This window comes from Pseudoalteromonas sp. NZS100_1, from assembly GCF_015864285.1.
In the GTDB taxonomy this organism is placed as follows: Bacteria; Pseudomonadota; Gammaproteobacteria; order Enterobacterales; family Alteromonadaceae; genus Pseudoalteromonas; species Pseudoalteromonas arctica.
Genome location: NZ_JADYXN010000010.1, coordinates 1 through 57,671 on the forward strand (window position 1 = coordinate 1; position 57,671 = coordinate 57,671).

52 protein-coding genes (1 of these 52 running past the window's edge) are annotated in these 57,671 nt (G+C 38.9%); 25 read left to right on the forward strand and 27 right to left on the reverse strand.

Annotated features, from left to right (window positions below):
- Positions 1-128: 128 nt before the first annotated feature.
- Complete coding sequence (locus I6F66_RS08690; RefSeq protein WP_197141994.1) at positions 129-1,265, reverse strand: PilT/PilU family type 4a pilus ATPase; 1,137 nt, start codon at positions 1,263-1,265, stop codon at positions 129-131.
- A gap of 9 nt (positions 1,266-1,274) precedes the next feature.
- The gene (locus I6F66_RS08695; protein WP_007585408.1) at positions 1,275-2,315 is read right to left on the reverse strand and encodes a type IV pilus twitching motility protein PilT; all 1,041 of its coding nucleotides are present in this window, start codon (positions 2,313-2,315) and stop codon (positions 1,275-1,277) included.
- Between the two features lie 2 nt (positions 2,316-2,317).
- Here I6F66_RS08695 and I6F66_RS08700 point away from each other — a divergent pair, with 2 nt between their 5' ends.
- The 8 genes from I6F66_RS08700 to I6F66_RS08735 all read left to right on the forward strand — a co-directional run bounded on the left by I6F66_RS08700 (position 2,318) and on the right by I6F66_RS08735 (position 9,339).
- Positions 2,318-3,031, forward strand: coding sequence for a YggS family pyridoxal phosphate-dependent enzyme (locus I6F66_RS08700; protein ID WP_197141996.1), 714 nt, complete (start codon positions 2,318-2,320; stop codon positions 3,029-3,031).
- 17 nt (positions 3,032-3,048) lie between these two features.
- The gene (gene proC / locus I6F66_RS08705) at positions 3,049-3,870 is read left to right on the forward strand and encodes a pyrroline-5-carboxylate reductase (protein ID WP_197141999.1); all 822 of its coding nucleotides are present in this window, start codon (positions 3,049-3,051) and stop codon (positions 3,868-3,870) included.
- Between the two features lie 27 nt (positions 3,871-3,897).
- Positions 3,898-4,431 carry a YggT family protein gene (locus I6F66_RS08710; protein WP_007585413.1) on the forward strand — a complete coding sequence of 178 codons (534 nt, stop codon included), beginning with the start codon at positions 3,898-3,900 and terminating at the stop codon, positions 4,429-4,431.
- Between the two features lie 64 nt (positions 4,432-4,495).
- On the forward strand, positions 4,496-4,939 hold the full coding sequence (locus I6F66_RS08715) for a DUF4426 domain-containing protein (RefSeq protein ID WP_197142001.1): 444 nt from the start codon (positions 4,496-4,498) through the stop codon (positions 4,937-4,939).
- 4 nt (positions 4,940-4,943) lie between these two features.
- The gene (locus I6F66_RS08720) at positions 4,944-5,543 is read left to right on the forward strand and encodes an XTP/dITP diphosphatase (RefSeq protein WP_007585416.1); all 600 of its coding nucleotides are present in this window, start codon (positions 4,944-4,946) and stop codon (positions 5,541-5,543) included.
- Positions 5,540-6,676 carry a radical SAM family heme chaperone HemW gene (gene hemW, locus I6F66_RS08725; RefSeq protein WP_024590676.1) on the forward strand — a complete coding sequence of 379 codons (1,137 nt, stop codon included), beginning with the start codon at positions 5,540-5,542 and terminating at the stop codon, positions 6,674-6,676. The genes I6F66_RS08720 and hemW overlap by 4 nt, the downstream gene beginning before the upstream one ends.
- 68 nt (positions 6,677-6,744) lie before the next feature.
- Positions 6,745-8,580, forward strand: coding sequence for a DUF885 family protein (locus tag I6F66_RS08730; RefSeq protein WP_165722132.1), 1,836 nt, complete (start codon positions 6,745-6,747; stop codon positions 8,578-8,580).
- A 90-nt stretch (positions 8,581-8,670) separates the two neighbouring features.
- On the forward strand, positions 8,671-9,339 hold the full coding sequence (locus I6F66_RS08735) for a hypothetical protein (RefSeq protein ID WP_165725178.1): 669 nt from the start codon (positions 8,671-8,673) through the stop codon (positions 9,337-9,339).
- Here the strand turns inward: I6F66_RS08735 and I6F66_RS08740 are convergent.
- Both I6F66_RS08740 and I6F66_RS08745 read right to left on the reverse strand, forming a co-directional pair.
- Complete coding sequence (locus tag I6F66_RS08740; RefSeq protein WP_197142003.1) at positions 9,322-9,765, reverse strand: hypothetical protein; 444 nt, start codon at positions 9,763-9,765, stop codon at positions 9,322-9,324. The genes I6F66_RS08735 and I6F66_RS08740 overlap by 18 nt on opposite strands.
- A 322-nt stretch (positions 9,766-10,087) precedes the next feature.
- Complete coding sequence (locus tag I6F66_RS08745; protein ID WP_024590673.1) at positions 10,088-10,804, reverse strand: SIMPL domain-containing protein; 717 nt, start codon at positions 10,802-10,804, stop codon at positions 10,088-10,090.
- Positions 10,805-10,918: 114 nt separating this feature from the next.
- Between I6F66_RS08745 and I6F66_RS08750 the strand changes: the two genes are divergently transcribed.
- Together I6F66_RS08750 and I6F66_RS08755 are read left to right on the forward strand one after the other, a co-directional pair.
- Positions 10,919-13,588 carry a bifunctional acetate--CoA ligase family protein/GNAT family N-acetyltransferase gene (locus I6F66_RS08750; protein ID WP_197209117.1) on the forward strand — a complete coding sequence of 890 codons (2,670 nt, stop codon included), beginning with the start codon at positions 10,919-10,921 and terminating at the stop codon, positions 13,586-13,588.
- Positions 13,588-14,541 (forward strand): ion transporter, encoded by a 954-nt coding sequence (locus I6F66_RS08755; protein ID WP_007586932.1) that lies wholly within the window; start codon positions 13,588-13,590, stop codon positions 14,539-14,541. Before I6F66_RS08750 ends, I6F66_RS08755 begins: the two co-directional genes overlap by 1 nt.
- Positions 14,542-14,557: 16 nt before the next feature.
- On the opposite strand, the gene I6F66_RS08760 is transcribed toward I6F66_RS08755, so the two are convergent.
- From I6F66_RS08760 to I6F66_RS08770, 3 genes are read right to left on the reverse strand one after another with little or no spacing between them, the layout of a single operon-like run.
- Positions 14,558-19,060 carry an EAL domain-containing protein gene (locus I6F66_RS08760; RefSeq protein ID WP_165722136.1) on the reverse strand — a complete coding sequence of 1,501 codons (4,503 nt, stop codon included), beginning with the start codon at positions 19,058-19,060 and terminating at the stop codon, positions 14,558-14,560.
- A gap of 25 nt (positions 19,061-19,085) precedes the next feature.
- Positions 19,086-19,487, reverse strand: coding sequence for a GNAT family N-acetyltransferase (locus I6F66_RS08765; RefSeq protein ID WP_010553303.1), 402 nt, complete (start codon positions 19,485-19,487; stop codon positions 19,086-19,088).
- Positions 19,488-19,501: 14 nt separating this feature from the next.
- Entirely contained in the window at positions 19,502-19,705 is a 204-nt protein-coding gene (locus tag I6F66_RS08770) for a DUF3283 family protein (RefSeq protein ID WP_002962585.1), read from the reverse strand.
- Between the two features lie 118 nt (positions 19,706-19,823).
- Here I6F66_RS08770 and I6F66_RS08775 point away from each other — a divergent pair, with 118 nt between their 5' ends.
- Positions 19,824-20,522 carry an ABC transporter substrate-binding protein gene (locus I6F66_RS08775; RefSeq protein WP_007586939.1) on the forward strand — a complete coding sequence of 233 codons (699 nt, stop codon included), beginning with the start codon at positions 19,824-19,826 and terminating at the stop codon, positions 20,520-20,522.
- Here I6F66_RS08775 and I6F66_RS08780 read toward each other — a convergent pair.
- On the reverse strand, positions 20,519-20,764 hold the full coding sequence (locus I6F66_RS08780) for a DUF1289 domain-containing protein (protein WP_007586940.1): 246 nt from the start codon (positions 20,762-20,764) through the stop codon (positions 20,519-20,521). The genes I6F66_RS08775 and I6F66_RS08780 overlap by 4 nt on opposite strands.
- 105 nt (positions 20,765-20,869) lie before the next feature.
- Positions 20,870-22,003, reverse strand: a complete 1,134-nt coding sequence (locus I6F66_RS08785; protein ID WP_024590668.1) for a 1-acyl-sn-glycerol-3-phosphate acyltransferase — start codon at positions 22,001-22,003, stop codon at positions 20,870-20,872.
- Positions 22,004-22,391: 388 nt separating this feature from the next.
- Here I6F66_RS08785 and I6F66_RS08790 point away from each other — a divergent pair, with 388 nt between their 5' ends.
- Together I6F66_RS08790 and I6F66_RS08795 are read left to right on the forward strand one after the other, a co-directional pair.
- The gene (locus I6F66_RS08790; RefSeq protein ID WP_007586942.1) at positions 22,392-23,336 is read left to right on the forward strand and encodes a D-2-hydroxyacid dehydrogenase; all 945 of its coding nucleotides are present in this window, start codon (positions 22,392-22,394) and stop codon (positions 23,334-23,336) included.
- 185 nt (positions 23,337-23,521) lie between these two features.
- The gene (locus I6F66_RS08795) at positions 23,522-23,902 is read left to right on the forward strand and encodes a DUF3192 domain-containing protein (protein ID WP_007586943.1); all 381 of its coding nucleotides are present in this window, start codon (positions 23,522-23,524) and stop codon (positions 23,900-23,902) included.
- A gap of 66 nt (positions 23,903-23,968) precedes the next feature.
- Here the strand turns inward: I6F66_RS08795 and I6F66_RS08800 are convergent, their stop codons facing one another.
- The 3 genes from I6F66_RS08800 to I6F66_RS08810 are packed head-to-tail and all read right to left on the reverse strand — an operon-like array spanning position 23,969 to position 30,110.
- Entirely contained in the window at positions 23,969-24,868 is a 900-nt protein-coding gene (locus tag I6F66_RS08800; RefSeq protein WP_007581985.1) for a diguanylate cyclase, read from the reverse strand.
- Complete coding sequence (locus tag I6F66_RS08805) at positions 24,852-28,661, reverse strand: PAS domain-containing hybrid sensor histidine kinase/response regulator (RefSeq protein WP_197209118.1); 3,810 nt, start codon at positions 28,659-28,661, stop codon at positions 24,852-24,854. The genes I6F66_RS08800 and I6F66_RS08805 overlap by 17 nt, the downstream gene beginning before the upstream one ends.
- A 51-nt stretch (positions 28,662-28,712) precedes the next feature.
- Positions 28,713-30,110 carry a PhoH family protein gene (locus tag I6F66_RS08810; RefSeq protein ID WP_166419690.1) on the reverse strand — a complete coding sequence of 466 codons (1,398 nt, stop codon included), beginning with the start codon at positions 30,108-30,110 and terminating at the stop codon, positions 28,713-28,715.
- Between the two features lie 305 nt (positions 30,111-30,415).
- Between I6F66_RS08810 and rapA the strand changes: the two genes are divergently transcribed.
- Together rapA and I6F66_RS08820 are read left to right on the forward strand one after the other, a co-directional pair.
- A complete protein-coding gene (gene rapA, locus I6F66_RS08815) occupies positions 30,416-33,310 on the forward strand; it encodes an RNA polymerase-associated protein RapA (RefSeq protein ID WP_197209119.1) in 2,895 nt (964 codons plus the stop codon).
- A 484-nt stretch (positions 33,311-33,794) separates the two neighbouring features.
- Positions 33,795-34,568, forward strand: coding sequence for a YggN family protein (locus tag I6F66_RS08820; RefSeq protein ID WP_197209120.1), 774 nt, complete (start codon positions 33,795-33,797; stop codon positions 34,566-34,568).
- A 110-nt stretch (positions 34,569-34,678) separates the two neighbouring features.
- On the opposite strand, the gene I6F66_RS08825 is transcribed toward I6F66_RS08820, so the two are convergent.
- A complete protein-coding gene (locus I6F66_RS08825) occupies positions 34,679-37,108 on the reverse strand; it encodes a zinc-dependent metalloprotease (RefSeq protein WP_197209121.1) in 2,430 nt (809 codons plus the stop codon).
- A gap of 154 nt (positions 37,109-37,262) precedes the next feature.
- Between I6F66_RS08825 and I6F66_RS08830 the strand changes: the two genes are divergently transcribed.
- Complete coding sequence (locus I6F66_RS08830) at positions 37,263-38,231, forward strand: class 1 fructose-bisphosphatase (protein ID WP_024592826.1); 969 nt, start codon at positions 37,263-37,265, stop codon at positions 38,229-38,231.
- Positions 38,232-38,416: 185 nt separating this feature from the next.
- Here the strand turns inward: I6F66_RS08830 and I6F66_RS08835 are convergent, their stop codons facing one another.
- A complete protein-coding gene (locus I6F66_RS08835; RefSeq protein ID WP_165727182.1) occupies positions 38,417-38,743 on the reverse strand; it encodes a hypothetical protein in 327 nt (108 codons plus the stop codon).
- Between the two features lie 43 nt (positions 38,744-38,786).
- Between I6F66_RS08835 and I6F66_RS08840 the strand changes: the two genes are divergently transcribed.
- A complete protein-coding gene (locus tag I6F66_RS08840) occupies positions 38,787-39,146 on the forward strand; it encodes a DUF5522 domain-containing protein (protein ID WP_165735484.1) in 360 nt (119 codons plus the stop codon).
- A 269-nt stretch (positions 39,147-39,415) separates the two neighbouring features.
- Here I6F66_RS08840 and I6F66_RS08845 read toward each other — a convergent pair whose 3' ends face one another.
- The 8 genes from I6F66_RS08845 to I6F66_RS08880 form a co-directional block, all read right to left on the reverse strand.
- Positions 39,416-40,249 (reverse strand): sulfurtransferase, encoded by an 834-nt coding sequence (locus tag I6F66_RS08845; protein WP_165740338.1) that lies wholly within the window; start codon positions 40,247-40,249, stop codon positions 39,416-39,418.
- A 3-nt stretch (positions 40,250-40,252) separates the two neighbouring features.
- The gene (locus tag I6F66_RS08850; protein ID WP_004335499.1) at positions 40,253-40,678 is read right to left on the reverse strand and encodes an adenylyltransferase/cytidyltransferase family protein; all 426 of its coding nucleotides are present in this window, start codon (positions 40,676-40,678) and stop codon (positions 40,253-40,255) included.
- Positions 40,679-40,754: 76 nt separating this feature from the next.
- Positions 40,755-41,819: a CDP-glycerol glycerophosphotransferase family protein gene (locus tag I6F66_RS08855; protein WP_165727179.1), complete on the reverse strand. Its 1,065-nt coding sequence runs from the start codon at positions 41,817-41,819 to the stop codon at positions 40,755-40,757.
- 64 nt (positions 41,820-41,883) lie between these two features.
- Entirely contained in the window at positions 41,884-42,303 is a 420-nt protein-coding gene (locus I6F66_RS08860) for a group 1 truncated hemoglobin (RefSeq protein WP_165727178.1), read from the reverse strand.
- Positions 42,303-43,136 (reverse strand): DUF3034 family protein, encoded by an 834-nt coding sequence (locus I6F66_RS08865; RefSeq protein WP_024606990.1) that lies wholly within the window; start codon positions 43,134-43,136, stop codon positions 42,303-42,305. Before I6F66_RS08865 ends, I6F66_RS08860 begins: the two co-directional genes overlap by 1 nt.
- Positions 43,123-45,438: an EAL domain-containing protein gene (locus tag I6F66_RS08870; RefSeq protein WP_197140797.1), complete on the reverse strand. Its 2,316-nt coding sequence runs from the start codon at positions 45,436-45,438 to the stop codon at positions 43,123-43,125. The genes I6F66_RS08865 and I6F66_RS08870 overlap by 14 nt, the downstream gene beginning before the upstream one ends.
- Positions 45,431-46,093 carry a methylamine utilization protein gene (locus tag I6F66_RS08875; protein ID WP_165727175.1) on the reverse strand — a complete coding sequence of 221 codons (663 nt, stop codon included), beginning with the start codon at positions 46,091-46,093 and terminating at the stop codon, positions 45,431-45,433. Before I6F66_RS08875 ends, I6F66_RS08870 begins: the two co-directional genes overlap by 8 nt.
- Before the next feature lie 122 nt (positions 46,094-46,215).
- Positions 46,216-47,319, reverse strand: coding sequence for a phosphoribosylaminoimidazolesuccinocarboxamide synthase (locus tag I6F66_RS08880; protein ID WP_197140800.1), 1,104 nt, complete (start codon positions 47,317-47,319; stop codon positions 46,216-46,218).
- Positions 47,320-47,497: 178 nt separating this feature from the next.
- Here I6F66_RS08880 and I6F66_RS08885 point away from each other — a divergent pair, with 178 nt between their 5' ends.
- Genes I6F66_RS08885 through I6F66_RS08900 form a run of 4 tightly spaced genes read left to right on the forward strand, consistent with a single transcriptional unit; the run spans position 47,498 to position 51,068 of the window.
- Positions 47,498-48,571, forward strand: coding sequence for a CDP-glycerol glycerophosphotransferase family protein (locus I6F66_RS08885; protein WP_197119669.1), 1,074 nt, complete (start codon positions 47,498-47,500; stop codon positions 48,569-48,571).
- Positions 48,572-48,580: 9 nt separating this feature from the next.
- Positions 48,581-49,279, forward strand: a complete 699-nt coding sequence (locus tag I6F66_RS08890; RefSeq protein WP_197209122.1) for an ABC transporter ATP-binding protein — start codon at positions 48,581-48,583, stop codon at positions 49,277-49,279.
- Positions 49,276-50,553, forward strand: a complete 1,278-nt coding sequence (locus I6F66_RS08895) for an ABC transporter permease (RefSeq protein ID WP_197209123.1) — start codon at positions 49,276-49,278, stop codon at positions 50,551-50,553. The genes I6F66_RS08890 and I6F66_RS08895 overlap by 4 nt, the downstream gene beginning before the upstream one ends.
- Before the next feature lie 14 nt (positions 50,554-50,567).
- Positions 50,568-51,068: a DUF3299 domain-containing protein gene (locus I6F66_RS08900; RefSeq protein ID WP_197209124.1), complete on the forward strand. Its 501-nt coding sequence runs from the start codon at positions 50,568-50,570 to the stop codon at positions 51,066-51,068.
- A 101-nt stretch (positions 51,069-51,169) separates the two neighbouring features.
- Here I6F66_RS08900 and mutM read toward each other — a convergent pair whose 3' ends face one another.
- Positions 51,170-51,979: a bifunctional DNA-formamidopyrimidine glycosylase/DNA-(apurinic or apyrimidinic site) lyase gene (mutM, locus tag I6F66_RS08905; protein ID WP_121954795.1), complete on the reverse strand. Its 810-nt coding sequence runs from the start codon at positions 51,977-51,979 to the stop codon at positions 51,170-51,172.
- On the reverse strand, positions 51,979-52,494 hold the full coding sequence (locus I6F66_RS08910) for a hypothetical protein (RefSeq protein WP_007581940.1): 516 nt from the start codon (positions 52,492-52,494) through the stop codon (positions 51,979-51,981). Before I6F66_RS08910 ends, mutM begins: the two co-directional genes overlap by 1 nt.
- A 118-nt stretch (positions 52,495-52,612) precedes the next feature.
- On the opposite strand from I6F66_RS08910, the gene I6F66_RS08915 reads away from it, so the two are divergent.
- Entirely contained in the window at positions 52,613-53,539 is a 927-nt protein-coding gene (locus I6F66_RS08915) for a manganese-dependent inorganic pyrophosphatase (protein WP_007581938.1), read from the forward strand.
- A gap of 200 nt (positions 53,540-53,739) precedes the next feature.
- On the opposite strand, the gene rpmG is transcribed toward I6F66_RS08915, so the two are convergent.
- The 3 genes from rpmG to radC form a co-directional block, all read right to left on the reverse strand.
- Positions 53,740-53,895, reverse strand: a complete 156-nt coding sequence (gene rpmG, locus I6F66_RS08920) for a 50S ribosomal protein L33 (RefSeq protein ID WP_004335545.1) — start codon at positions 53,893-53,895, stop codon at positions 53,740-53,742.
- Positions 53,896-53,906: 11 nt separating this feature from the next.
- Complete coding sequence (gene rpmB, locus I6F66_RS08925; protein WP_004335549.1) at positions 53,907-54,143, reverse strand: 50S ribosomal protein L28; 237 nt, start codon at positions 54,141-54,143, stop codon at positions 53,907-53,909.
- 274 nt (positions 54,144-54,417) lie between these two features.
- Positions 54,418-55,092: a DNA repair protein RadC gene (gene radC / locus I6F66_RS08930; protein WP_007581936.1), complete on the reverse strand. Its 675-nt coding sequence runs from the start codon at positions 55,090-55,092 to the stop codon at positions 54,418-54,420.
- 144 nt (positions 55,093-55,236) lie between these two features.
- On the opposite strand from radC, the gene coaBC reads away from it, so the two are divergent.
- From coaBC to I6F66_RS08945, 3 genes are all read left to right on the forward strand, one after another.
- Entirely contained in the window at positions 55,237-56,430 is a 1,194-nt protein-coding gene (gene coaBC / locus I6F66_RS08935) for a bifunctional phosphopantothenoylcysteine decarboxylase/phosphopantothenate--cysteine ligase CoaBC (protein WP_197209125.1), read from the forward strand.
- Positions 56,431-56,541: 111 nt separating this feature from the next.
- On the forward strand, positions 56,542-57,129 hold the full coding sequence (gene slmA / locus I6F66_RS08940) for a nucleoid occlusion factor SlmA (RefSeq protein WP_007581932.1): 588 nt from the start codon (positions 56,542-56,544) through the stop codon (positions 57,127-57,129).
- Between the two features lie 140 nt (positions 57,130-57,269).
- Positions 57,270-57,671, forward strand: partial view of a prolyl oligopeptidase family serine peptidase gene (locus I6F66_RS08945; RefSeq protein ID WP_197209126.1) — the start only. It continues 2,367 nt past the right edge of the window; the window shows 402 of its 2,769 coding nt (coding positions 1-402); its start codon is at positions 57,270-57,272; its stop codon lies off the right edge, out of view.

A 57,671-nucleotide genomic window follows, 5' to 3' on the forward strand; every position in this document is an offset into this window, starting at 1 on the left:
CCCGATGGGTTAAGCCAAAACCATCTAAGTATCCCCATAAAAAGAAAAATGCCAGTCAGCTTAACTGACTGGCATTAGCCAATTGGCGCTTTTTTTATATTAAGTATTTATATTTATTACTTTTTAAATTATTGATCGTTATTTTTATCGTCAAGGCCATCAATAGTAACGCCTTGTAAAAAGCCCGCACCTTGCTGCTCGTTATTGCGCAGTTTAATCATTAAACGTAAATCATTTGGCGAATCAGCATGATGCAGTGCATCAGCGTAATTAATTCGCTGCTGTCTATACAGCTCAAATAATGCTTGGTCAAAGGTTTGCATGCCCATTTCTTTCGATTTAGCCATTGCCTCTTTAATACCACCAATATCACCGTTTTTAATCAGTTCAGCAACCATTGGTGAGTTAAGCAATATTTCAATAGCTGCAACACGGCTTTCACCATCAGCAGTCGGCACTAATTGCTGCGCCACGATAGCACGTAAATTAAGTGCTAAATCGTACTTAAGCTTATCGTGTTTTTCTTTTGGAACTAAATGCATAATACGGTCAATCGCTTGGTTAGCATTATTAGCATGCAGTGTTGCAACACATAAATGACCTGTTTCGGCAAAGCTTAGTGCGTATTCCATAGTTTCTTGAGAGCGAATTTCACCAATCAAAATTACATCGGGAGCTTGGCGTAATGAGCTTTTAAGTGCTGACTCAAAGCTTTCGGTATCAAGCCCTACTTCGCGTTGAGTAATAATACTTTTGCGATGCTCATGAACAAATTCAATCGGATCTTCAATAGTCAGTATATGACCACGTTGATGTCGGTTACGGTAACCAATAAGTGCGGCTAGCGAGGTTGATTTACCCGTGCCAGTACCACCGACGAACAAAACAAGGCCACGCTTAGACATAATTACATCGGTAAGAATAGAAGGAAGACCTAGCTCACTCACATCAGGTATTTGCGTAACAATGCGGCGAATAACCATACCTGCTTTATCGCGTTGCCAAAAAGCAGAAATACGAAAACGCCCTTCGTCGGTGGCAATCGCAAAGTTACATTCTTTCGTTGTATGAAACTCTGCTTTTTGCTTTTCGCTCATTGCAGATTCTACTAACTCAAGCGATTGCTCATCAGTAAGCCTATCGTCACTTAGGGCTGTTAGCTCACCGTTTATTTTTGCGCTTACAGGTAGCTGACTCGATACAAATAAGTCAGATCCTTTTTTCTCAATCATGATGAGTAAAAAGTCGTTTAAAGATAAAGCCATAATAGTTTCTTACCCACCAAATTGTGTTTTGTCTTGTGCTTTTTCTTTAGCCGCAGCATTTGTAACAATGCCGTGATTAACTAAATTAGTTAAACATTGATCCATTGTTTGCATGCCCACAGACGCACCGGTTTGAATCGACGAGTACATTTGTGCAATTTTATCTTCACGAATTAAGTTACGAATAGCAGGTACTGCAATCATAATTTCGTGTGCTGCAACTCGCCCGCCACCAATCTTTTTAAGCAGTGTTTGTGAAATAACAGCACGCAAAGATTCAGATAACATTGAACGTACCATTGATTTTTCTTCACCTGGGAATACATCAATAATACGGTCAATGGTTTTTGGTGCAGAAGTAGTATGCAGCGTACCAAATACTAAATGGCCAGTTTCGGCTGCCGTCATTGCAAGACGAATTGTTTCTAAATCTCGTAACTCACCTACAAGTATTACATCAGGGTCTTCACGCAGTGCACTACGTAGTGCGTTTGAAAAGCTGTGTGTATCGCGATGTACCTCACGTTGGTTAATAAGGCTTAATTTATTATCGTGAACAAACTCGATTGGATCTTCTATTGTTAGAATATGGTGATGTTTATTTTGATTTATATAATCGACCATAGCGGCAAGTGTTGTTGATTTACCAGAGCCCGTTGGGCCTGTCACTAATACGAGTCCACGAGGGGTGTCAGAAATTGTTTTAAAAATATCTGGCGCACCTAAATCATCAAGTGTTAACACTTCACTTGGTATGGTACGAAATACAGCAGCGGGCCCGCGATTAGAGTTGAACGCATTCACACGAAAACGTGCTAAATTAGGTACTTCAAACGAAAAATCCACTTCGAGGTTTTGTTCATAGTCCTTGCGTTGATTATCGTTCATAATATCGTAAACCAGACTGTTTACGTCTTTGTCTGCAAGGGCTGGTATATTAATGCGGCGAACATCACCGTCTACGCGTATCATAGGTGAAACACCCGATGATAAATGTAAATCGGATGCTTTGTGTTGCACACTAAACGCTAATAATTCGGTAATATCCATTTATGACTCCACAACTAACTGATAAATATATGGTTACAATAGCAGAACGACTCACATCCGCCTACGCTAGAATTGCAGACGCGGCAAAAAACGCACAGCGAAACACTAACGAAGTCACTCTACTCGCAGTGTCTAAAACTAAACCAAGCGAAGATGTTATAGCAGCTTATGAGCATGGCCAGCGCGAATTTGGTGAATCTTATGTTCAAGAGGCTATAGATAAAATAGCTCAACTACAGTCATATAGCGACATCATTTGGCATTTCATTGGCCCTATTCAATCAAATAAAAGTGCATTAGTGGCTGCCAACTTTGATTGGGTGCAAAGTGTTGATCGCATAAAAATAGCGAAACGATTAGATTCCCAGCGCCCAGACGATAAATCATCGCTTAATATACTTATTCAAGTAAATATAAGCGAAGAAGACGCTAAATCGGGTTGTAGTGTTGGGCAAATTTCTGAACTTGCTGAGTTTATTAACCAATGTGAGCACTTAACACTTCGCGGTTTAATGGCTATTCCCGCAAAAAGCGACGATCCGTTAGCTCAAACTCAATCTTTTGAGCAATTACAAACTTGCTTTGATAAACTAAAGACCCAATATCCTCAAGTAGATACTTTGTCGATGGGTATGAGCGGTGATGTTGAAGCTGCTATTAGTGCAGGTTCAACCATGGTAAGAGTCGGCACAGACATTTTTGGAACACGAACTTAAAAGGTGATAACAGATTTATGTCAGATAAAAAAATCGCATTTATAGGCACAGGTAATATGAGCTACGCCATTATTGGTGGCATGGTAAAAAACGGTTTTAACGCAAGTAATATTATTGCGACTAACCGCAACCAAGAAAAGCTTGCAAAGGTAGCAGCCGATTTCAAGGTGCAAACCACCAGTGACAATAACGAAGCCCTGCGCGATGCTGATGTAATTGTTTTGTCTGTTAAACCACAAATGATGGGCGATTTATGTAAATCGTTTCAAGAGTCAGGCGTAGATTTTAGCGACAAACTGTTTATTTCTGTTGCTGCTGGCCTAACTGTAAAACGTTTGCGTGAAATGCTAGGACAAGACGTTAAAATGGTGCGTTGCATGCCAAATACACCGTCTTTATTAGGTCGCGGAGTATCAGGTTTATATGGCGCTGGCGAAACACAAAGCGAGCACGAATTTGTACAGCAAGTTTTTGAATGTACTGGCATCGCTATATGGGTTGAAAAAGAATCGCAAATTAACGATATTATTGCCGTTACGGGCTCATCTCCTGCTTACTTTTTCTTATTTATGGAAGCCATAGAAGAAAAAGCTAAAGCACTGGGCTTTAACGATGAAGATGCTCGTCGCTTGGTACAACAAACAGCACTTGGCGCTGCCGAAATGGCACTTAGCCAGCCTAATATTAGTATTTCGCAACTGCGTTCAAACGTAACATCTAAAGGCGGTACTACTCACGCAGCTGTTGAGCACTTAAAAGATGAAGGCTTAACTAAAACCGTTGGCGATGCTATGGATGCGTGTATTGCACGTGCAGAGCAAATGGAAAAAGAACTTTAAAACCACTTTTTTATTGAAGGTTACACTATGAATGCCATGCAATTTTTAATCAGTACCCTGTTTGATTTATTTTTAATGGTGGTATTACTGCGCTTTTGGCTGCAGTGGGCAAAAGCCGACTTTTATAATCCAATGAGCCAGTTTGTGGTTAAAGCCACTTCGTTTGCCGTTAAACCGCTACGTAAAATCATTCCAGGGTTTGGTGGGCTTGATTTAGCGTCTCTGTTGCTGGCATTTATAGTTGCCGTAGCCAAAATTAGTACTTTAATGCTTGTTATTTATAACGCGTGGGCAATACAGCCAGTAATTATTCAAGCACTAATAACTGTACTAAAAGAAGGTCTTAATTTAGTATTTTGGGTACTTATTATTCGCGCTATTTTAAGTTGGGTTAGCCAAGGCTATAACCCTATTGAAGCGGTTTTCCACCAGCTGACTGAACCAATGCTAAAACCAATTCGTAAAATATTGCCATCAATGGGTGGCTTAGATTTATCAGTTTTAGTGCTTATTATTGGTATTCAGTTTTTGCAAATGCTGCTTATGGACTTTTTAGTCTAAGCACTTAATTTTTGAGTAAAAGAGGCCCAAAGGCCTCTTTTTTATATGTTTTGAGGAATACATAATGAACCGTTTAATTAAGTTTTGTTTTATTGCTTGTTTAGCATTTACATTTAACGCGCAAAGCGAAGAAATGCAAGGCGCACAGTATAAAGAGCTTGGTCCTTGGCAAGTGCATTACATTGCTTTTCCTTCTACTTTTATTCAGCCAAAAATAGCAACAGCGTATGGTCTTGAGCGAAGTGGATACAAAGGTATTGTGAATATTTCTATATTAAAAAATGATGCCGAAAACACAGCCCAAACAGCAAAACTTACAGGCACAGCAAAAAACCTACTTGGCAACAAACAAACGCTTACTTTTAAAGAAGTAAAAGAAGGTGATTCAATTTATTACCTTGCCCAAGTTGATTATACCAACGAAGAGATTTTACGCTTTGAGATTGAAATACAACAAAGTAATCAATTTCAAAAATTACAGTTTCAGCAAAAATTTTACGTAGATTAATAACATGACCAAAACTTTAGTACTTGCTACAGGTAACCCTGGCAAAGTAAATGAGCTAGCTAACATGCTAAGCCCTCTGAATATTAATGTAGTTCCACAGAGCGATTTTAACGTAGGTGAAGTTGCCGAAACCGGCACTACCTTTGTTGAAAATGCCATTATTAAAGCGCGTCATGCCGCTAAAATTACTGGCATGCCTGCTATTGCCGATGACTCAGGTTTAGAAGTTGATGGCCTAAATGGCGCACCCGGTGTTTACTCTGCCCGTTTTGCAGGCCCAGGTGCCAGCGATCAAGATAACATTGATAAGTTACTCGTAGACTTGGGTAATAACCCTATCCGTAGTGCTCGTTTTTGGTGTGTACTGGTATTAATGCGCCACGCAGATGACCCTACCCCCCTTATTTGCAGTGCAAGCTGGGAAGGCGAAATTACGCTCACTCAAAATGGCAACGGTGGCTTTGGTTACGACCCTGTATTTTTTGTACCAGAGAAAAATTGTACCAGTGCTGAGCTTACAAAAGAGCAAAAAAATGCAGTGAGTCATCGCGGCCAAGCACTACAAAAACTATTGCTAGAGCTACAGCAAAAAGGCGGCCTGTGAACCTTCCACCACTGAGCTTATATGTGCACGTACCTTGGTGCGTGCAAAAATGCCCGTACTGCGATTTTAATAGCCACGGGCAAAAAGGTGAAATACCTGAAGCTGAATATGTTCAGCATTTAATTGATGATTTAAAAGCAGATTTGCACTTAGTGCAAGGACGTAAAATTCACAGTATCTTTATTGGTGGCGGTACTCCGAGCTTATTAACTGGTGCGGCTTATACTCGTTTATTAAATGAAGTCGACAACCTAATTGGTCTTGAAGAACACTGCGAAATTACCCTTGAAGCCAACCCAGGCACAGTAGAAACAGGTCGCTTTAAAGATTACGTAAAAGCAGGCATTAACCGTATTTCTATCGGTGTGCAAAGCATGCAAAACGACAAGCTAAAAGCACTGGGGCGGATTCATGGCAGTGACGAGGCTAATTATGCTGCGCAGCAAGCTAAAGAAGCCGGTTTAAATAGCTTTAACCTTGATTTAATGCACGGCTTACCAGGGCAAACACTTGACGATGCACTGAGCGATTTAAAGCAAATAATAGCGCTCGATCCTCCTCATATATCGTGGTATCAACTAACTATTGAACCCAATACTCAATTTGCTTCAAAGCCACCTACCTTGCCACAAGATGAAACACTGTGGGACATACAAGAACAAGGGGTCGAGTTACTCGCGCAAGCAGGTTACATACAATACGAAATATCAGGCTATGCAAAACCGGGCTATCAGTGCCAACATAACTTGAATTATTGGCGTTTTGGCGATTATCTCGGTATTGGCTGCGGCGCGCATGGTAAGGTTACTGATGCAAATACAGGGCTTATTACGCGTACTGAAAAGGTTAAACACCCACGCGGCTATATGGATTTAATCAAACCGTATATGTACAAAAGCTGGCATGTAGAGCAAGACGATTTAGCGTTTGAATTTTTTATGAATCGCTTTCGCCTTGTTGAGCCTTGCCCAATTAATGATTTTAATAAACTAACAACACTGCCACTGCAAAGTCAGCAAAGCGCATTAAACCAAGCAATTAATAAAGGTTTATTGACTCAAACAGACAGCCATTGGCAGGTAAGCTTAAAAGGTCATCGCTTTTTAAATGACCTGCTAGAATTATTTGTGTAGCGCCCAGCGCTACACAAAAAATAAATATAAAACACCCTAATGGGTTTCTAACAACAAAAGGGAAAACAATGCGTAAACTTACTTTTATTGCGGCCGCAGTAAGCGTTGCACTACTTGCTGGTTGCCAGCAAACAACACAACAAGCGACTTCAGCTCCTATTGCACAAGCAGTTCAATCACAACAAAGTGAAATAGACAAAGCCAATGCATTTTTTGAAGATACATTTAACCGCGACGTAATGAGCAGTCCTGTATATCAAACATACATGGGTATTAAGCAAGATTACGATAAGTGGGATGATGGCAGCGAAGAAAGACAGCTTAAAGATTTAGCGCAAACAAAAGCTGACCTAGTTGCACTAAAAGCAATCAGCCGTGATTTATTAGATGATGCAACAAAAGTTAGCTACGACTTAAAAAAACAAGATCTTGAAAGCTCAATTGCTGACTTTAAATGGCGTTACCATAACTACCCTGTGAACCAAATGTTTGGTACGCATTCTATGATCCCTGCGTTTTTAATTAATCAGCACTCAATTAGCAATGTAAAAGAAGCTAAAGACTACATTTCTCGTTTAAATGGTGTAACTGGTGTTATTGATCAGCTTATCGTTGATTTAACTGTACGTGCAGAAAAAGGCATCATAGCCCCTAAATTTGTATTCCCGCATGTTATTGATTCAAGCAAAAACATTATTCACGGTGCACCGTTTGAAAAAGGCGATGATTCTACCTTGCTTGCTGACTTTAAACGTAAAGTAACAGCGCTTGAAATTAGCCAAGACGAGAAAGACTCGTTAATCAGCGATGCATCAGATGCATTAAAATCGGCTGTTAAACCATCTTACTCTAAACTAATTAATTACCTTGCACAGCTTGAAAAACGCGCAGATGATCGCGATGGCGCATGGAAATTACCTGATGGCGAAGCGTTTTATAACAACGCACTTAAGCGCACAACTACAACAGATTTAACTGCTAAAGAAATTCATGCAATTGGTCTATCTGAAGTGACACGTATTCATGATGAAATGCGTGAGATTAAAGACAAAGTTGGCTTTAAAGGCGACTTAAAAGCGTTTATGCAGTTTATGAAAACTGACAAGCAATTTTACTACCCTAATGATGCACAAGGTAAACAACGCTACCTTGATGAAGCCACTGGGCTTATTGATACAATGAAAACGCGTTTAGATGAGTTATTCATTGTTAAACCAAAAGCAGGTTTAAAAGTAAAAGCGGTTGAAGCATTCCGTGAAAAAGCAGCAGGTAAAGCCTTTTACCAACAGCCTGCTCCTGATGGTTCACGCCCAGGTGTTTACTACGCTAACCTTTACGATATGGAAGCAATGCCAACGTATCAAATGGAAGCGCTGGCATACCACGAAGGTATTCCGGGACACCACATGCAAATAGCTATTTCGCAAGAACTAGAAGGTATTCCTAAGTTCCGTAAGTTTGGTGGCTACACAGCGTATATTGAAGGCTGGGGTTTATACTCAGAGTTCATTCCTAAAGAAATGGGCATGTACTCAGACCCTTACTCAGATTTTGGTCGTCTTTCAATGGAATTATGGCGCGCATGTCGCTTAGTTGTTGATACGGGTATTCACGCAATGAAGTGGACTCGCCAAGAAGGTATTGATTACTACGTAAATAACACGCCTAATGCAACATCTGACGGTGTTAAAATGGTTGAGCGTCACATTGTAATGCCTTCACAAGCAACAGCTTATAAAGTGGGTATGCTTAAGATTTTAGAGCTTCGTGAAGAAGCTAAAAAGCAACTTGGTGATAAATTTGATATTCGCCAGTTCCACGACGTAGTGCTTAAAAATGGTCCTGTACCACTTAATGTACTAGAAAACTTTGTTAATGAATGGGTAGCAAGCAAAAAGGCTTAAAACCAATTTAAACAATTGCTTTAAATATGAAAAGGTCGCATTTGCGACCTTTTTTGTTTTATAGTAGTAAAAAAGATTTTGGAAATAATAATGGATTTAAGCATACAACTACTTAATGCGCGTATTTCAAAGCAGCAGTTAAATGAGCTCGATAACGACTTTAGGCAGTTAAGCCCTGCTCAGCAAACTTTGCAGCTTAACCATTTATATGACAGCGCCCAACGGTTGAGTGTTAAGTATGACTTTATGCAAAACATAGCAATCCGTATATTAAGTACTAATACAGCACCTTCTCTATTTATTAACCAACTCACTAATATTGACGCATTGAGTTTTTTTACTCCAGCGCTGAGAGTAAATAAAGGCTTTTTAGTACAAGATACTCAAGGAAATAATGTACTGCACAATGTGTTTAAGCATGCCGATGCTACAAAGCTGCCATTTAACTATGTACGCTCTTTAATGTTGTTTGAATCAAATGATGACTTAGTTAAAGCGTTGGCGCAGCCCAACTCTCACGGATTAACACCAGTTGCCTGCTACATTGCCTATGCAAATAAATCGAGCACACCGGTAAAGCATGAATTCTCAGCTTTGTTAGCATTAATGGAAATAGAGCAAAAACAAAATCCTAACGCAAAACAGCAGCTTGCCAACGTACTAAAAGGGCAAAAAGTTAACGAGACCACAATTTTACTGAGCGCCGCTTACTTGCAACGCTCAACGGCGCAAGTTGCTCACTTAATCAAGGCGCTTTAATTCACTCACAACTTCTGTACGCACACTGTCTACGGCATGTGTAATAGATTGCGCAGCACTTTGCTGATCAACCATATTTGGCCAATTTGTTTGCCAGACCTTTTGTAAGTCTTTTGTTTTTAAATGTACTTTATCAACGGCTAAGTAGCTTAAGTCATGAATTAAGTTAACTTTAACCCAGCCTTTTCTAGGGCTGCCATCTATTTTGTTATTATCGTAATGTGCCGCAAATACAATAAGCTCAAGCTCGGCTAGTTCTTGTAATATTTGAAAGCTAGCAATGCGTGTATTGTTGTTCTCTTCACTTGCCTCCATTCGCCATGCATTATAACTAAAGCCAATAAACGCAAACACCACGCTCGCTATAGCAGTAAAAAAATACGAACGGGGCGCCAGTACAAACTGACCATATTTAGACTCTGACATATTATTTCCTAGGGCCTGTTTATCTTTCGAGGTTAAATTTACAGCAGTATGTTTGGTATTTAGTCAAGGCAGAGCCTATGCAGTGTGGTTATTCCCCATTAATAGGCGATAACGTGGAATAAATGCCAAACATGCGCTGCCCGAAGGGTTCTGCCTAGGGGCAATTTACTCTTTGTTGCCTACATGGATGTAGGTAAGGGGCGTGAGCAGGACGCGGAAGCTTTGCTCGGTTTTTACTTAGCCCGCTAGGTTACAAACCTCACGCCGCGATTAAATCGGCCCCTAGATTGAACAAATTTTAATCCTGAAAGGTCAACAGGCCCTAGTCATTTAAATAATATTCAACACTGGTTACCACTCTTATATTTTTTATTTGCGGTGTGTTTGAATCTCGATTACTGATACTAAATTGCCCTTGGCGAGCTGTTTTTATTTTGCCTAATTTTGAATTAGAGTCTTTAGCAAATTTATTAGCGACTTCACGCGCTTTTTCAGTTGCTTCTTGCACCATCGCAGGTTTTACATCATTGAGGCCAGTAAAAATATATTCAACTTTTGTTTCGTAGCTGTCCTGCACTATTGCGATATCTTGTTTAGCAAGTTGGCTCACTTTGCTCAGCGCGTTTTGCACTTTATCTGGCGCATCAGAATAAACAATAATATTTGAACGCACTATGTACCTAAATTGCTGATTTTCATTACTGTATTCACGTGCTTGCTTATCAATAACTGACTGGCTGCCTATTGTTATTTCATCGTCGTCAAAACCATGCAGTTTTAAAAAAGCAGTTACAGCATCATTTTTTTTCTCAACTCGGCTGACTAATTTTTCAAGATTATTGTCGGCATCACTAAATTGCAGAGGCCAAATTACCGTATCGGCTATAACTTCTCGCTCGGCCAATCCCTTAACCTGCACAGTACGTTCCATCTCTTTTACACTGAGAGCTGTGCTCTTTAAAATAAACCCTAAGCTAATTAAGCCTATACTTAAACAAATAGCCGCTATAACAATGTAAAAACCGGGGGTTTTATTCACAATAATCTCCTTGATTGATATCAATAATAAGCATCTAGACGCTCGAAATAACACAGTAAACAGGGTACATTGAGACTATAAATAACGCAAAATTTAATCAGCCTAGGAAAAACCATGAGCCTTAAGCGCATTACCCAGTTTTTTAACCCAAGCTCAGTGGCCGTTATTGGTGCCTCTAATATATCAACTCGTGCTGGTTTTGTGGTTATGCGCAACTTACTTCAAGGCGGTTTTAAAGGGCCGATAATGCCCGTTACTCCAAGCCATAGCGCAGTACATGGCGTACTTGCTTACCCCTCTATTGCTGACTTACCAAAAGTACCCGACCTTGCTGTTATTTGTACTAACAAAAATACCTTAATTGATATTATTGAGCAGCTTGGAGAGCTTGGCTGTAAAACGGCTATTGTTATTGCAGATGGGCTTTCTGGGGAGCAAAAAAGCGCGCTTAAAGCATGCGCTCAAGCCAAACAGGTTACTTTGCTTGGACCCAATTGTTTGGGCTTGCTGATCCCTCATATTGGTTTAAATGCGAGCTTTTCACATACAGTAGCAAGCCCAGGTAAAATTGCATTTGTATCGCAATCAGCAGCAGTATGCTCAACCATTTTAGATTGGGCTAAAAACAAAGAAATTGGATTTTCATATTTTGTATCGGTAGGTGATTGCCTTGATATAAACTTTAATGAACTACTCGACTTTTTAGGTCGTGATGCTAAAACCAAAGCTATTTTACTTTACATTGACAACATTGAAGATATTCGTGGCTTTATATCAGCAGCAAGAGCTGCGGCCTTTAGTAAACCTGTAATTGCAATTAAAACAGGTAAAACAAGTGCAGGCGCACTTGCAGCCGAAATTCACACCGGCGGAAAGCAAAGCTCTGATGCTGTTTACGATGCGTTATTTCAACGAGCGGGTATGCTGCGCGTAAATGATTTACGAGAGCTATTTGCAGCGACACAAACACTCGCCATGCATCCAAAATTATTAAAAGTAGAGCAACTAACAATTTTAACTAATGGTGGCGGCCCGGGTGTTATGGCCGTTGATGAGCTAATTCAAAGCTCCGGTAAATTAGCAGAACTAAGCATTGAAACCCGATATGCGCTAAATAAAGTAATTCCGCAATCAGAAACCACCTCAAACCCTGTGGATATTTTTGGCGATTCAGCACCAGCGCGTTATAAGCAAGCATTAGAAATTTTACTGCACGCAAAAGAAGTTAAAAACTTACTGATTATCCATACCCCCTCAGCGCTTGCGCCCAGCGAAGACTATGCCAACATTATTGTAGAAACCTTACAAACATTACCCAAAATGGCACGCCCTTACGTTATAACTAATTTTATGGGTGAAGACGCATCTTACGCCGCCAGAAAAGTGTGCTCAAACAACGCAATACCAACTTATAGAACACCAGAGGGTGCTGTTGGCGCGTTTATGCACTTGGTAACGTATCGCCGTAACCAAAAGCATTTAACGCAAACACCTGAGTCGAATACAGATGACGCAAAAATAAATAAAGTAGCAGCTAAAGCGCTTATTAATGAGTTTTTAGATGACGGACAAAGCTACTTACCTACCCATCAGGCAAGCCAAGTATTAAATCACTATGGTATTACATGCATTCAAACTGAGGTGGCTTACACCCCAACAGAAGCCAGAGAGCAAGCCATAGAACTTGGTTTTCCGGTCGCGTTAAAACTTATTAGCCCAAGTATTGCTTCAAAGTCTGAAGTAGGTGGTGTGGTGCTTAACTTAAACGACGCGAACGAGGTTGAACAAACTGCTTTTGCAATGCTTATCCGTATTAAAAACACTTATCCGGATGCTGTTATTGAAGGGTTTTCATTACAAAAAATGGCGCCGCGAGCAGGCGCAAATGAGCTGCGAATTGCGATTAAAACCGAGCCTAATTTTGGTCCTGTTATATTATTAGGTGAAGCAGGCACCGGCCTTGAATATGCGCAAGCCGCCGTTGCTCTGCCTCCACTAAATATGAACTTAGCAAAGTATTTAATTGCCGCAGCGCACGATAAAGGCGTATTAAAGGAGCGCATATTACCCGAAAAAGTTGATAAGTATCGTTTGTGTGCACTGCTAACGCGTATTTCTCAGTTAGTTATTGATCAACCTGACATAAGCTCAATGGAACTTAATCCTATACTTGCCAGTAATGGACAGTTTTTAGTGCTCGATGCCACCATGACACTTAGCCGTTATCAAGCTCAGAGCAATCGTAAGCGCTTATCTATTCGTCCCTACCCTATTGAACTTGTTGAAGTGGTAACACTTAAAAACAACACCCAAGCTACGCTCAGACCAATAAAGCCAGAAGATGAACAAGCTCATAAAGCATTTGACGAGTCACTTAATAAAGAAGACAGATATAAACGCTTTTTTGGCGAACTACCACAATTTAACCACGATCAACTCGCGAAAATGACGCAAATTGATTACGACCGTGAAATGGCGTTTATTGTTTGCCAACGCTTTGAAGGTAAAACTCGCACATTAGGTGTGTCTCGCGTCATTATGGACCCCGATAACCTGCATGCTGAGTTTGCCATTGTAGTACGCTCAGATTGCCAAGGTTTAGGGCTTGGTCGCATACTAATGAGTGCAGCAATTAACCACTGTAAACGCCAAGGTGTGGAATCGATTGAAGGCATAACCTTACCAGAGAATACAGGGATGATTGAGCTTGCCCGTAAGTTAGGTTTTAAAATTAGTCGCGACTTTGAAGAAGGCAGTATTAATATGGTACTTAAACTTAAATAATGAATGAACCACACACTTTAAGACAAAAAATGGCTTGCCTGTTTGAAGGCACAGGCCAGTACCATCGAGCAGGACATATTCTTGATATTGCACTCATTAGCTTAATAATGATTAACGTTGTAGCTATTGTTATTGAATCAATTCCAAGTGTGGCAGAGCAGTATTACAACGAATTCTTAGTTTTAGAAATTGTCTCGGTCGCTATTTTTGCTATTGAGTACTTAGCCAGACTTTGGGCTTGCGTAGATAAAACACAATATGCAGCAATGGAAGGGTCTCATACCAAACGTCGGCTTAGCTATTTTTTCTCCCCTTTGGCAATTGTTGATTTAATTGCGATTTTACCAAGCTTAATGATGTTTTTATTTCCTCTCGATTTACGTTTTTTACGCGTGCTCCGGCTATTAAGGGTATTTAAACTCACTCGCTACTCACGCGCCATGCAGCTACTTTTAAAAGCCTTTAACGATGAAGGTAGTTCATTAATGGCTGCTTTTTTTATTATGGCCGTCGTGCTTATTTTAGCTTCATGCGGAATTTACTTAATTGAGCACGACATACAACCCGATAAATTTGGCTCTATTCCTGCGGCTATGTGGTGGGCAATGGCAACACTAACAACCGTTGGTTATGGCGATGTAGTACCTATAACGCCATTGGGTAAGTTTTTCGGCGGGGTTATTACACTACTGAGCATGGGAATGGTTGCAATACCTACCGGTTTACTGGCGTCTAGTTTTTCAGAACAAATACGTAAACGCCGCCAATTTTTTGAAGATGCCGTACATGAACAAATTCAAGATGGCACCCTTAATAATACTCAACAAGAACACCTAGAAGAACTACGCTATAAATTAGGCTTGAGTAAACTAGAAGCTAATAAGGCCATTAAAACGCAGTTGAATGAGCATAATAGCCATTTGTTTTGCAGGCACTGCGGTAAAAGGCCTTAAATAAGTACTGCTATTATTAATTAAATATATCACTCCAATTGCGATTAATAAGCGGTAGTACTTCGGTATTAGGTACCGGTTTACTAAATAAGTACCCTTGAAAATGCATGCATCCTCGCGCCTTTAAAAAGGCGAGTTGGTGCGAGCTTTCTACGCCTTCAGCTACACATTCTTTACCTAAACTATCTGCAAGCGCGAGTATTGATTGAATAATAGCTTCATCGTCAGAATCTATGCCTATGTCTTGTACAAAGCTTCTATCTATTTTTAATACATCAATAGGAAAACGCTTTAAATAAGTAAGCGATGCGTAACCCGTACCAAAATCATCCATGTACAATCTACAGCCCAACTTTTTAAGTTGTTCCATGCTGTGTAGCGCTTCTTTTGAATCACGCATTAATATTGATTCGGTTATTTCAAAAACAATTGCCTCAGACGACACTCCTGAATTACTTAACGCTTTTTTAATTTCAGGAACAAGATCTTTAAACTCAAAATCAAGAGCCGATAAATTAATAGATAAATACAGGCTAGGTGAGGCTTTTCGCCACTCTTTTAGCTCTAATAAAGCGCGCGCAAAAGTCTGCAGCATAATTTTTGTAATTAGGCCTATACCTTCTGCTGCCACCGAAAACTCTTGAGTTTGCACAAGCTTATTTTCAGGCCAACGCAGCAGTACTTCAAAGCCTTCTGTTTTTTGACTTTCAGCGTTAATGATAGGCTGGTAGTAATTACAAAATTCTTCTTCTTGATACGCTTTAGTTAGCTGAGACTCAAGATGCAACGCTCTTTGAACATGCTGATTCATCTCTTGCTTATAAAACTGATAACGGCCCTCTAAAGAGTCTTTTGCATGATATAACGCTATGCTCGCAGCTTTTAAAAGCGCAGAGCCTTGCTGTGCATCATCTGGTGATATAGACACACCAATACTTAAATTAACGTTTACAACTTGGCCATTAATCGTAATATTTTGATTCACACAATCCATCAACTTAGTGCATATAATGAGTACTTGTTCGATTTGCTGAATATCTTCCACCAGCACTACAAATTCATCGCCACCAAATCGAGCAACACTATCAGACGGACGCAAGGAGCATTTTAAACGCTCAGCAACTTCTTTAATTAGCTCATCAGCAACTGCATGCCCCAAAGAGTCATTAAAGTATTTAAAACGCTTGATATTTATATGTAATAAAGCGACTTTACATTCGTGAAATTTTGCTTGCTCAAGGGCGTGTTCAACGCGGTCATTAAATAATGTACGATTTGGCAACCCTGTTAAGGCATCGTAGTTGGCCAATAAGTGCAGCTCGTTTTCGGCTGATTTTTGTGCATTTATATCGGTTAAAATAATGACATAGCTATTAAGGCGCTGTTCGTTATCCGCCACTGCACTTATTTTCACAAGTACATGACGCGACTCACCACTTGCTAAAACTACACTGTCTTCACACGAAAAATGCTCTCCAATAGATAGCTTTTGCATTATGCGTAAATAATCAAAACGATTGCTGCGCGATATACCTAAATTTAATGCTCGACTAGATAACGACTCAGCAGAGAAGTTAAAGGCGGTTTGCAGTGATTTATTAGAAGCCCGAATATTTAAATTTTTATCGAGGATAAACACCCAATCACGTGTTTGCTCAAATGCTGCCGTAAATAGTAAAGCGTGTTCTTCAAACACCATCTCACGGGTCATATTTGTGTAGGTACCCGCTACTTTTTGTGGCGTTTTATCATCCCATTCAACGACTTTTCCAAAATCCTTATACCAGCGCCAATAGCCTTTTGCATGGCGCAGGCGGTAGGTACAATTAAAGTAACCTTTATCGGTAGATAAAAACTCAAGCCACTCTAAGCGAAATAGCTGTTTGTCTTGCGGATGAATTTTAGATAAATATTCATCTAGGCTCACGGTTTCATTTTCGTAGCCTAACTCACTCGCTAAGCGAGGTTGGTAAATACTTGGATTGCTTGATTCCCAATCCCAAACACCCGATTCGCTACCTTCAAGCGCTAGCTTTAGACGGGCTTCGCTTTCTTTACTTTCTTTATTTGCTGCCAATAAAATACGCTGAATTTTATTACGGCGCATAACCCACATAGCAACAAAGCCAATAAACAGCATGCCGTAAAGCACCATAAAATAAGGTGCACGCCAAAGCGGATACTTTACTTTTATTTTTAAAATAGCAGGCGAGGTATATTCGCCAGTCAGGGGGTCTTTAGCCCAAACTTTTAATTGATAATTACCTGGATTCAATTTTGGAAACAATACACGGTTGTTATTTCGGGTATAACTTTTTTGTCCGTTATCGAGTTGATACTCATAAATGATGCGTTCTTGATTACTAAATGCCATGGCCGAAAATGCAACTTCAAGCCCTATATCATCATGGTTTAACACAACCTCGTTGAGCGGTTGTTTTAAATCAAGCGATAAATCTCGTGACATTAAATCTACTCGCGTAATATTTACGTGATCAATAAGCGATTGATAATTTTGGTTCTCCATTGGATGAAAGTAGGTAAAGCCTTTTAAGCTACCATACGCAATATGGCCATCTTTAAGCTGTGCCATTGCGTTACTATTAAACTCAGCAGAGAGTAGCCCTTCAGATGTAGAAAACTGCTGAAAATGAAGTGTTTCTGGGTTTAATCGCCAAATACCTTTATGGCTACTCATCCAGATCATGCCATCATCATCTAGCACCATATCGTATAGCAGAGTGCCTAATTTATTCCTCTCTAAATCAATTGTATGGACTAATTGATAAGTAGATGCGTCAAGGCCTATTAAGCCGAAATTAGAAAGTGATATCCACAATATATTGTTGTTATCAATTAAGTAAGAAAGCACACTAATGGCTACGTTTTCATGCTGTTTTGGCACTTTATAAATCATTTTAAGTGCTAAATCACTTGGGTTTACTTGGTATAAAATACCGGCATTAAAAAATAATGGTGAATCTGGTTTATTGCTCAGCGCAGGTAAAAAGCCATGGGCTAAAAAGGGTTCAAATTGATCAAACTGACCACCCAAACGCGTTATTACTTGAGAATCTATATTGTATATAAATACCCCATGATCTGAGTGCACAAAGTATAGATCGCCATTTGGCATTAATGTAACGCCATGTACCCTACCGGTAATTAGCTCCTGATTAGCAGGGTTATGTACTTTAGGTTCACTAACTTGATGCGTTACAGGGTCAAAAATAAACAAACCACGATTTGTATAAAGCCATAAATTATTTTTATAAGGCGTTATTTCATATACGGTAAACTCAGTGGTGAGTAAGTCGACTTTGTAATCTTTTAAATAAGCTTTACCAATATTTGTTTTTAAATCAACCTCGGTAATACCGTTATGCGTTGCAAGCCAAAGCTTGTCTTTATATTCGGTAATTCCCCAGATAGAGTGATGCGATAAACCATCCCCCCCGAGCAAAGTGCCATCGACATTATTAAAATGGTAGCTGTCATGAGATAAGTAAAACGCACCGTCGGTTTTAGTCGCAACCCACGTACCACCCGATTTATCTTTTGCCATATCAATAATACTGGTATCGGCAAGTGTGTACTTACTTTGGGCTATTCGAGTGTTTTTAATCATCTCCCCGGTGTTTAAATCAAATTTAAACAAGCCTTTGTCGGTAGCTAAATCTATTGTTCCGTGTTCGTTTACTATGCTCCAAACATTTAAATCGCTTAGTAATACTTTACTTTTAAAAGGTAAATCTGGGCGTTCAAACATTTTTGATAAGTTACTAATATCAACTTCGTATAAGCCTTGTACCGCCCCTACTAACAACTGTTTATTTTCACCTAATGCGAAAGACTTAACATTATTTTGGTAAATATGTTCAGCTTCACCTTTTAAATGCTGCAGGGGTCTAACTTGCTCTGTGGCAATATCAAATACGTATGCGCCATGGCTTGTACCTATAAATATATAACCATTGTAAGCAAACAGCTTTCTCACAAGGGTATTTTTATATTTAGCAGGCAGCTCAAAAATAGTTGTGATTTTTCCGGTTGCGATATCAAGCTTTGCAAAATCGCGGCCTCGCCCAATCCAAAGTGTTTTTTTATCAACTGCCACCATACTAAAAACAGACTGATTGATAATTTCTTCTTCACTGGTAGGTTTTTCTAGAAATTGCTGATATGAATCTGTTACGGGGTCGTATCTAAATAGGCCTGCAAGTAAAGAGGCTATCCAAATGTGCCCTTGAGGGTCTTGGTAAATACGATCAATGATCGCTTCTTCTAATTCACCATTAGGGCCGTTTATTGGAATAACTTGATAGCCATCATAACGATTAAGCCCAGCCTCAGTAGAAAGCCAAAGGTAACCATTAGTGTCGATAAGCATTGTATTAACGTAGCTTTGCGATAAGCCTTCGCTTGGAGATAAACGTTTTACTTGTGCGCCTACTTGGCAACTTAGGATAGTTATTAAAACTACAAAGCAACTAATGATCCCATTAACGCATTTACTCATGCTTATTCCATATTATTATTTATTATTATGGGTACTCTAGAGCGACTATATTTCGATGTTTGTAAGTATCAAAAAGTACTTGTAAAGCAAGAGTATATGTTAACACCTGGTTAAAACCAATAGCACAATATAAATCAACTACGTTTTTATATGCGAAGGTATTAATCATCTTATCTTGCGACTTTAAGAGTGTTGATAATAGCTGTTTAGCAACACCTTTACCGCGATGTTCCAGCGCAACAAACACGGTAGATAAAAATAAAAACTCTGTTTTATCTTGCAGCCTACATGCTGCAACTATTTCATTATTATAGTAAGTAACCCATACCTTATCTTGTTTATTAGCCCGTCCTCTTACATTATGTTTTTTATAAAATTTATTAACGAGTGGAACTTTTAGCCCATCCAGCAATTCAACTATATACATTTTTATATCAACACTTAGCTAAGCATTAGCGCTAAATATTGCTCAAATTTTTGCTTCAAAACCATTTGTTCAGCCATTGGACGGCTATGGATTGTATTATAAACTTGCTCTCTCGTTTTTTTATTTCGCTTAATTTGATACGCCCAAAAAGACGCTTCATAATCTAACTGAATTTGGTATTTTTCTTCACGTGGCAATAGGCATAAATTAAAACTCACAATACTTCCTCATTCGCTTTTAAAATTATTTGATTAACCCCGAAACTGGGCAAGAGGTAATCTCCTTGTTATTATACGCGTCTTATTTTATTTATTTCTGTAGTAATTGGAACTGATAATGAATAGACATTTTAGTATCTTGTTATTATTGGTAAATTTATTTTTTAGTGCCTCTTGTTTTAGTCATCAATACAACCTCACTTTTAATCGTCCGCAAAGTACACCACAAGCTGATTATGCCTTAGAGTTATTAAAGTTAGCATACGCAGATATCGGTTTTAAAATACATATAATCGATTTTAGTCACCAAAATGCTTTGCTAGCTGCAAATAATGGCGTACTTGATGGGCAGTTAGGAAGAGATGCAAGCGTTGAAGAAAATTACGAAAACTTGATTAGGGTCGATTATGAGCTCTTTAAGTTTGACTTAGTATTATATAAAAACTGTTTACCTAGCAGTTTAGAACAGCTCGATAGCGTCGCAATTGTTGATGGCTACCCTGTCCAAGAACATTATTTAGCAAGCACACAGTTTGCAGGGAATATTATTAAAGTTAAAAGCATGAATACCCAACTTAATTTGCTTGCTCAGAAAAAAGTACAGGGAGCTTTAATGATTAATTTTATAATGCAAAACAATGAGCTACCTTCACCTCAAGGTTGCTTTGTAAAAGAAGTGCTGAATACTTATCCGCTTTATCATTATTTAAATAAGCGTAATGAAAACTTGGTAGAAAAGCTTAAAATGTCATTAATTAACTTAACTAACAATGGCACTGTGTACGCACTAAGAGCCAAGTATGGATTAAGCTTTTAAAAGTCGAACCCTTGCTGCTGCGCCTGTGTGCTTGGCACTGCATTTTGCTGCTTTTTTTGAAGATAACGTTTGTAGCGCTGCTGGCACAAACTAAGCACCTTCTTTTTTTGGTCGTTCGTTAAGGTATTCCACGAAAAGCGTTCATCCCGACTACGATAACACCCTTTGCAATACCCTCTGTTATTAACTAAGCAAATACTCTTGCAAGGACTTGGAATATCAAATATTTCAATTTGTTGCATGCATAAGTACCGCCCAGTTGAAGAAGAGGTATTAGTATAGCGTTATTTTTGAGCAAAAAAAAAGCAGCAATTTAATTGCTGCTTAGTTTCATTGAGCTGTGAGTATTAATGTTCACAGCTATTAGTATTTATCTCTGTTTTACGGTGAAATGGCTTAGCGTACATAGCTAGCACTAATGGTTTTAACTCTTCAGGTACACAGGCTAAACGTTGTTCAAATGTCGCTGTATCAGGAGAGTCTATTACCGCATCTTTACAACCACCAGCGATGTAATTGCCTGGGTGTAAATAAAACGAATCAACAATTTGCCTATCAATTGTTTTAGCAAGCTCTTCAGCACTATCACATTTAGATTCAATTGGTTGCCCAAATGCTAAATGCACGTGCCCTTTAGCAGTACTAAAGCCTTCAACAATGCTCGCAATATCTTCACCAGCCGATTTAACGTACTCACCATGATGCTGCTTGTGGTAAAGCTCTTTGGCTTTAGCAATTGCACACGGCTCATATTGATAAGAAATAGAAACAGGCACTATTTTTAACTCTTTAATATAATCGCCAAACTCTTTCTTTTGTTTACGCCCATTTAATTGCAGCATCTTTAAAAGCGCAGGATCAGTTTGATCAAAACCGTCTTTTGCACGCCCTTCTTTTTGCGCAATCCAAATAGAATTTCCACCGACCACAGAATCGTAAATGTATGACGATAATTGAGTCAGTGCTTTTAACATCTCTTTTGGTGCTTTAGCAGAGCGCTTAACTATAAAGCTTTTATTTAGACGCATAAGCTCAGTAATGTAAGGTATTTGCAATAAATTATCGCCAATAGCAATACGCACTGTTTTCATTTTATGTTGGTATAAACCCCAGTTAACTAATGCAGGATCAAGCACTATGTCTCTGTGGTTTGAAATAAATAAATAGGCCTGGTTAGCATCTAACTGTTCTAACCCAGAAAAGGTAACTTTTGATGTGGTGCGTTTCACTAGTTTATCTAAGTATTGTGCCACTTCATTTTGCACATCTTCAACGGTGCTTACTTTGCCCCATTTTTTGCGTAACTGACTTCTTACCATTGGACGCGCAATAAAAGGCACTGCCGATAAAAAGCGCGGTAAATTATACTTTGCTATTACATCAATAAACGCATCATCGTTAATTAAACGTGTAAGCGACGCCGCAACTTCGTCGTCGTTGTATGGGCGTATATCTGCGTATTTATCTTCTAATTCACTCATTACTACATCTACAGTGTTAAAAAACGGTACGCCAAAGCGCACCGTTTATGTCTATATCCGATTATAACTCAGCCAATCTAAAATGCGAAATAACCAAAAAAAACGATTTTTATTTTTAGCAACTTGCTTTAAAGCCGAGTTTAATTACCTTCTATGACCATGAGCTTGCTTAAAAGTGCAAAAATCTGATCAGTCTAGCAAAATACCATGTTCTCAATCTGCTAGTGGGCAGACCACTAATACAAAGCCCTCTAATCATTTGGTAGTAATACCATTAACAAAGCCTTTCTTTCGTAGTACCTTAAGCTCGTATTTTAGATTTTTGATGGATCGTAGGCATCTTTTTACGATTTTAACTCTTTCAGATCCACTTATTTTAGGGCTCATAATGAACATTACTATTCTTGATAACGCAACGTTAGCTAAAACGTCTCTTACTGGTATTGAACAACTTGGTAAATTAACGACTTATGAACTTACTAGCCCAGAGCAAGTTATTGAACATTGCCAAGGTGCTGATGTATTAATCACTAATAAAGCCGTTTTAAACCGCGACACTATTAGCAAACTTACACAGCTTAAATTAATTTGTGTAAGTGCAACTGGTACTAATAATGTTGATCTAGAAGCCGCTAAAGAATTTGGTATTGCCGTAACTAATGTAGCTGGCTATTCAACACCTTCTGTTGTTCAACATACGTTTTCTTTAATTACTAACTTACTGGGTAACACACACCGCTATCAGGCGGATTGCCAGCAAGGCGCGTGGCAAAAAAGTGAAATGTTTTGCATACTCGATTACAGCTTTAACGACTTACAAGGTAAAACATTTGCCATTATAGGCGGTGGTACGCTAGGTAAAGGCGTTGCTAAAGTGGCTGAGGCATTTGGCGCAAATGTTATTGTTGCAGAGCGCAAAGGTGTTAAATGTCGCGACGGTCGTACGCCTTTTGAAGACGTCATTAAAACAGCCGATATAATCAGCGTACACTGTCCGCTAACAGATGAAACACGTGATTTAATTGCACTTAATGAGCTTAAAATGATGAAGCCAAGCGCTATAATTATTAATACAGCACGTGGTGGAATTATTAACGAATCCGACTTAGCGACAGCGCTTGAGCAAAACCTAATTGCTGGAGCCGGTGTTGATGTACTAACTAAAGAACCAGCTGAGCTTTCAAACCCACTTGCTAATTACAAAGGTAATAACCTTTTACTTACTCCACATATAGCATGGGCAAGCACCGAATCTATTGTGCGTTTAATTAATGAAGTAAGTTTAAATATTGCTGCATTTAATAAAGGCGAATCACGCAACCGCTTGGTGTAGTGATTTTATTGTAGTAATCAAATAAGCTAAAAAATGGCTGTTTTTACTAATACATTTAATATTTTATTAGATAAAAACAGCTTAACCCACTTAACAAACTGATTAATAACAACTTATAAATATGGTCTACTCTTTGCTTTAATACAGCTAATAACCAATTAAAAATCTTATTAAGGTAAATAAAAATGAAAAAATCACTTTTAGCAGCCGCTTTAATCGCTCCATTTTTAACAGGCTGTGTTATTGCCGTATCAGATGGTGAAGCTGAGACTCATTGGGCTGGTAAGAATTCATCTAGCTGGCAAGCACAACATAAAAATAATCGTGAAGTTATATCAGAGCTAAAAATGGATAGCAGTTACCAATCTGTTTTGACGCAATTAAAAACGCCTAATTTCACAGAGCTATTAAAAAAAGATGACGATGTATACCAAGTACTTTTTTATGTAACTCATAGCAAACATTCAGATTCTAAAACAACGAAAGATGAATGTACGCCACTTGTATTTAAAAATGATAAGTTAGTGGGCATTGGTGAAACCGCTTTAGGTATGATCACGCAGTAACCAATAAAAAATGTTTGATACAAAAACGCCAATATATGAATATTGGCGTTTTTGTATATTAAGTTTTTAGAGTGCAACTATTCTATCTCGCCCTGCATCTTTAGCGGCATATAGGCCTAAATCGGCCTCTTCTAATAACGCTTGCTCAGCATACACTTTACCACTTTGAGTGGTGGCGATACCTATACTAATAGTGATGTGGTCTGCATTTAATGAGCCTTTATGTTCTATATTCAAAGCATTTACAGCATTGCGTAATTTGTTAGCAAACTCCATAGCCTCATGCCTATTCATTCCAGGTAATACAGCTGCAAATTCTTCACCACCATAACGAGCTATAAAGTCACTACCACGTTCACATTGAGCTGCGAGTGCTTGTGCAACATCCTTTAAACATTCATCGCCAGCACGATGTCCGTAGCAATCGTTGTAACGCTTAAAGTGGTCTATATCCATAAGTAACACCGATAGCGGGGTTCCACTGCGTTTACTTCGGCGCCATTCACGAGCTAAGTTTTCGTCTAGGTAGCGTCTATTTGGGATTTCAGTTAAGCCGTCGATTGAGGCTAACATTTCTAGCAGATCATTTTTTTGCTTTATAAGTAACTGGTTACGAACCCTAACACGCACAATAGAAGGGCTAAATGGCTTGGTGATATAATCCATAGCACCGAGCTCTAGGCCCTTAGCTTCGTCGTCATGGCTACGATTAGCTGATATAAATATAACGGGGATCGATTGAGTTATCGGATTTTCTTTAAGTTGCACAAGCACTTCATAGCCGTCAATTCCTGGCATAATCACATCAAGGATAATTAAATCAACTTGCGCAGTTTTTACAAAGGTCAGTGCTTTTTCACCACTTTCAACTAAGAATACGTCGTGTTCTACTTTAAGTGTTTTTTCAAGTACTAATCTGTTGATTGGATCATCATCTACAATAAGTACTTTAGCTCTTTTCGACATCCCTAGCCCCTACCCCTTTTATAAAAACAATTACCTGTTCTAACTGCATAATAAGCTCTTTCAGTGTTATTTCAACAGGCTTGTTAGTTGTTTTAAGTGTTCTTTCACACAATAAAGCGCAGTGAGACAATCGTCTAAAGCCTAAATTACCTGCTACACCTTTTATACTATGCACTAAGCGTACCAAATCATCCTTATTGGTTGTTTCTTCTATTTGCAATAGCTGGGTTTCGCATAAATTAGCAAATTTACCAATCATTGTATTGAGGAGCTTTTCATCCATACTAAACTGCGTTAATGCGAATGATTTTTCAAAAAAGCTTGGTTTAACTAAGTTTAAATCGGCAATTGCATCAATAAGTACCTTAGCAACAACTGGTTTAGTTAAATGCTTATTCATACCGCACTTTAAAGAACGTTCAATATCAGCGGGTTCACAATGAGCCGTTAAAGCAAAAATAGGCAGTTGCTTTGCGTCAAACTGTTGACGAATTAAAGCCGTAGCTTGGCAGCCATCTATTTGCGGCATTTGCACATCCATCAATATTAAGTCAGGCTTTAAAACTTGCAATAATTCCATGCCGATAGATGCGCTTAAAGCAGTAACAACACTTACGTTTGCTTGGCGTAATACACTGCTAATTATTTCTAAATTAAGTTGATTATCATCAATGGCTAATACAAGTAGACCCGATATATCAACTTTAGTTTCAGCAATATTATATATTACGGCATTGGTACTAGCTTTAGGCTGTTGCTGAGAGTTCAAGCTAAATAGCCTTTGTCCCAATGCCGATGCTTTAACGTGATGCGCAGCTAAATGCTCACTTGTTGGTAAATTAAGTGTGTGCTGATGATTAATAATAATTACCGATGTTTCTTTAGCTGATAACGAATCATTAATTGCTTCAACATTTAAAAGTGCAGGTAAATCGGCCGCATCGATTATTATTTGCTGAGTATTGGAGAGCTTAATTGGGTATTTGAGTACTTCATCTAAATTAATATTAGCAAGCTTTGCATAAGCATTTGTTACTTGCTTAAGCTCTTTACTTTGATCCGATAAAATAGCCAATGTATTAGTCGGTAACATCGTATTTTTAGTGGTATCAACCAAAAAGCTAACGCTGAAGTAAAACTCACAGCCATGGCCTTTTTTACTCTTTAAAGCAATCTCCCCTCCCATTAATGACACCGCATGTTTAACAATCGCTAAACCTAACCCAACACCATGATGTATACGTGTTGAAGACTCATCACCTTGCGTAAAGGCGTCAAATAAACGCCTTTGATCGGCTTCATCTATACCCATCCCCGTATCAATTACTTTAAAGCAAATGTGTTGCTGCTCTAGGCTATCGCTTTCAATAAGTTCCATTTTTAAAGTGATAGAACCTGTTTTCGTAAACTTAACAGCATTAGTTAATAAGTTACCTAATATTTGCTGTAAACGAATACTGTCGCATATCAAATCAGGCGCTATTAATGGGTCGATATCAATAACAAATTCAATACCTTTTCCTTCGCACAATGGAGCCGTTAAACTTTCGCAGATATCCACCAACTCAACCATACTAAAAGATGCTTGTTTTAAATCAGTTTGCGAACTTTCTATACGTGCAAAATCAAGCATTCTATTGAGCATTAGTAATAAGCTTTGTGCAGCATGCTTAGCTTGGTCAGTTTGCTGTAATTGCTTTTGCGTTAACCCTTGCTCAATTAGCATATCAAGCAACCCTAAAACAGCGTTAAGCGGGGTGCGTATTTCATGGCTTAAATTGGCTATAAAGCGGCTTTTAGCTAGAGTTGCCCGCTCAGCATCTAGTTTTGATTTAGTTAGCGCACTCACATCCTGAATGTGAATAACATAATAGGCTGGATCGCGGTTTTCATCCCATACAAGCGATACACTCAGTTGCAACCAGCTTGCTAGCCGCCCTTGCGATAAAGTTAAGTGGTACACGCGTTTTTTATCATCTAGCAATTGCGCTAAAGTACTTTTTATTTGCTGCCATTGAGAATCATCAAATAGTGCTTTTAACTGCTCCCCAACCAGTACTGGATGTTCAGAAAACTGCTTTCTTGCTGCTTTATTTACTTGTAATATGGTGTGCTCTAGCGAAAGTAAAACCACACAATTAGCTGCAAATTCAATCGCACTTCTAAATTTAGATTCTGACGCTTTTAAAGCCAGTAATGTTTGCTGTTGCTCGGTAATATCGCGGCCAATCCCCATAGTTCCCAATAGGTGTTGGTGCTCATTATAAAAAGGGGCAATAGTAAGCTGATACGATTTCGTATCGGTTTCTATTCGCTGTTCAACACTATTTCTATTTTGTAATACTTGTTTTTCAAGCGTATTTATTTGCTGATCGTTGTCGCCTAAATCATCCACATATTTACCGACTAACGCAGTTTGATCTTTGCCAATGTATGCCTCAAATGCTTTATTGCATCCTAAAAATGATCCATCAATATTTTTAAAATAAATAAGATCAGGCACACTGTTTAGCATCGTGTTGAGCAAAGCCAAGTGGCGCTCTTTGGCTTCGTAACTACGGCTTAGTTTTTCTGATTGCAACTGAACTTGGTCATCCAGCGCCTTATTCGCACTTTGTAACGAATCAACCAATTCTTTGTTTTTATTAAATACGCGTTTAACTTTAGAAAACCAAGGCTGCCAGCTCAACGGTACTTTGTAGTTTAGCTGCTCTTGGGGTTGTGTACCGTTACTCTCAAGATAGGACATCAAGTGAGTCATTGGTTTTATAAAAATGCGCTGACTTAACCAAAAAAACACGCCAAACATAATGCTTAAAAATAACGTTAAAAAAGTAAACTCTAATAATATTTCATACTTAATTGAGCTTATTAATTGAGGTTTGTGCTCGTAAAATGCGGCATGAATGGGTAACTCATCCATAGGCTGCATAAAGTAATTACTATCACTAGTTAATACTGTTTTTTTACTCTGGTGCTCGGCCAAGTCAGGCCAATAACTTTTTAGCGCTGTCGCTTGCTCTATTAACTGTTTAGAGCTGGCGATAATTTGATGTGATTGATTCATAAAAACGTATTCACCACTACTCGGTGAAATCTTTTTTAACCATGCCGAAATTGCTTGAACATCGTAAATTAAAATAATGTAATCGGCTGAGCCAATGCTTCGTTGTCGACCAATAGCAAAATATGATTTGTCATTAACTTTAACAATAGGACTTGAAGTAAGTTTGTTTTGTGCAAATTTTGGTTTAAATTTTCCATTTAGAATTTCAGTAAGCATTAAACTTTGGCTTTTATTGTGCCTACTTACATAAGCAAAACCATTATCATCAACATATGCTACACCAGATAACGACTGCATTAACGCAAGCGTTGTATCAAACGAAGGCCCTAATGTAATCGCCTTTTGCCACTGCATTAATGCCTTAGCAGATAACGCAAACTTCCCCTTACCTACAATTTCAGTACCTTGCTCACTAAAGTGACGATAATAGTAACCATCGTATTGATTTATACCTTCGAGCAAGCTTTGGTTTATTTTTGGATAAGTTGTTTGCTCGTACAAGCTAAACATGGTGGTAAGTAAATTACTCACCGATTCCATCCCGTGAGTAACCTGTGCTGAAACATTCGTAAAATCGGCTTTGCGTTTTTCAACTGCACGTTCAAGCTTTATATTATAGAAGTGTAAACACAGTAAAAAAGCGACAATCAATGGTACTAACAGCGCAATAAATAATGAACGATAATAATGCTTGAGAGGTAAAAAATTCAATATACTGTCTGCCATTTGGCTCGAAAATCAATCGATAGACTATCGAGCCAATTTGTTAAGCGCAAGTTATAAATTTTCTTCTGCAAATGACGCTAAGCGACTACGCACCACACCATTGAGGTTTATAGTTGCGCTGCCTTCAAAGTTTTTAAAGCGCTCTACTATGTACGTTAAGCCCGATGTTACTGGCGTTAAATAGTTACTATCTATTTGCGCCAAGTTACCCGTACAAATTAATTTAGTACCTTCGCCGCAGCGGGTAATAATAGTTTTTAGCTGAGAAGCCGTTAAATTTTGGCTCTCGTCTAAAATGACCACTGCATTTTGAATACTACGCCCACGCATAAAGTTAACCGACTTAAACTGTACATTCGCTTTTTCCATTATGTAGTTTCGGCTCGATATCGGGTTTTCGTCGCCTTTGTGCAATACCTCTAATGTATCGGTAATGGCTGCAAGCCAAGGCGCCATTTTCTCTTCTTCCGTGCCGGGTAAAAAGCCAATGGACTCTGCTATTTCTGGCGTATTACGGGTGACGATTACTTTATCGTAAATCCCTTTTTCGATGACCATTTCAAGGGCGCTGGCAAGTGCTAACAAGGTTTTACCGCACCCTGCTGGGCCGGTTAAAATAACAAGCTCTATACTTGTATCGAGCAGTGCATCAAGCGCCATCCCCTGATAAATATTTTTAGGTTTAACACCCCATGCCTGCTGATGCATTAAACGCTCAACGCCAATATCTTTTAGTGTTATGTGTTCGTCATCGTAGCATTTAACACGTGCAGCAAACTGATCCCCTCCATCAAGTAAATATTCATTACAAAATACATCAGGTATTAAGTTTTTAGGTACATGATGAAACGTATCGCGTCCGTGTTGCTCTGTATTACATTCTCCTACATGGTCCCAAAAATCACCTTCAATTTTTTTATAACCACTAGTGAGTAAGCTTATGTCGTCAATAAGTTGGTCGGTACGGTAATCCTCAACATACTTAAGCCCTGCACCTTTGGCTTTTAAGCGCATGTTTATGTCTTTTGTTACAAGTATTACTTTTGAATCACTGTGCTGCTTTTGTAAGTAAACGGCGCAATTGATAATACGATGATCGTTTTCGTTACCAGGCAAACCAGAAATAGAGTCGGCAAATAAATGGTCGTTTACAATAATGAGGGTACCTGCAGAGCTCGCTTTTGCCTTTTTGTTACTCGGCAGCGCCACGCCTTGTAGCATTTGCTCGGGTGTTGCATTTTTAAGTACTTCATCTAATCCACGAATGGCGACCCGCGCGTCACGACTTACATCATGTTTTCTGTCTTTTATGTGGTCGAGCTCTTCAAGCACCGTCATCGGAATTACAACGTCATGTTCTTGAAAAGACAAATAAGCGAGGGGTTCGTGAAGTAGTACGTTGGTATCTAGCACATACATTTTACTTTCAAGGTTCGAAGCTTTTTCCATAGCACTTTCCTTACGTTTTATGATTTTTATGCTATACCAAAATAACTAAGTAAAACGGGCAAAACTTAAACCTGCAATACTTAATTGCCAAGGCATAATGTAAGTTTAGTCTATTTGTCATAAAAGTCCGTTTTATTACAAACTGTAATTAGTTTTGATTTACCTAAAAAAGAGTCATAAACAAGTTGTTTTAATAGTAATAATTAACACTTACAAAATTAATTAAAAGTGAGCCAAATAGCGCCTTGCAGTGGTGTTAGCTTACAGGTAACATAGCCGCCTTTTTCATCATAGACGAGACATACATGAATTTTTCCTTAGGTCAGCGTTGGATCAGTGATACAGAGTCAGATTTAGGATTAGGCACCGTTGTTGCCATTGAAGGCCGTCAGGTCAGCATATTATTTCCTGCCAGTGGTGAGAGCCGCGTTTATTCTTCGGCAGAAGCCCCTGTTACCCGTGTGGCATTTAATCCTGGCGATGTGATCAAAAGCGTTGAAGAATGGGAATTAGAAGTAGAGTCTATTGAAGTACAAGGTGAGTTACTGTGTTATCACGGCACCCGTGTTGATAACGGCGAAACTGCCAAGCTTAAAGAAACCTTTTTAGATCATTTTATTAAGTTTAATAAACCACAAGATCGTTTATTTGCAGGCCAAGTCGATCGTTTTGATCGCTATACACTTCGCTACCAAACGTGGTTACATAAATTTGAACGTGAACAATCGCCTATTAAAGGCTTAATTGGTCAGCGTGCTAATCTTATTCCGCACCAGCTTTATATTGCCCAAGAAGTGGGTAAACGTTTTGCACCTCGCGTACTTTTATCAGATGAAGTAGGCCTTGGTAAAACAATTGAAGCGGGCATGATACTACATCAACAAATTATTAGTGGTCGTGCGAGCCGCGTACTTATTGTTGTACCAGAAAATCTACAACACCAATGGTTAGTAGAAATGCTACGCCGCTTTAACTTACACTTTTCTATTTTTGATGAAGAACGCTGCGACGAAGCGTTTGCAGATTCTCCAAACGTGTTTGATACAGAGCAGCTGGTACTTACTAGTCTTGAGTTTTTAACCAAGAAAAAACGCTGGTTTGAACAAGCAACGCTTGCCGATTGGGATCTTTTAGTTATAGATGAAGCCCATCACCTAAGTATAAATAACGGCAAGCCAAGCTCAGAGTACCAACGTATGGCAGAGCTTAGCCAAGATATTCCGGGTCTTATTTTACTTACCGCAACGCCTGATCAACTTGGTCATAGCAGTCACTTTGCACGTTTGCAGTTACTCGATCCAGACCGTTTTTACGACTACGACGTGTTTAAAGAAGAAGAAGCAAATTATAAAGACGTTGCTGAAGCTGCAAATCAATTACTGCAAGAGCAAGGGCTAGACGACACAGCCAAAGCCACGCTAATTGAGCTATTAAAAGAAACCGATATTACCGATATTCTTGCAAAAGCGCAGCAAGGTGATTTACCAGCACGTAAAGAAATACTTAACATGCTGCTCGATCGCCACGGTACAGGTCGCATATTATTTAGAAACAGCCGCAGCGGCATTGATGGCTACCCAAGTCGTATATTACACGCCTACCCAATGGCATTGCCAAAGCAGTATAAAACGGCTATGTCGGTTCTTGGTAACATGGGCGGCATTCAAAACCCTGAACTAAGTGCACACCGCGCTCTTTTTCCTGAAAAAATATTTCAAGAGTTTGAAGGCGAAAGTGCAAGCTGGGGATTATTTGACCCACGTGTAGATTGGTTAATCGACACGCTTAAAACGCTTAAGCGCGAAAAAGTACTGCTTATATGTGCTAAAGCTGAAACAGCTATCAGCCTTGAGCAAATACTACGTGAACGCGAAGCAATTAAAGCATCGGTATTCCACGAAGGTATGTCGATTATTGAGCGTGACCGCGCCGCTGCATTTTTTGCAGATGAGTACGATAATGCACAAATATTACTGTGTTCAGAAATTGGCTCAGAAGGTCGTAATTTCCAGTTCTCACATCACTTAGTATTGTTTGATTTACCTCTAAACCCAGACTTACTAGAGCAACGTATTGGCCGACTTGACCGTATAGGTCAAACGCAAGATGTGAACATTCATGTGCCATATTTTGAAAACACCGCTCAAGAAGTACTGCTACGTTGGTACAACGAAGGTCTAGATGCGTTTGAATCTACCTCGTCAACGGGTCAAATGCTTTATAAAGAGTTTCGTGATGACCTACTTGAGTACATTGCTGCGCATAACTGCGATGAAGACGAACTCGATCCACTACTTGAGCAAGTAGCACAGCAAAATGCAGTACTGCGTAAAAAAATGGAAAGCGGACGCGACCGTTTACTTGAGCTGCATTCATCGGGTCAAGGTGCTGCCGACTCGCTTGTAACTGAAATCGAAAAACTCGACAATCAGTTTGAACTACCAAGTTACATGATCAACGTGTTCGACACCTTTGGTGTAAGCCAAGAAGATAAAGGTGAAAATACCATTATCTTAAAGCCGACTGAACATATGTTAAACCCATCATTCCCATCGCTTAAAGAAGACGGTATGACCGTTACCTTTGATCGCGACACAGCGCTTTCGCAAGAAGACGTACACTTTGTTAGCTGGGATCACCCAATGGTGCAAGGCACCATGGATATGATTTGTGACGACGACTTTGGTAGCGCATCGGTTGCATTGCTTAAAAATAAAAAGTTACCACCAGGCACCTTTTTTGTTGAACTTATTTTTGTTGCAGAAGCAATGGCACCAAAAGTATTGCAGGTTGGTCGCTTTTTACCGCCTACACCAATTCGTATATTGCTTGATAAAGCAGGTAATAACTTAGGTGAGAATGTGGCTTTTGAAGGCTTTAACCAGCAGTTATCTTCAGTGGGTCGTCAAACAGCAAGTAAGCTTGCGGGTGCATTGCAAAGTGCCGTTCACCCTATGATTGCTACCGCTAAAGATATGGCACAAGAAAAGCTTGAAGTTATTCGTGCAGCGTCGCTTGTTAAAATGCAAACGTCACTAAGTGAAGAGCAAGAGCGACTTGTTGCCCTTAAGCAAATTAACCCGAATATTCGCCAAGAAGAAATTACGTTTTACGATAAGCAACGTACCGACCTAACTACGTATATTGAAAAAACGCAGTTACAACTTGATGCAATTCGATTAATAGTAGTTTCGCACTAAATATTTAGATTTTAGTCTTTTAAGCTGACTCCAGAGTAAATTTGGGGTCAGCTATTAAAGCTAAATTTACGCACGTAGCTACATTAAAACGCCACTTTAAAGGCCAAGTCCTCTCATTTAAATATGAGTTATACCAATCTGCTTATATACGGGGTCTATTTAACGTTGAGAAAATTACGCTAGAACTAGGCAAAAATTTTTGTATCTAGTTGTTCTAAATAAAAAATTTTTAACGACGTTATAGTGCAATTTAATTCGTTAAATTGATCAAAGATTTATGCAGGTTGGTATTAATCCCCCTTCTGCCTCTCTATACCAAGCCCATCGTTATCTATTAATTTTAACTATCATCATCGTATTAAAAAACACAGGATTCGCTCTACACACCTATTCTGTGAGATAGCTACTAGGTTTATTTTAACTTGCATAAAGTTGTTTTTTTGTTAACCTACCCGCCTTCCATTTTAGTCTTCTTGAGGTGTTTATGGCGTTTTTATCTCGTTCGATATTGGCGTTGTCCATAGCGTTCTCAAGCTGCAGTGCCTTTGCTCAAGCCCAATGCGATGTTGAATTACGTCATGGTTTAATTATTACTGACGACACTATTCGCATCTTAGATAAAGGCCAAACTCGCGTACAAATTAATAATGATAACCAGTTGTTTATTCGTGGTTATTGGGTTGACTTAAGCGATGACGAAAGCAAAGTACTCGAACAATTCAGTAATGGTATTCGCCACACAGTCCCCGAGCTAGTTAACCTTGCTACAGATGGTGTTAACTTAGGTTTAAGCGCTATTGAGCATGTGGTTGAAGGTATGTCAGATAAAGAACCTGAAGTACTAAAAACACAACTAAAGTATGTAGAGCGCGCGCTAATGGATAAGTTTAAGCGCGGTGATGACTTCTTTTTTATAGCCCCTCAATCACTTTCGCAAATAGATGATTTTTTTACTAAAGAGATCAGCCAGCAAATTCACTCTGCCGTGCATGGATCGCTAGGTGCTATTTTAGTATCACTTGGAGATGCGTTTAAATCGCGTGAAGGTAATATAGAAGATCGTATTAACGATATGGGGCAACGTATGGATATTATCTCAAGAGAAATTGATAAGTCGCTACAAAAAAAGGCGCATCAATTAGAGCTTAAAGCTTCTGAATATTGCGAATGTTTAAATGCACTCGATGTAACCGAATCTCGCTTACAAGCAATAGTACCTGGTATGGCCGATTACGATTTAGTGCAAATAAAGTCTTAGAGTACGTATTCATTTTTATAATCAAATAACACCGAGTATAAATATACTCGGTGTTTTGCTTTATGATTGATTAAATGATTGATTAAAAATAAGCGCTTCTACTTTTTATTCTAAATTGGTGAGCCCGGTGGGATTGGCAGCACTTTAAAGTTGTTTGGCCATTGCCCTTTAATTAAAAACTGATTTACTTGCTCAGCTAAATATTGCTTAAACGCACTCTCGCCAGTACTGGTATTGCTAAGCATTGAGTTTTGATTAAAGTCTTCACTCAACTTAACTAAGTAGTAACGTAGCTGCGCTTGCACTTCAGGGCTTGTGCTATCGCTTGCGACTAAATCAGCCAACGTTTTTGCTGTTAAAAATTGCACGCGCTGAGTTATTTTACCTGTCATTGTATTTGGCGACGACACGTTAAACACTTGGCTATATAACGCTTCAAGTAGTTCATCTAAGCTATAAAAGTCGTTACTGCGTGCTTGCTGCTGCGCTAGGCGGTTTAAACGCTGTGCATTTAATAAAAGCGACAAGCTGTGCTGCACTGCAACTTCTGGTAATGCCATTGCATCGAGCGTTAACCCTGTGCGCCCAACTATGCTCTCGCGCGATTTAGACTCGCCATACGCTTTTGGCGGTATTAGCGATAATACAGACTCCGGCAGTAATAAGTTACTTGGCTTAAGCGTTGCAAAAATAGCGTTTACTGCTTCTTGCTGTGTTTTTTTATTAACGACTTGTGCGCCTTTTACGGGTGAGCCGTCGCGTGTTTCGTATTCGTAATCAACACCGGCTATAAGCTTAACTGCAGCCTCAACCTGAAAACGGTGAAACAGATAAAGCGGAACTAGTTTTTCCTCTAATTGCGATAATGCATCGCCCGTTTTAATATTATTAATACCAAACTGCGAAAGTGCTTTTTTACGTACGTCGAGTACGCGTAAAAGCTCCTTAGAAGGATTAGTGCCGTTATCCCATAAATGAGCTGTTGGATGCGCGCCACCTTTAGCACGAGCGTCGCTATCTGATATAAACTCAAGGCCTTTAGTTTTGTTCTCCTTTAAAATAGCAGCGAGTTCTGCACTTTCATCTTGGTTAGTAAAATCGCTGTAGCCATATTTAATTACTTGGGTATCCCACACGCCCATACCTGTTGCATAGCCGCGCGTTACATCAAGCTTACCTTGTTCATTAAAACTAAGTAGCGGGTGTGGGTAGTCCATTACTGAGGCTCTATCCCCTACCGATGCCGCAAAGTTATGAGAAATACCTAACGTGTGGCCAATTTCATGTGCACTTAATTGGCGAATACGATCAAGCGCCATTGCTTGTAAGTTTTTAGCAACTTCATTGCCTTTTAAATAAGGTGCAGCAAGTGCTTCGGCAATTAATATATCTTGGCGAACACGCAATGAGCCAAGTGTTACATGCCCCTTAAGTATTTCACCTGTACGTGGGTCGATTACCGAACTACCGTATGACCAACCACGCGTTGCACGGTGTACCCATTGAATGACGTTGTAACGAATATCCATAGGGTCGGCGCTACTTGGCAGCACTTTTACTATAAATGCATTTTTATATCCTGCAGCAGTAAATGCGTCGTTCCACCATTTTCCACCTTCAAGCAAAGCGCTTTTAACGGGCTCTGGAACGCCAGGATCAAGGTAATAAACAATTGGTTTAACAGGCTCACTAATAGGTAAACTTGAATCCTTTTTAGTTAAACGATGGCGCGGTATATAACGCACGTACATTGACTCGCCAAGTGGTGCTGCGTAATCTTTGTGTTCTATACTCCAAAAACCTGATTGCGGATTAAACTTACGCGGCGTGTAGTTATCGTCTGGTAATTGAATAAGTGAATGGTGCATGTGTACGGTAAGTGAGTATGGGTCGGCACTTACTTGGCGAACAAATTCACCTGGTTTTGTGCCTTCAAATGTAAGTACAGCTTCAAGCTCGGTGTTTTTTACAAATGCTTTTGAGCGATTCATATAAACGGCGCTACGTGACTCATCAAGGCTAAAGTTACCTTGCTTACGCGCCGCAAGCGTTCGGCTTACGCCGTGTACATCACTTAATAAATAAGGTGTGTAATCAATAAGTGCTGTGGCTTTATCTTCTGCGACCACTTTAAAACCAGCAAGTATACTTGATGCAAACGCCTCTTTAATACTTTGCTGTTCGGCCTTGTTACTTGTGTTGGCACGATAGTAAGTATTTACAGCCCGCAGCATTACTTTGTCGCCAAAACGCTCAAACTGCACAAGGTGAGTATTACCAAGCTGACCTCTATCAAGGCCTATGTCGTTAGAGCCAATACCGTAAGGCAAGCTTTGCTGCAGTAAAAATTGTTGTTCAAACTTATCAACTTTTAAATATACTTTTCCGTTTTGGGTATCGTAAAAAAACGAATAATAGCCCGGAAAATGATTCATTTGCGTAGTAAATTCATCAATTGACTTAATTGCTGCGTGCGCTTGAGTTATGATAGAGCACAGCACAGTAAAGAATATGTAACTTAGTAGTGGTATTTTTTTCATAATCTTATCTTTGTTATTTGTGTTTTAAGTACGATTAGGTGGTCCCATTATAGGGTGCTATTTAAACAATACAGTTATTTAAGACGAATTTCAGCGCTCTAAGCTAATCTCTCTCACATTATGATTGGTTTTAACACGTTATCAGGAAAATAGAATGCGTAGACTCCCTCCAGTATTACTTGAAGATGGTTGTTCAAGAGAACTTTTATCATTAATTCGAACAATTTTAGCGGCATGTAAAGAAATTTCGTTTCGCGTTGGTCAAGGCGCGCTTTCTGGCGTATTGGGCTCAACCCTTGATGAAAACATTCAAGGTGAAACTCAAAAAAAGCTCGATGTATTATCTAATCAGCTGTTAAAAGATATTTTACTGGAATCAGGTACGGTTAAAGCAATCGCCTCTGAAGAAGAAGACTACACAGTAGCAGGTAACCCAGACGCTAAATTTATAGTGGCATTTGATCCATTGGATGGCTCGTCAAATACCGATATTAACTCGCTTGTCGGTACTATATTTTCTATTATGGAAGCGCCTGAAGGTTCTGATGCCGCTGACGAAAGCATTTTTATGCAGCCAGGTCATAAGCAAGTTGCAGCAGGTTACGTACTTTACGGCCCGTCAACAATGCTTGCGCTGACTACAGGTAAAGGCACGCGTATGTTTACCCTTGATAAAACACAAGGCAGCTTTTTACTTACACAAGATTTTGCTGATATTCCTGCTGATACAAACGAATTTGCCATTAATACGTCTAACCAACGCCATTGGCAACCAGCTATGCAAAACTACATCGATGATTTGCTAGCAGGTGATACAGGCCCGCGCGCTAAAAACTTTAATATGCGCTGGATTGCAGCAATGGTGGGCGATGTGCATCGTGTACTTAGCCGTGGTGGTTTATTTACTTACCCTAGTGACACTAAAGATCCTAAAAAGCCAAATAAATTACGCCTACTTTACGAAGCAAATCCAATGGCTATGTTAGTAGAGCAAGCTGGCGGTATCGCATCAACCGGTACCGAGCGTATTATGGATATTCAGCCTGATGCAATCCACCAGCGTGTAGCCGTTATTTTAGGTTCTAAAAACGAAGTCGAAACGTGCTTGGGATATCATAAATAATCGCTTAAAACGATTGTCTTCAATTTAAAAAACCGCATTCAATTGAAATGCGGTTTTTTTGTAGGTGAGGTTTTACACCTCGCTTTTTAACCACCAAAGCCACGCTACATGAGCGCGAAATAAATTCGCACCTACAGGGTTGCATATATTGTAGGTGAGGTTTTACACCTCGCTTTTTAAACAAATCAAATTTTTACTAACGCAACTATTTGCTCAATCTTTTGATGGTTAAGCTCCCCCATTTGCTCACTATTACTGAGTGCATAAATAAAACCTTCGTGCTCTGCACAATCAATGTCATCTCGCGATTCAATTACGTTTGCCCAAAGCTCTAAATCATCTAAGTCTATTTCGTCACTTAAACAGCGCTTAAGTACATCAATTAAAACCTCGGTTGAGAGAGTATAATGAGTTTTATTGCTATCAGCAGGGCTTGAAACGATAACCGATATAGCTTCGTCCCTTTGCTCACCAAATGTAATAAATTCAGCTAATGCTTTTTGTGTATTCATAATATTTGTTATTCTTGGCTCACTGTTACTAAAAAGAATTATAATGACTGAACTTAACTGCACTCAATGCCACAGTACTCTAACGTGTAATGTAGACGATATATCAGCGTGTTGGTGCAATGAGCTGCCGGCTATTTTACCGCTTGATATCACAGCAACAAGTTGTTTATGCCGCAAGTGCACGCTTAATAAAATAAATACTTTTTTAGAGGGTGTTTATACACAACCTATTAAAACCCAAATAGACTTTGCAAAACAATTTAGAGGTAACGAAAATTTAATTGAAGGCCTCGACTACACCATGCAAAGTGGTTACATGATATTTAGTAAGTGGTTTTTTTTAAAGCGTGGTTCGTGCTGCAAAAATGGTTGTAAAAACTGCCCTTATGGTTTTAGAAAGTAAAAACCATTTAATACAAATACGAGCAAACATTGGTTTTTACCTTCTCATTTTCTTCTCTTTCACTTTTTCTTGTGAGTAATATTTTTAAATACTGTTATTCACAAAGAGGTTTAGAGGCGCTGCGCTTTTAGAGTAAGCATTAGTTTTACCTTCTCATTTTCTTCTCTTTCACTTCTCCTTGTGAGTAATATTTTTAAATACTGTTATTCACAAAGAGGTTTAGAGACGCTGCGCTTTTAACGTGAGCAAGCTTTACATATCCAACACGTCTACTTTTCTCCCGTGGCGATGGGCAATGAATCACTTGCGCCCCACTCACTCCACGAACCATCATAAACGCTTAAATTACTGTAACCACACTCGGTAGCAAATAACGCTAAAACACAGGCTGTAATACCTGAGCCACAGCTAAATTGTAGCTGCTGCGCATCATCAACCACGTCATTAAATATCGCTTTAATTTCAGTAAGTGGTTTTGCTTCACCTTTATTGAGTAAATTCATAAAAGGTAACGAGCGACTATTTGGGATATGCCCGCTACGCATACCTTTTCGGGGTTCACTTTCTTCGCCTGTAAAACGCTTATAAGCACGTGCATCTAGCAATGCAGTGCTGGGCTCATCGATTACGTCAACCACTTGTTGGCTATTAATAAAATACGCAGAGTTATAGTTTGCCGTAAAATCACCTTTACCTGACGCTTTGCTATAACCTTGTTGTGTGGCGTAATCGCTCTCTAACCACTTTTTAAGGCCACCACTGAGTACTTTAACATTGTGATGCCCCATAGCTTTAAACATCCACCACGCTCTTGCTGCGCTAAATAAACCGCCATCTTCGTATACAACTATAAACGAGTCGTTATTTACACCTGCATTTTGCATCATGTGGGTAAACTGCTGCTCGCTGCATACCATACTTGGTAAGGGATTTGATCTATCGGCCAATTCGTTTTTTATGTCAAAACGTTTAGCGTTAGGCAGCATTGCTTGCGGCGAATAAGTACCCAAAACACCTGGGCGCAGCATACCTGCATCAAATATCACTAATGCAGGATTATTAAGTTGCTCGTGTAATTGCTGACAGCTAATTAGGTTTTTCATTAATTATTTAGCACTACATATTTTGTCTAATACGTTTCTTAATTTCGTACTAGATGTATGAGAGGTATAAGAGAAATAACATATTTCAACATTAAACTTTTTAAAGTCAGCTTCTATTTGGTTCCACTTATCGGTGCCCTTCCAATCATCACCCACGAACATTTTATCAAATTTTAAGTTGTTCCAGGCTTCTTCTTTGTCATAGTTAACCTGGGGAACAACTTCATCAACAAATTTTATTGCTTCAACTATTTCCATACGCTCCTGAAAAGGAATCACTGGCTCTTTATTTTTAGCTGACTTGCTTAACTCATCGGTAGTAATACCCACAATTAAGTAATCACACTCTAATTTGGCTCTTTTCAGAATATTTAAATGACCTATGTGGAATAAGTCAAAAACACCCGTTGTATATCCAATTTTTTTCATTTCTAAAGCCCAATTATAATTTAGAGTTTATAAATCCTTTTAGTAGTTCGATTACATCCAAATACTTTTGTAATAGTTATTTATTTTTTATTAAATATTGAACAATTCTGTTACTTGCTTTACCGTCCATTTTACCCGCTAACTTTTCTGATAAAGACAATCTAATATTAGCTAAGCTTTCTGGTTCAGCCAGTTGTTGTTCAACTAACTTTTTAAGGTTTTTATATTTTTTGGCGTGTATAGCAACATTCGCATACTCACCATAATCTTGATCCATTCGCTTTTTAAAACGATATGAAAATATTCCTTTGTATCCCCAACGCAACTTCAAAAAATCGCACCAAATGACCGGCTTGTTTAACAGAGCAAATTCAAATAAAGCTGATGATGCATCACTAATCAATAAATCTGCTTTATCTAAAAAAGGCACTAACGAATAATCTTCTACTTTTGCTAAATATACATTGGGATACGTTGACCAATGATCTAGCAATTTCACGTGTTTTTTATAACGCTCTTTACTAATAGAAAAGTAATGAGGTTTTATTAAGATGTTGTAATCGCCAAAATGTTCCGGCCAATTTTCAGGAAATAACTCTAAGCTGCTTGGATAAAATGTAGGAGCGTATAAAATAGTTTGTTTTTTATTATCAAAGTTAGTTAATTCTAACGTGCCATCAATTTTTTCCTTATTGAAAATAGGGTCTAATTTGCAAAAGCCTACATCAACAAATTCATCATTTGGATACATTGATTTTAAACGGTTTAGTCTGTACTGACCTTCAACAAACCTAACTGTCATTGCTTGACTAGACTTAGTATAGTAACTTGATTTAGGGCCTATTCCATGTCCGAGCTGAGCGCTTTTAGATACTTTATGTAAGCGGTCTAGGTAACAAAAAGAGTTAGCAAAAAAAACCCAATCAGCTTTTTCATTTTCGTAATAAGCAATTGATTGTTGTTGTTCGTTAACCCAGATGTGCTCTAAGTCATAGTCATCTATAACACGCTGAATTAAATGTTCATGGCTATTTTTATAAAATACAAATTTACTTTTGATGCCATTTCTACATAATTCTTTATATACAGGGATATACTGAGGGAGATAGTAAAGGCTTTGTGTATCAAAAATTATATTCATATAGGATCACTATTATTTTTTCTTTATATTCTACCTTGAAAGGAGCATAACAAAAACAAAGTGATTACATTTTTATAATTTCACTACGAAGTGGCGCCATTCTAGAAAGAATATCGTTTTGTAAGCTATGGCTAATATTTTGCTCATTCATTGCATTTATAAGCAAATCAACAACATGATTAAAATCTTTCTCTGTAATATGCATACCAGTATGAATAGCCACCATAGAGTCGCCATCGTATGTACATGGGCCTTCTACTAACATGCACATATGAGTAATAAACCCTTGGCGAAAGTACGCTATATTACTGTGTTCAAAGTAATGAATTATCTGCTCGTCATTACCTATTTGATAGATAAAGCTATCAATAATTCTGCCTATCCCCGCTTTACCATCCAGCTTTTGATAAAGTGAGAGCTTAGTAGAGTTCGCGCACCCACTAAGCAACCCTAAACAAATCAAAAAAATACTAACGCTTTTCATTACCAATACCCTGTTACCGATAAATACCAACCTGTTTGATCGTCAGCCCCTGCAATGCTTCCTAAATCAAGGTAAGCCGCTGTCACACTTACGTGCTTATTAGGCATCCATGCTACAAATAAGTCTTTCCAATCTTGTTCGCCTAAGTTTAAGTTATTTGATTTTTGACGATACTCAACACCTACGGCTACTTCACGACTAAAAAATATAGCTGTGCTGCCTTCAAATAGCACTTTACCACTACCATTTTCTCCACCGTAGCCAAGCAAACCAAGTTGATTAGCTTCGCTGTATCGTGTAGTTACGTTCCAAAACCAGTTATAACCAGCAATAGCCCCTAAATGTAATTTACTAGCAGCAAGGTAGTAGTCAGTGCCGCTGGTATCTTCTGCGCCTACAAGCGTTGCAATACTGCCATCATCCAGTGATTTATGCTGAATACCTAAGCTAAGTTGTGGCCAATCACTGTAAACAATATCACCATATAAACGTATTTTAGCACCTGTAATTGATTGCTCTATTTCAGCATCAAGTGCTGGTACATCAAAGCGCTGTTGGGCATAACTAAGCTCAACACGATTAAATAAATTAAGTTGTGCACCACATACGTCAAGTGTGTAGTCGGTTACATCTGCGCGGCTACAAAAGCCATTTACCGAAAATTCATCATCACTTGCGTACCCAGCAAGTTGTGCCCACGGTACAATACCACCGCCGCCACTGCCTTCAATTTGAGAAACTCCCGGCGTAGCTAGCAGTTTTCCATTGCTTGCAATGCTCGGTACACTAATTATTAAAAACAAACTTGCTAATAAGTATTTAATTTTTTTCATAGTATTCCTCCAGCCATTCTTCTAATAGTTCTGCTTTTAAAGGCCTACTTAAGTAATAGCCTTGTGCATGGTCGCACTGCATACCTCTAAGTAAATTTAATGAGCCAAGTGTTTCAACCCCCTCAGCTACAACCGAGAAACCTAGCTGATGCCCCAACGTAATTGATGATTGCACTATAAATTGATCTTTTTGCGATTCATCAAGTTTTAGGATAAAGCACTTATCTAGCTTAAGCTCATCAATCGGTAACATTTTTAATCGACCAAGTGATGTTTGCCCTACACCATAATCATCTAATGATATTTTAACGCCAATTGCCTTTAGGTTTTCGAGCGCTTTAATACCTTTTTCTTCGTTTTCGATCATATCGCGCTCAGTAAGCTCAATAGTGATCAGCTTAGGGTCTACTTTGTACTTTTTAAGCGTACGAACTAATGCAGCATGAAAGCCCGGAAATGCTATATCTTGCGCAGATACATTTATTGCAGCCTGTAAGTTTATATTTTTAAACTGCCAATCAGCTACTTGTGCTACAACCGTATTAACAACCCACCCTGTAAGTTCAACAATAAGGCCCGACTGCTCAGCCAAGTCAATAAACAGTTCAGGATTAACCCAGCTACCATCTTTTCGCTGCCAGCGAATAAGCGACTCAACTTTATCTATTTTTTGCGTTTTCATGTGTAATTTTGGCTGATAGGTCATAAATAACTGACCATCATCATCACTAATAGCCTGCTTTAATTCATCAAGCATTATTAAGCGCTCTAAGTGCGCCTCGTCTTCACCATTTTGATAATAATGTATGCTCTCTTGTGTGTTTGCAGCACTTTCAACAGCAATTAGCACGCGGCGCATTAAGTCATCACTTGCAATTCCTTGCGTAGGATACTGCACAATGCCCGCACTAAAGCGTAAGTTAATTTTTAGTTTTTGAATGGTGTAGCACGCTTGTAATTGTGCCATTAAGCCAACAATACCGCTTTTGTGTTCGCGCGCTGCCGCAGTCGGAAACACAGTTAAAAACTCATCGCCGCCAATACGAGCATGAAAGCCCCCTAACTCATCCGAAAACTCACTTATCCTGCAAGCAACCGCCTTTAGGCAGTCATCACCAATGCGCGGACCGAGCTTATCGTTTATATGGCGAAGACCTTTGATGTCTATTGCAACGAGCGTGTACTCGGCTGATGAATCTAACTCTTCATCAAGCACCTCAAGCATGGCTGAGCGGTTATAAAAGCCTGTTAGGGAGTCGTGTCTGGCTTGAAAGCTAATTTGTTGCTCGCGCTGATTAATATCATTACCCATGCTATCAAACGCTGCGACTAGCGTGTCTATTTCGGTACTTTGCCTTCGCCCTTTAAATTCAAAAGCATAATTACCTTGTGCAAATTGCCTTGCTATTACAGCTAGTTGAGTAAGTGGCGTAGTTAAGTTATTTGCAAATATGCTGCTCGTAATAACACCTACAAACATAGTTAAAATAGCTAAAATAATAAGTGTAAAAAGAAGTTTTTCGAAGTCACTATAACTTTGTGTTAAATCGGCGCTCAGTAAAATAATTATAGGATGGGTCAACAACGATGGTAAATCTATATCTCGGTTACGATACACCAAATACTCACCAAAAAAACGCGATGTGGTTACGGTACTAAAATAGCTAACAGGTTCAAATTGCTCAGGGCGATTAGCTAATGAACTAATAACAATATCGTCAGCGCTACCTATAAAGCTCACATCCATGCCTGTTAAGCTTTTTAGTTCATGGGCTACATTGTCATCAATTTTAAAACCCACCAAACTATAGGCCACTGTACGTGGCGCTCTTACGGGTAATAAAATAATTTGGTAAAGCTCGTTATTTAGCACCACAAAACTAGACTCTTCTGGCGCACTTAAAAGCTCTTCCATTAACGGCTTTAAGTTATGTGCAAAAGCGTCTTCGTTAGTATTGGCGGAAATTAGCCTACCCGATAAATCAAGTAGCAGCATTAATTCGGCATCAATACGTTGGCTATGATTAAACAGCACACTGCTTATTGTCCCGGCATCCCGCGTTGCTACAGCTTGCTTAAAACCAAAGTCGGAGGTGAGTACTTTTGCTGCGGTTAGTAGTAGGCTTTCTTTTGATTTTAAATATTGCTTATAAACATTTTGCGCTACGGTAATGTCTTGATTTACTTTTTCTTCTTGAAACTTACTCGTAGACCACCAAAAACTAAACAAGCTGACCATAGTGGTTAATAACACTAAGCCAACACATAAAATGGTTATGCGATTTCGTAAACTATTAGTCATTACCAGCCTTAAACTTACTACCAAAGGTATTTCTAGGTGCTGGGGTCGATGTGTTTACTGTTATCTGTAACTGTTTTTGAGAACTAATTGTTATCATTTTTTTATTCTCCAATGGCGCTGTTTGTAAAGGGTGCCACACACTCACTTGTGCAGGCAGCGTATTAATAGGCAAACTAACATAGCCTTTTTTATCTGTTTTATATACGGATTCACTACTCGCTACATAGATATAGCCAACCATAGAGTCATGAATATTACACCCTAAAACAACAACCCCTTGTTGCTCAAACGTAATGGGCTCTTTTGGTTGCCCTGAATATAATCTTAGTTGAAAAGGCTTAGCTTGTGAAAAAGAATAAACATGATGGCGAATATTATCGCTGTTAGGAAAGTTAACTTTTTGACCCTGTTGTACAACTAATAATTCGGGTAAAAACTGCTTATGGACTTGATCCATTATAGCAATGGGCAAATTTGATGGTGTGGCTTGTTTGTCAGCAATATTAAGCTCAACCACTGCACCTGATAACTTTTGGCCGTGTTGATCTTCTATTACTAATTCAATATTAGCACTTAAAGCAAACTGACTAAAAAACAAACCTATAGCTAAAAAGTAACTGCTTTTTACAAATTTTTGCAATGCCCGCTCAAACATAACAACACCTAAATATTAATGTTAGGTTAAGTTAATTAGAGACGAGCACTAATTGCAAGAATTATAGCCCAGTAACTAAAAATAAAGACTTAGTTACTGGCTTTGTTAGCACTTAAGTGCTGCTATTTAACAATTAATCCGTAATCGTTATCTAAAATAGTAATTACTTCTTGGCGAGGATTCTCAGGGATCACAATATCTTTACCTACAATTTTACTCGCTATGCCAACATAGGTATTTGACACTTCAAGCATTACTGATTCAGGTAAAATATAATCTTTTGCTAACTGCTCACGCTCACTCATGCGATCTTTATTTAATAATACGTCGCTCTCTGGCACATTATTAATAAGTAATTGGCGAAAGCCTTCTTTAGAGTTTTCAACAATTTTACCGTTTTTGTATGCAGCTTCATCCCAAATACGCGATGAATCTGGCGTGCCTACTTCATCAATATAAATAAGTTGCTGTGCGCCATTTAAATCCTCTACATAACCAAACTCAAATTTTGTATCTACAAAAATCTGGTCAAGCTTAGCAAGTTCATCACTAATTAATTTAAAACCTTCAACTAACAGTTTTTCGTATTTTGTTACATCATCTGCCGATTTAAAGTTAAATACATCTAAGTTATTAGTAATGTTAGCGCGAGTAATATTTACATCATCAACGGCCGGAATATCGGCAACGCCTTCAATAATACCTTTTGTTGATGGCGTAATTAAAACGTTATCAAGCTTTTGGTTCGCTTTTAAATCCTCTGGCAAGTCAATACCACAAAAGTTACGTATGCCTTTGGCGTAATCGCGCCACATGCTACCCGTAATATATTGGCGAGCAATTGCCTCTACTTTTACTGTACTGGCTTTGCGTACAATCCACACATACGGATGCGGAATATCAACAATATGATTCCCCGCAAGGCCTGCCTTATCAAATAACTTAAACCAATGGGCTGCCACTGAGTTTAACGCTATACCTTTACCTGGTACGCCATTTAAACCATTTTCGCCTTGCCAAATGCAATCAAATGCAGAAATTCGGTCTGAAATAACCATAATCGCAAGCTCAGTACCTGTCGGTACTTGGTAGCCTTTGTCTTTAATTAATCGTGCGCTGTCTTCATCAGTTAACCAATAAACCGAACGAACTTTACCGCTGTGTACTTCACCTTTGGTACGAATGGGTAAATCATCGTTTACGTCTAAAACTTTATAGCTAGTCATGCTATCTCCGGGGTTAGGGATGCTCTTTGAGCAAAGTATGGTATGGGGTTATATGGGCTGTATAATAATCTAGCCAACCTCAAAGCTCAATCGGATGCTTAAAACAAATAAAGGCATATATTTATAAGCGAGTCGCAATGGGGTAAACTTAATGTGCCAACCAGCCTGAGGAGATAGCTTGAACTACTTAACTGCCACTAAAAATAAAAAATACTTGATGTATATTTCTCAAAATTATTCATATGCTATTTTGAGGCCTATTCAGGCTGCAATATTAGCTCATGGTGGTGAAGTGCGCTGGTTTTTACAAGGTTTGGCAGTCAATCCTAATTTTTTAAAAAAAGAAGAAAAACGGCTTAATACAATAGAAGATATTCACGAATGGAAACCCGATGCAACGTTTGCACCGGCTAATTTAATACCCACTTTTTTCCCTGGTATCAAAGTAGGTGTGTTTCATGGCTTTGATGCAGGTAAGCTAGATAAAAAAGGGAATAACGATCATCTTAAAGCTAGAGGTTGTTTCGATCTGTATTGTACACAAGGCCCAAATACAACAATCCCATTTAAAGCCTTACAAAGAAAACTAGGCTATTTCAAGGTAACAGAAACTGGCTGGCCTCCTCTTGACCGATTATTTGATGGCATCACCGAAACGCCTTATACAAATAAATCAGACACCCGACTAACCTTATTAATCTGCTCTACATTTTCAAAGCGACTATCGCTTGCACCAAAGCTATATGAGCAAATAAAACATTTTAGTGAAACCGGAAAATGGCGAATTTTAATGCAATTTCATCCAAAAATGCCAACTGAATTGGTGAGCAAATATAAGGCATTAAGCAATCAAAATTTAACGTTTATTGAGACCGACGACGTAGTCCCTTTATTAAAATCAGCCGATGTTATGTTATGCGATACATCATCAGTACTTTTAATGTTTTTAGTCCAACGAAAACCTGTGGTCACCTTTTGTAATAATGCTCCTGAGGAACACCTACTTAATGTAACAGACCCTAATAAAGTTGAAGAAGCCTTAGAGCAGGCTTTCACGTACCCTAAAACACTTATGAAAAATATTGAAAACTATTGCCAAGAGCTTCATCCATATACTGATGGGCAGTCGAGTGAACGCGTAGTTGCTGCAACAAATGAGTTTTTATTAAGTGAAGATAAGCTAAAACCTAAGCCATTTAATATTATTAGGCAATTTAAAACGCGCAGAAACCTCAATTATTGGAAATGGTAAAATAAAGTAATGATCAACCTAAAAAATGTAACTTTTAAGTGGCATAAAAGCGATAACTCACCCACGCTCAACATAAAAGAGTTAGTTATCGAAAAAGGTGAGCATATTTTTTTACACGGTCCTAGTGGCTCAGGTAAATCGACATTATTAGCGATTCTTGCTGGCATTAATACAGCCACTAGCGGTGAGGTATCAATTTTAGACCAAAATCTAACTACATTAAGCAATACTACCCGTGATGCGTTTAGAGCAGATCATATTGGCTACATTTTTCAAAACTTTAACTTACTCCCTTATTTAACACCTATTGAAAATATAACGCTTGGGTGTGAGTTTTCAAAAAGCCGCAAACAAAAAATATTAAAACAGTCATCAAATAAAAACTCTGCATTACAACAAGAAGCCATACGATTATTAAATGCTTTAGGCCTTACTGCGCAGTACCATCATAAGGATGTAGCAGAGCTTAGTATTGGACAGCAACAGCGCGTTGCTGCCGCTCGTGCATTTATAGGCAGCCCTGAATTAATAATTGCTGATGAGCCCACATCTGCACTCGATACAAATAACCGTGAAAGCTTTATAAACCTACTGTTTGAGCAGGCAACGTTATCTAATAGTACGCTGGTATTTGTGAGCCACGATGAAACACTAAAGCCTTTATTTGACCGCTCCATTGACCTTATAAGCTTGCAGGAACAAGTATGATTCTCGCTAAACTTGCTTACAAAAGCTTATTAAACCGCCGCGCAAGTGTACTGCTTACATTATTTACTATCGCAATTAGTGTAATGCTACTTTTAAGTATTGAACGTGTACGAATTGATGCTAAAAGTAGTTTTAGTAATACTATTTCGGGCACTGATTTAATTGTTGGTGCACGTACCGGCGACATACAGTTGCTGCTTTCGTCAGTATTTAGAATCGGCCATACTAATAACGGCGTAAGCTGGAAAAGTTATGAATACATAACCAGTCAGCGAGGCGTAAAATGGAGCATACCTATAAGCCTAGGCGACAGCCATAAAGGCCAAGCGGTACTAGGCACAACACTTGATTATTTTAGCCATTATCGCTTTGCAAAAAAACAAAATTTAACCTTTAATAAAGGCCACCCTTTTGCTGCAATTAACGAAGTGGTGCTAGGTAGTGAAGTCGCTAATAAATTAGGTTATAAACTTAACGACTCTATTGTTATATCGCACGGTATGGGGAACACCAGCTTTCATCATCATGACGACAACCCATTTAAAATCGTCGGTATTTTAAATCCAACAGGCACGCCTGTTGATAAAACATTACATATACCTTTAGCTGCAATAGATTTAATTCACGGCGGATCAAGTCCAGTTCACGCTGAACACGCTGAACACGCTGAACACGCTGAACACGCTGAACACGAAAAGCATAATGATTTAACAGGTCATCCTAAACAAATTACGGCATTTTTAATGGGGTTTAATTCGCCTTTATACACACTACAAATTAGGCGCAATATAAATCAATATAAGCAAGAAGCCCTGCTTGGCATTATGCCAACCGTAACACTTAAAGAGTTATGGGAAATGCTCGCCATAGTAGAAAAAATACTTTTGCTATTCTCAGCTGTTGTCGTGTTAATTAGCCTACTTGGCATGCTAACGACATTGCTCGCAAACCTGAGTCAGCGTCGTCGCGAACTTGCTATATTACGTTCGGTAGGCGCTCGCCCTTGGCATTTATTTACACTTATAAGTATTGAGTCACTACTGACCACTTTACTTGGTTGCCTAGCAGGTAGTGTGCTTTACTATTTAGCTATTTTTTCAGCCGGCGGTTACTTACAAAGTCATGCCGGTATAAGCGTAAATATCACAATACTCTCTTACTATGAACTGGGCTTAATCGGCGTTATTATGGCAGCCGGTTTTATTATTGGCTTAATACCCGCTACTCGCGCTTATTTTTATTCACTCAGCGATGGTATGAGTATAAAAGCATAATTTTTAGGGATTTTATGACATTTTTTAAAACAGCTTTTCAGTACATTGCTGCTATTGGCTTATTATTTATAAGTGTAGCGAGTTATGCTAATCCACCAAAAGAAATTTTTTGGGAAGACTTAATCCCTAAAAACCACGTGCAAATAGACACTCAAGCACAAGCTAATCACGAAGGTAGCGATCAAAACTGGGTGCAACCCGATTTAGATGCACCAGTAGTAAAAGCACTTGATGGGCAATCGGTGAGTTTGCCAGGTTTTGTTGTGCCACTTGAGGGCGATAGCGAAGTCATTACCGAGTTTTTACTCGTCCCTTATTTTGGCGCCTGTATACACGTACCACCACCACCGCCAAATCAAATAGTCCATGTAACAATTAAAGGTGGAGTACCAATAGATAGCCTATACGACGCAATTGTTGTAACTGGAGTCATAAGTACAGAAACATGGTCGGGCGAAATCGCACAGGTAGGATATAAAATGAAAGCGGTCGGTGTAGCACCGTTCGAGCTTTAAAATAAAGGGCCAGCTTTTAAAGCTGGCCCTTAAATATCATTAAATTTAGAATCGATAAAATTTACATAACTAAATATTCAAATAACTAGATAACTAGATAACTACTTTTGGCAATTTGAGCAAAAAATAGTACTGCGCTGCCCCAATCTAATTTCTTCTAATTCGTTTTCACACGTCATACATGGCTTGCCTTTGCGCCCATATACTAATAACTCTTGAGCAAAATACCCTGGTTTACCATCACTTTGTGCAAAGTCTTTAAGCGTTGTACCACCTTGTATTATAGCCGCAGCAAGCGTGTCCTTTATAATAGGGATAAGTGCTTGATAACGTTTGAGCGATACTTTTCCCGCTTCTCGCTTTGGATGTATACCCGCTTTAAATAACGATTCATTCGCGTAAATATTACCAACACCAACCACCACTGCGTTATCCATAATAAATTGCTTTACGGGTACTTTTTTATTGCGCGATTGTTCGTACACGCGTTTAGCAAAAAAATCATCGGTAAGCGGCTCAGGGCCTAGCTTAGAGAGTAGCTTATGCACTTCACCTGGCTCTTGCCATAAGCAGCAACCAAAGCGACGAGGATCGTTTAAGCGCAGTGCTTTACCGTTGCCAAAAATAAACTCTACGTGGTCATGCTTTTTAAGCGGCTCACTTTTATCTACAACACGTAAATTACCTGACATACCCAAATGTAAAATAGTGCTCCCAAGCTCACAGTGCAAAAGTAAGTATTTAGCTCGTCGTTCAATACTAGTAACAATTAGCCCTTCAAGTTGATACACGTCATCTGGCACTGGCCAGCGCATACTGGCATTGTAAATATTTACCTTTGTAACAACTTGGTTTTGTACGTGGGGAGTGATGCCCATTCGGCTCACTTCTACCTCTGGTAATTCAGGCATTAATTAGACTCACTTTGTGAAAAATCAAAACTAGGAAATAACTGCTGTGCAGTTTTTAAATCGAGTGCGAGTATTCGTTGGCTACTCTTTTCGAGTAAGTAATATTGCCCATCGCCTTTATAAAGCAAATAAACCCAAGGTAAACTCTCGCCAGCCAACTCAAATGTAGCAACATATAAAGGTGCATTAGGATTAAAAACAACAGATTCGTTAACACCCATTAACTGCGCGCTTTGCCATTGGTTAATTAAATCACTAAGTTGCTGCTCAGATGCTTGCCACACAAGTGGTATGTCTTTTTGTAGTGGGGTTGTACGCCAGCTTGTTCCTATTCGCTCAATTTTTTGATCAACAAATTGCAGTGTCAGTACAAAACTTTGCTGGGGGAGTACGGCTTGTAATGTTGGTTTATCCTCCCCTCCCAAAAGTTGCTTATGCCAGCCATTTAAGAAGAAGATCATAATCAACATCGAAAATATTATAACGTTGTTCCAACCTTTACGGCCCAGTCGCATATTAATACACCTAGTAAATTCAAGATTTTAAAGTGTAACTAAAACTTAATTGCGCTGTCTATATGTTAAAGGCCGCAGACTTTGTTAGAATATCGGCAAATTTAAAGGAGTTCCGTCAATGTCTATGTATGTAGTGGGCCATAAAATCCCAGATTCAGATTCTATTTGTGGTGCAATTGCACTGGCTTATTTAAAAAACCAAATCGATGAGCCTGCAATTCCAACTCGTCTTGGTGAAATTTCACCTGAAACTCAATTTATCCTTGATAAATTTGGCTTCGAAGCACCAGAGCTTAAATTAAGCTACGCGGGTGAAGATGTGTATATTGTAGATCACACAGAAAAAACACAAGCACCCGATGATATCGACCAAGCTCGCGTTGTTGGCGTGGTAGATCACCACAAATTAGGTGACTTAACATCATCTACACCGCTTGAATGCTGGATTCGTCCTGTTGGTTGTTCAAACACCATTATTAAAATGATGTACGACTTCTACAGCGTAGAAATCCCTAAAGACATCGCGGGTATTATGATGTGTGCAATTTTAAGCGACACAGTCATATTTAAATCACCAACATGTACCACTGCCGATATTAAATGTGTTGAAGCGCTAGCTGAAATTGCAGGCGTAGAAGACTTTAAAGAATTGGGTATGGATATGTTCCGCGTTAAATCTGCGGTAGAAGACACACCAGCACGTGATTTAGTAATGCGTGACTTTAAAGATTTCAACATGAACGGTAACCTGGTAGGCATTGGCCAACTAGAAGTAATCGACCTTGCTGTTTTTGACGATATTAAAGCAGACCTTGCAGCCGATATTGCTAAGCTAAAAGTTGAGGGTAATCGCCACTCTGTATTTTTACTGCTTACCGATATAATGAAAGAAGGCTCAGAAATGCTAATTGTATCTGACGATGCAAACTTAGTTGAGCAGGCTTACGGTGTAAAACCAGAGAATGATAAAGTATGGTTAGATGGTGTACTAAGCCGTAAAAAGCAAGTAGTACCACCACTACAAGATGCATTCACAAAAATATAATGATACCAATTTTATTAAAAACATGATTATTTTATCGCATTAAATAGCTCACTAATTTAATGCTATTGGTATAACGTTTTTTGATTTAAAAGCCTTGTTGGTTATGCCAACGAGGTTTTTTTATATCAATTCACTAATCATATTTTTAAAAACAAAAAACCCAGCCTAAGCTGGGTTTTTAAATTCTAAAAGAACTAAAATTACTTAATTTTAGCTTCTTTAAAAAGAACATGTTTACGAATCTTTGGATCAAACTTTTTGATTTCCATCTTCTCAGGCATGTTACGTTTGTTTTTGTCAGTAGTGTAGAAAAAACCAGTACCGGCAGTTGAAACTAAACGGATTTTATCGCGCATGATTCAGATCCTTAAACTTTAACGCCGCGAGCACGGATTTCTGTAAGAACCGTGTCGATGCCTTTTTTATCGATAATACGCATACCTTTAGTAGTAGTGCGTAATGTTACAAAACGTTTTTCACTTTCAACCCAAAAACGGTGTGTTTGTAGGTTAGGTAGGAAACGACGTCTAGTCGCGTTTCTCGCGTGTGAACGGTGATTACCAACCGCAGGACGCTTACCTGTAACTTGACATACTTTAGACATGTCTATATATCTCCAATAACTTCGCTCGAGCTTAATTTAATCTAAGGCCGTGTATTTCCGCCCTAGAGATAAATCGAAGGGCGCTCTTTATACAGCTTTTACAGGCAAAGATCAAACACTGATCTATCCAATCAGCTCATATATGTAAATTTGATAGCGGCTAATTATAAAGATCGAATGCCCTTAGGGAAAGTAAAAACTGCATTTAAATTAAACTAATTTGCCAAAACACGTTAAACAGCTCATTTTTAACACACTTCTGTATCTAACAAAGCTAAATCAGGCCTCGCTCGGCAAACGAAACACACGTTTCTCCACCAACAATGATGTGATCGAGCACACTTATGTCGACCAATTGCAGTGCTTGCTGCAATTTATTAGTAATAAGTTTGTCTGCTTGGCTCGGTTCTGCAATACCACTTGGGTGATTATGTGCAAAAATAACAGCGGCTGCATTATTTTTAAGCGCAGCCTTTACCACTTCACGCGGATAAACACTGGCAGAATTAATTGTGCCATAAAAAAGTATTTCATCTTTTACTAATCTATTTTGGCTATCTAGGTATAACACCATAAATACTTCTTGTTGTAAGCCCCGCATTTGAATTGTTAGGTAATCGTAAACTGAGTTTGGCGAATTAAACACGGCGTCTCGTTGGCAACGCTCCTGCATATAACGTTGGCTTAGCTCTAACACAGCTTGTAGCTGAACATACTTAGCGGTCCCTAACCCCTTTTGAGAGCAAAACTCCTCAATGCTAGCATTAAACAAATTATGAAGTGTTTTATTCTCGTTTAATAAATGCTGAGCCAACTCAATTACATTCATTCCCGGTAACCCTGTTCGTAAAAATATGGCAAGAAGCTCTGCGTCAGTCAGCGCCTTAGCCCCCTTTGCTATGAGCTTTTCACGAGGTCGAAGTGAGTTTGGTAGTGAAGTAAGTTGCATTATTCATCCTTGAGAGGCGAAAGTGTCTTATAAATGTAATGCAAATTTGAAATTTAGCCTGTTATTTCGAATTAAAAAACTTCGCTGTATGGGTAAAGATTTGTTATTTTAAGCCCAATATTTAATAAAAACTGATGAACATCCATGACTAACTTAACAAACAAAAAAATTGTACTAGGTATTACCGGCGGTATTGCAGCTTATAAATGTGCAGAACTCGTTAGGCGATTAAAAGACTCTGGTTGTGAAGTAAAAGTAGTTATGACTGAATCAGCTAAACACTTTATTACACCACTGACCATGCAAGCCGTTAGTGGAGAAACAGTCTCTGACTCATTACTAGACCCTTCTGCTGAAGCTTCAATGGGGCATATTGAATTTGCAAAATGGGCTGACTTAATTTTAGTTGCTCCAGCGACGTGTAATATTATTGCTAAAATGGCAGCCGGCATTGCTGACGACCTACTAACGACGTTACTGCTAGCAACGCCTGCAAAAGTCGCAGTTGCACCAGCCATGAACCAGAAAATGTATGCACACGCAGCAACACAAGCTAATTTAGCCACATTAAAAGCACGTAACGTACTTATTTGGGGCCCGGGTAAAGGTGAGCAAGCGTGTGGTGATATAGGCGCTGGACGCATGTTAGAGCCTCATGAGCTAGTTGCGCTATGTATAGCAAAAGAGCAACCGCAATTACTTGCAGGAAAAACAATTACAATAACAGCAGGCCCAACGCGTGAGCCTCTCGATCCGGTACGTTTTATATCAAATCACAGCTCAGGAAAAATGGGTTATGCACTGGCAGAAGCCGCTTTGCAACTCGGTGCTAAGGTTAATTTAATTTCGGGTCCGGTCACTATAAAAGCCCCTACTGGCGTAAACCTTATCAATATAGAAAGCGCTGAGGAGCTATTAACTGAGTCACTTACCTATGCACCACAATCAGATGCTTTTATAGGTTGCGCTGCTGTTGCGGATTATCGAGCTGCAAACATTGCGACTCAAAAAATGAAAAAGCAAGGCGACGAACTCACTCTTACTTTAACTAAAAACCCTGACGTAATTGCAGCTATTGCCAACCTTAAACAAAACCGTCCTTATACTGTGGGGTTTGCCGCCGAAACTCAAAATGTAGAAAGCTATGCTAAAAGTAAACTAAAGAATAAAAATCTAGATATGATTTGCGCTAATGACGTATCAAAAAGTGGCTTAGGGTTTAATTCCGATCATAATGCTTTAACACTGTACTGGCATAACGAACAACTAGAATTACCAACTACAAGTAAAATAGAAATAGCTCGCAAGGTGATCGAACAGCTGGCTAAACATCTATAAAAAGGCTGGAAACAAACTGAATAAAACATTAACATACGCCAATCATTTGAACAAAAAATGACTAGGGTTCTTAACTGCGCCACTAAGAATAACTAATAAAAAGGAATGTTCATGCCTGCGACAAAAAGAAGTAATCGCAAAGAGCAAATACTGCAAGCACTCGCACAAATGTTAGAAACTAATTTAGGACAACGCATCACCACAGCAAAACTAGCTGCTGAGGTGGGTGTGTCTGAAGCTGCGCTATACCGTCATTTTCCGAGCAAAGCGCGTATGTTTGAGGGCTTAATTGAGTTTATTGAAGATACCCTTTTATCTCGTATAAATATTATTATTGAAAACGAAAAAGAAAGCCAAACGCGCATTTATAACATTCTATTATTACTTCTAACCTTTGCTGAAAAAAACCCAGGCATTACTCGTATTTTAACTGGCGACGCATTACAAGGTGAGCAGGAACGTTTACGCGAGCGGGTACAAAGTCTGTTTGAAAAACTAGAAACTCAGTTTAAACAAGTACTTCGTGAGCGTAAATTACGTGAAGGTAAAAACTTTCAAAGTGATGAGCTTACACTTGCAAACTTTTTACTTGCCTACGTTGAAGGCAAAATGAATCAGTTTGTACGTAGCGACTTTAAAGCAAAGCCAAGTGTTCAATTTGAAAAACAATGGCTTGAGCTACAAAAAATTTGGCTGTAATGTTTGCTAAATTAATAAATTAAATACCAAAAAACGACCTACGGGTCGTTTTGTCGTATGTAGCTGCCATTTATCTGATCCGCTCGAATTGTGAGCCAAACTCGTTACAATGAAACAATGTCATAATACGAGAATCAATAATGAAAACAAAACTCACCTTATTAAGCACGGCACTCGTTGCCAGCTTAACTAGCACCGGCATACACGCCAAAGAATCGCTACAATTTAAAGACGTATTTAGTTTTAAATCAGCTAAAAGCACACAACTATCTGACAATGGCCAAGTACTCACTTTTAGTGCAACGCCGTATCGTGGAAATGCAACTGGCCAAGTTTACTCACTACAAAGCAATACGCTCATCGCAGAAGTAGAACGCGGCACTAAGCCTCATATTAATAAAGCCGCTAACTGGGTCGCTTTTACACAAGTGCCTACCTTACTTGAAAAAGAAATAACCAAAAAAAAAGACACACTTAAAAACAATCTGGTACTCGTAAACACGCAATCAGGTGCCCAACAAAACTTTGCTGATGTAAAAGAT

Bases quoted from the DNA above. Each gene is read 5' to 3' on its own strand.
- mutM (WP_121954795.1), bottom strand. From the start codon at position 51,979: ATGCCTGAATTACCAGAGGTAGAAGTGAGCCGAATGGGCATCACTCCC.
- I6F66_RS08820 (WP_197209120.1), top strand. From the start codon at position 33,795: ATGGCGTTTTTATCTCGTTCGATATTGGCGTTGTCCATAGCGTTCTCA.
- I6F66_RS08900 (WP_197209124.1), top strand. From the start codon at position 50,568: ATGACATTTTTTAAAACAGCTTTTCAGTACATTGCTGCTATTGGCTTA.
- I6F66_RS08880 (WP_197140800.1), bottom strand. From the start codon at position 47,319: ATGACTAGCTATAAAGTTTTAGACGTAAACGATGATTTACCCATTCGT.
- I6F66_RS08700 (WP_197141996.1), top strand. From the start codon at position 2,318: ATGACTCCACAACTAACTGATAAATATATGGTTACAATAGCAGAACGA.
- I6F66_RS08845 (WP_165740338.1), bottom strand. From the start codon at position 40,249: ATGAAAAACCTAATTAGCTGTCAGCAATTACACGAGCAACTTAATAAT.
- I6F66_RS08760 (WP_165722136.1), bottom strand. From the start codon at position 19,060: ATGAGTAAATGCGTTAATGGGATCATTAGTTGCTTTGTAGTTTTAATA.
- I6F66_RS08850 (WP_004335499.1), bottom strand. From the start codon at position 40,678: ATGAAAAAAATTGGATATACAACGGGTGTTTTTGACTTATTCCACATA.
- I6F66_RS08740 (WP_197142003.1), bottom strand. From the start codon at position 9,765: ATGTCAGAGTCTAAATATGGTCAGTTTGTACTGGCGCCCCGTTCGTAT.
- coaBC (WP_197209125.1), top strand. From the start codon at position 55,237: ATGACTAACTTAACAAACAAAAAAATTGTACTAGGTATTACCGGCGGT.
- I6F66_RS08720 (WP_007585416.1), top strand. From the start codon at position 4,944: ATGACCAAAACTTTAGTACTTGCTACAGGTAACCCTGGCAAAGTAAAT.
- radC (WP_007581936.1), bottom strand. From the start codon at position 55,092: ATGCAACTTACTTCACTACCAAACTCACTTCGACCTCGTGAAAAGCTC.
- I6F66_RS08755 (WP_007586932.1), top strand. From the start codon at position 13,588: ATGAATGAACCACACACTTTAAGACAAAAAATGGCTTGCCTGTTTGAA.
- I6F66_RS08895 (WP_197209123.1), top strand. From the start codon at position 49,276: ATGATTCTCGCTAAACTTGCTTACAAAAGCTTATTAAACCGCCGCGCA.
- I6F66_RS08840 (WP_165735484.1), top strand. From the start codon at position 38,787: ATGACTGAACTTAACTGCACTCAATGCCACAGTACTCTAACGTGTAAT.
- I6F66_RS08750 (WP_197209117.1), top strand. From the start codon at position 10,919: ATGAGCCTTAAGCGCATTACCCAGTTTTTTAACCCAAGCTCAGTGGCC.
- I6F66_RS08890 (WP_197209122.1), top strand. From the start codon at position 48,581: ATGATCAACCTAAAAAATGTAACTTTTAAGTGGCATAAAAGCGATAAC.
- I6F66_RS08875 (WP_165727175.1), bottom strand. From the start codon at position 46,093: ATGTTTGAGCGGGCATTGCAAAAATTTGTAAAAAGCAGTTACTTTTTA.
- I6F66_RS08730 (WP_165722132.1), top strand. From the start codon at position 6,745: ATGCGTAAACTTACTTTTATTGCGGCCGCAGTAAGCGTTGCACTACTT.
- I6F66_RS08715 (WP_197142001.1), top strand. From the start codon at position 4,496: ATGAACCGTTTAATTAAGTTTTGTTTTATTGCTTGTTTAGCATTTACA.
- I6F66_RS08910 (WP_007581940.1), bottom strand. From the start codon at position 52,494: ATGCGACTGGGCCGTAAAGGTTGGAACAACGTTATAATATTTTCGATG.
- I6F66_RS08785 (WP_024590668.1), bottom strand. From the start codon at position 22,003: ATGAGTGAATTAGAAGATAAATACGCAGATATACGCCCATACAACGAC.
- I6F66_RS08790 (WP_007586942.1), top strand. From the start codon at position 22,392: ATGAACATTACTATTCTTGATAACGCAACGTTAGCTAAAACGTCTCTT.
- I6F66_RS08870 (WP_197140797.1), bottom strand. From the start codon at position 45,438: ATGACTAATAGTTTACGAAATCGCATAACCATTTTATGTGTTGGCTTA.
- I6F66_RS08795 (WP_007586943.1), top strand. From the start codon at position 23,522: ATGAAAAAATCACTTTTAGCAGCCGCTTTAATCGCTCCATTTTTAACA.
- I6F66_RS08695 (WP_007585408.1), bottom strand. From the start codon at position 2,315: ATGGATATTACCGAATTATTAGCGTTTAGTGTGCAACACAAAGCATCC.
- proC (WP_197141999.1), top strand. From the start codon at position 3,049: ATGTCAGATAAAAAAATCGCATTTATAGGCACAGGTAATATGAGCTAC.
- I6F66_RS08780 (WP_007586940.1), bottom strand. From the start codon at position 20,764: ATGCAACAAATTGAAATATTTGATATTCCAAGTCCTTGCAAGAGTATT.
- rpmB (WP_004335549.1), bottom strand. From the start codon at position 54,143: ATGTCTAAAGTATGTCAAGTTACAGGTAAGCGTCCTGCGGTTGGTAAT.
- rpmG (WP_004335545.1), bottom strand. From the start codon at position 53,895: ATGCGCGATAAAATCCGTTTAGTTTCAACTGCCGGTACTGGTTTTTTC.
- I6F66_RS08735 (WP_165725178.1), top strand. From the start codon at position 8,671: ATGGATTTAAGCATACAACTACTTAATGCGCGTATTTCAAAGCAGCAG.
- I6F66_RS08865 (WP_024606990.1), bottom strand. From the start codon at position 43,136: ATGAAAAAAATTAAATACTTATTAGCAAGTTTGTTTTTAATAATTAGT.
- I6F66_RS08800 (WP_007581985.1), bottom strand. From the start codon at position 24,868: ATGTCGAAAAGAGCTAAAGTACTTATTGTAGATGATGATCCAATCAAC.
- I6F66_RS08860 (WP_165727178.1), bottom strand. From the start codon at position 42,303: ATGAAAAGCGTTAGTATTTTTTTGATTTGTTTAGGGTTGCTTAGTGGG.
- I6F66_RS08765 (WP_010553303.1), bottom strand. From the start codon at position 19,487: ATGTATATAGTTGAATTGCTGGATGGGCTAAAAGTTCCACTCGTTAAT.
- I6F66_RS08710 (WP_007585413.1), top strand. From the start codon at position 3,898: ATGAATGCCATGCAATTTTTAATCAGTACCCTGTTTGATTTATTTTTA.
- I6F66_RS08810 (WP_166419690.1), bottom strand. From the start codon at position 30,110: ATGGAAAAAGCTTCGAACCTTGAAAGTAAAATGTATGTGCTAGATACC.
- I6F66_RS08825 (WP_197209121.1), bottom strand. From the start codon at position 37,108: ATGAAAAAAATACCACTACTAAGTTACATATTCTTTACTGTGCTGTGC.
- I6F66_RS08915 (WP_007581938.1), top strand. From the start codon at position 52,613: ATGTCTATGTATGTAGTGGGCCATAAAATCCCAGATTCAGATTCTATT.
- I6F66_RS08690 (WP_197141994.1), bottom strand. From the start codon at position 1,265: ATGGCTTTATCTTTAAACGACTTTTTACTCATCATGATTGAGAAAAAA.
- I6F66_RS08835 (WP_165727182.1), bottom strand. From the start codon at position 38,743: ATGAATACACAAAAAGCATTAGCTGAATTTATTACATTTGGTGAGCAA.
- rapA (WP_197209119.1), top strand. From the start codon at position 30,416: ATGAATTTTTCCTTAGGTCAGCGTTGGATCAGTGATACAGAGTCAGAT.
- slmA (WP_007581932.1), top strand. From the start codon at position 56,542: ATGCCTGCGACAAAAAGAAGTAATCGCAAAGAGCAAATACTGCAAGCA.
- I6F66_RS08855 (WP_165727179.1), bottom strand. From the start codon at position 41,819: ATGAATATAATTTTTGATACACAAAGCCTTTACTATCTCCCTCAGTAT.
- I6F66_RS08830 (WP_024592826.1), top strand. From the start codon at position 37,263: ATGCGTAGACTCCCTCCAGTATTACTTGAAGATGGTTGTTCAAGAGAA.
- I6F66_RS08805 (WP_197209118.1), bottom strand. From the start codon at position 28,661: ATGGCAGACAGTATATTGAATTTTTTACCTCTCAAGCATTATTATCGT.
- I6F66_RS08775 (WP_007586939.1), top strand. From the start codon at position 19,824: ATGAATAGACATTTTAGTATCTTGTTATTATTGGTAAATTTATTTTTT.